Consider the following 56,268-nt stretch of genomic DNA (forward strand, 5'->3'; position numbering starts at 1 on the left):
CTGGACGTGTCCGAAGCCATGATCCATGTCGCCATGGGCAGCCTGCTACTGCGCCGGATCGCCCATAACTGACATTTCTCAAACGGACTCTAAGGGCGGCGGCGTGGGGACATCGAGGGATGAAACGCAGACCGGAGGAGGCCTTTGGCGCTTTCTCTGCGACAATAGCATGTCCATCGCCCTGCTTCTGCTGTTCGTGGCCTGCCTAGGCGGTCAGGCAGCGGCGGGTTGGCCGGCCTATAATGCTGCGCAACGTACCGCCCGGCTCGGCCCGATTTCCTTCTCGCGGTACCTTGGAACGGGCGACTTCCTCGACGGCATCTTCAGTAACTGGCAGGCGGCAATCCTTCAGCTCGCGGTTCTCGTCGCCTTCAGCAGCGTGCTCCGCCAGCGTGGCGCGGCCCATTCGCGCAAGACTCCGGCTCAGACCGGTCGGCTGACCGTGAAGCTCAGGCCGCGAAAGACGCTCGGCAGCTGGCTCTATGCCAATTCCCTGTCTCTTGCCCTGATCGGTCTCTTTCTTCTTTGTTTTCTGCTGCACGCCCTCTTCGGCGCCTGGAAGTACAGCGAGCAGCAGGCATTGCTGCGCGCGCCGGGCCTGGGCGTCGTCGCCTATATGGGCACGGCAGGGTTCTGGTCCTCGGCGCTGCAATGCTGGGAGGCGGAACTCGGCGCCATTGCCACCTACCTCATCTGCAGCATCTATCTTCGTCAGGAAAGCTCGCCGGAATCGAAGCACGTGGAAGCGACGGACGACGACACCGGGGAGACGAACGAGTAACCGTAGGGGAGGGGTGGCGCTGCACGCCACCCCTTATCCTTCATCCACTCAGCCGATCTGCTGAGTCTCGGCCCCACTATCGGGCCGCGCCGGCCCGAGCACCGGCTCTTCACCCATCGGCTGATTGACGAAGGTGCGGAACTCACCGCGGCCATCCGGCGAGGGGCCACTGTTCCAGCGCGCAGGCGGGGGCGTCTCGCCATCCGCAGCGGTGGCGAAGAAAGCATAGCTGTAGTCCTCGACTTCTTCGCCTTGCGGAAAGCTGTTCGGAATCGGCAGCGTCTCGGAATGGCCGCCCAGTTCCTCGATAACGGCGAGCCACTGTTGCTGATGCATCGTGTCGCGCGCGATGAGGAAGGACAGCATCTCCCTCATGCCGCTATCCTGCGTTGAGTTGAAGAGGCGCGTGGCGAGCACACGCCCTGTGCTTTCAGCGGCAACGTTGCAGTACATGTCGGCCGCGATGTTCCCGCTCGCGTAGATGTGGGACATGTCAAACGGAACGCCATCCGCGTTGGCGGGATAAGCGGCCATGCCTGTGGACAGCAGATGCCTCTGCAGCATGCCTTCAACGGCGCTGCGCGGCCGTTCTCCACCCATGATCTCACCGACGACCCCCATGGCGCTCGCGCTCTGCACGCTGGACGGCGCGGTTTCCAGATTGAGCGCCACGGCGGTCGCCAGCATTTCGATGTGGCCGAGCTCCTCGGTTGCCGTGTGAAGCAGCATGTCGCGATATTTCGTAGAAGGCGCGCGGCATCCCCATGCTTGGAAGAAATACTGCATGCAGACCCGGATCTCTCCTTCGATCCCGCCGATCGCCTGCTGCAGCTGCCGCGCGAAAATCGGGTCCGGTGCGTCGACGCGAACCGGCCACTGCAGCCTCTTGTCGTGGTAATACATCGCCATCTCCTTAGTACGTAGGTTGCGAATGGAACCTAGTTGCAACACAACGCCGCCAATAGGCAAAAGCTCGAACGCGCCAAGCACGTTTGAGGGAGCATCAGCATCACGAGGAGCGATACGAGATTGAAAGCTCACAAGTCGGAATGCTTCTCTGAACGTGAAGGCAAGGACAAGAAGCCTGTGATACCAGTGTGGAAGATAGATCAACTACAACGGAGAGAGTGATGCACGGCGCTCACGCAGCTCCCCGATGACGGCGGCCGCTCCGCCCCTGCTGGCCATCATCCTTGCACGCGGACAGTTCGGGTTCACGATCGCCTTCCATATCCTGTTCCCGGCATTTTCCATCGGATCGGCGAGCTTTCTAGCCGTGCTTGAGATTCTCTGGCTTACCACTGGCCGGGACCTCTACCTCGCCGCCTTTCGCTATTGGCTGCGGATCTTTGCCGTCGCGTTCGCAATGGGTGTCGTCTCCGGCATCGTGATGGCGTATGAGATCGGCGCGAATTGGAGCGGCTATTCGGCGAAAGTCGGGCCTATTCTCGGCCCCCTCCTTGCCTGGGAAACCTTGACGGCCTTCTTTCTCGAGGCCGGCTTTCTCGGCATCATGATCTTCGGGCTCGAGCGCGTCGGGCACCGTCTACATGTCTTCGCCACCTGCATGGTGGCGGTCGGCACGCTCATCTCGGCCTCATGGATCCTGATGGCCAATTCCTGGATGCAGACACCCGCGGGGGCCGCGCTCGGGCCGAATGGGGGTTATGTTCCGGTCGACTGGTGGCAGATCTGTTTCAACCCGAGCTTTCCCTATCGCTGGGTGCACATGGTGCTGGCCGCCTATCTCGCGACCGCGTTCTGCGTGGGCGGCGTGGCGGCCTTCCACCTTCTCCGGGATCGCCACAATCCGATCGCGCGCCTCATGTTCTCGATGGCGATGTGGATGGCGGTCATCGTCATGCCCGTCCAGATCCTCGCCGGCGACGAACAGGGACGCAACACGCTGGAGCACCAGCCGGCAAAGGTCGCTGCGATGGAGGGCGACTTCGAGACCCGCGCGGGACAGCCGCTGGTTCTGTTCGGGCTGCCCAGCGTCGCGCAGGGACGAAACCTCGCAGAGCTTTCCGTGCCGCATCTCGGCTCGGTGATCCTCACGCATCGCTGGAACGGCGTGGTGCGCGGCCTTAAGGCCTTTCCGCGAAGCGACTGGCCGGTCGTCTTCGTCGTGTTCTGGAGCTTTCGCGTCATGGTGGGGCTTGGCTGCCTCATGTTCCTGCTGGGCCTTGCCGGGCTTTACCTACGCATACGCGGCTGCCTCTATGACACCAGGCCGTTCCTGCGGGCGGCGCAGATTCTTTCTCCTGCGGGATTCATTTGTATCTTGGCAGGATGGACCACAACGGAGGTTGGGCGCCAACCCTGGACAGTGTACGGTCAATTGCGTACGGCGCAGAGCGTCTCTCCGATCACACTCGGCGAAGTTGCACTCTCCTGCGGCATCATTCTTCTCGTCTATGTCGTCGTCTTCGGCGCGGGCATCCGCTACCTGCTGCACATGATGGCGGTGCCGCCCACGGGAACGGAGACGCAGCTGCGCGCCGACCAGCCCTTGCGCAGCCAGGGGATCAATCCGGCGCCTGTGGGTGACAGGCGGCCCGGCGGACTGGGAGTGCCAGGCCGATGACGACGATCCTCGCAGGACAACCCCTGTTGCCCGTTCTTTGGGCCGGCATCATGGCCTTCGTCATTCTCGCCTATGTCGTGCTCGACGGCTTCGATCTCGGCATCGGCTTGCTCTTTGCCGTGGAACCGAAGCTCGAGGACCGCGATGTCATGGTCAACACCGTGGCCCCGGTCTGGGACGGCAACGAGACGTGGCTCGTCCTTGGCGGCAGTGGCCTCTATGCCGTCTTTCCAGGTGCCTACAGCACGATCTTGCCGGCGGTTTATCCCTTGCTCATCATCATGCTTATGGGGCTGATTTTTCGTGGTGTCGCCTTCGAGTTTCGTTTCCGCGCAGTCGAGGCCCATAGGCGCTGGTGGGACTGGGCCTTTCTCGGCGGCTCGCTCGCGGCAGGCTTCACCCAAGGAACCATTCTCGGTGCGCTGATTGATGGCACCACGCTGCACGACGGCGCCTTCGCCGGCACTGCGTTTGACTGGCTGGCGCCGTTTCCGCTCTTCTGTGGCATCGCTGTCGTTTTCGGCTACGCATTGCTTGGGTCAAGCTGGCTCATTCTTCGCACCGGCGGCCCGCTGCAGGCACGAATGCGCCGGCGCACCCTGAGGTTGGGTGTCGTCATGCTGATTTTGCTTGGCGTCGTCAGCTTGTGGACACCCTTCCTGAATGTGCATTTCGTCAGCCGCTGGTTCTCGTGGCCCGGCTATTGGGCGACGGCCGCGGGGCCTCTTCTCTCCTTGCTCCTCGCCGTTCTGTTCTTCCGCTCGATCGCGCGTGAGGACAGCCCGCGCCACGAAGCTACGCCCTTCCTCTGCGCGCTCGGATGGTTCACCCTCGGGTTTCTGGGGCTGGGATTTTCGATCTTTCCGATGATCGTGCCACCAACGATGGATATCTGGCAGGCGTCATCCGCTCATTCGAGCCAGATCTTCACGCTGGTCGGCATGGGTGTGATGATTCCACTCATCCTCGCCTACAACGTCTTGTCATACTACATCTTCCGCGGAAAGGTGGAACCGGGTGCGCATTATCATTGAGCGCCGGCGAAAGCCCGACCTATTTAATCGTCTGCTGGGGCAGACCCTCCGCCAGCCACAGCTGAAAGCGGTGGAAGCGTGGCTTGCGCGGCGGCCACGCCTCCAGCGCTGGCTCTGGTTCGTGGGGCTTTATTGGGCGGGCGTTCTCGCGGTGGTGACGGTTGCCTTTGCACTCACCGCTATCGTGCCGAAGCATTGAGCAGCGATGTCATGCCGACGTTAATCCTCCTCGCAGAGGATGGCGCGGGCTTCCAGATCTTCGAACAGCGTCAGACAGTCAGCGATTACCTGGGGCTTCGGCATGCCCGTCGCCTCGGCAACCTCCGTCACGATGTCGTTCACCGAGCGGCTGTCATCCACGAGGCGGATCATCGCGTAGGATGACGCGCCGAGAGCGAGCACAGCCGACGCGGTCCTCAGGCTCCAAACATCGGCGTCCGCATCAAAATCGAGACGAACGTCGGGGCAGAAGCGCGGGATGCTATCTTCGTTCATGATGATCTCTCCTCCGAGACGCAAAGAAGGCGGCCGCCCCGGGGCGGCCGCCGCGCGCGTAAATCGTCGTTCGGTCAGCCCAGCTTCAGCTCCGTCTTGATCCAGCCGGGCTGCCTCTGGTCGAAGGCGAGGTAGGCGTCAACCACTTCCGTCATCTGCTCCACCTTCGTCAGCACCGACAGAGGATCGATACGACCCATCCGCACCATCTCAACGAGTTCCGGCACATAGGCGCGATGGTTGCAGTTACCCGCCTTGATCGTGAGGTTCTTGTTCATGGCGATGCCGATGGGGAAGCTCGTGTCCGCCGGCGGGTAGACACCGATGATACCGAGCGATCCGGCTTTGGCCAGCGACTGGACCGCCCATTCCAAGGCCTGCGCCGGGGCATCTCCCGGCACCCAATGCCCGTCATGGGGATGCTGTTCCGGCGCAATTGACTGCTGCTCCTGCTTGTCCTGAGCTTGAGCCGCGCGATCCGCCGCTGCGGGGCCCGCGTGACTGTGCATCGCATCCACCCCGACCGCATCGATCGCACGATCCGCTCCGATGCCGCCTGTCAGACGCTTGATGGTTGCGACCGGGTCCTCCTCCTCGAAATTGACCGTGAAGGCCCCCTGTCGCCGCGCCATGGCCAGCCGATCCTCGTAGCGGTCGATGGCGATCACACGACCGGCACCCTGCAGGAAGGCGCTCGCGATGGCGAACTGGCCGACCGGGCCGCAGCCGAAAACGGCCACAGTGTCTCCTCTGCGCACCTCCGCAAGTTCGGCCCCGAACCAGCCTGTGGGAAAGATATCGGAGATGAGAATGGCCTGATCATCGTTCACGTCGTCCGGCAGCTTGACCAGCGTGGTCGCCGCAAAGGGGATGCGAGCACGCTCGGCCTGCAAACCGTTGATCGGCCCCGTCATGGCCGGGCCGCCGAAGAAGCAGGTGCCAGCATCGGGGCCGTTCGGATTTGCCCGGTCACACTGGGCATAATAGCCCGCGCGACAGTAGCTGCACGTGCCGCAGCCGATGGTGGAGCAGACGACCACCCGGTCGCCGACTTCGAGATTGCGCACATCGGATCCAAGCTCTTCGACGATGCCGACGCCTTCATGCCCAAGAATTGTCCCCTTCTTCATGCCGCTCATCGTGCCGCGGACGAAGTGCAGGTCGGTGCCGCAGATCGCGCTTGCGGTGAGACGAACGACGGCGTCCGTCGGTTGCTCGATACGGGGGTCGTCCACCTCGGCCAGTGCTATGTCGCCTACGCCTCTCCAGATGACTGCTTTCATGATCCTCGCTCCGCTCACAGGGTTGGGCGGCCACCCGTCACCGGGATATAGGCGCCGGAGATGTAGCTGCTCTCATCTGAGGCGAGCATGACGTAAGGAGCGGCAAGCTCCGCCGGCTGAGCCGCGCGGCCGAGAGGCACGTTCTGCCCAAAGGAGGCAATCTTCTCGTCCGGCATGGTGGAAGGGATGAGGGGCGTCCAGACCGGCCCAGGGCCGATGCAGTTGACCCGGATTCCCTTCTCACCGAGGGACTGGGCGAGTCCCGCGGTGAAATTGGCGATCGCACCCTTCGTCGTTGCATAGGGAAGAAGAGAGGGCGACGGTGTCTTCGCATTTACCGAGGAGGTAGCGATGATGCTCGCGCCGGGACGCAGGTGCGGAAGGGCGGCTTTGACGAGGAAGAAATAGGCGTAGATATTGGTGCGGAAGGTGTGATCCCACTCCTCCTCGCTGACGTCCTCGATAGAGGCATGTGTGGCCTGGAAGGCGGCGTTGTTCACAAGAACATCGATTTTGCCGAAGGCCTCTACCGCCGTCTCGATGATTTTTCGGCACTGCGCGTCTTTAGAGACGTCGCCTGGCACCAAAACCGCGCGCTGTCCCGCGGCCTGAACAAGTGCTTCCGTTTCCTTGGCATCATCATGTTCGTCCAGATACGAGATCAGAACATCGGCGCCTTCCCGCGCGAAGGCCAGAGCGACGGCGCGGCCGATGCCGCTATCGCCCCCCGTGATGATGGTTGCCTTGCCCTTCAGTCGGCCACTTCCCCTGTAGCTCTCCTCGCCATGGTCGGGGCGAGGCTGCATCGCCTCGGTGTTCCCAGGCATCGGTTGCCGTTGATTGGGAAAAGGCGGACGCGTTTCTTCATCTTTCGGTTGCTGCGACATGACTACACTCTCTCGACAATGGTGGGTGTTCATAAAAAGCACGCGGCAACCCTGCGCCGGTCTCACGATGGGGTGCTTGATGATGACCTCATTGCAGTGTGAAGATGTCGGTCGATGAGACGTGAAGGGTCACGTCTCACTCAGAGGAGGAGTCTATGATCCTCCGCTGGCTGCTGCTGGGTCCGCGCGCATGCCTGTCCGGCCTGCTAGATGCCATCGCTGACATGGCGTCCCCGTCTCGCTAAGAGCGATGCCAGAGCGCCAGGATAGTGTCCGTCGTGGTGGTTTCGATCTGCTGGCCGTAGCGCTCGTGATAGAGGCGCATCAGCGCATCATGCGTCCGATCTGAGGACGAACCCAGTGCGTCCGAAGGAATGAGAACGCGGTAACCGCGATCGACCGCCCCCAGCACGGCCGCCAGAACACAAACATCCGTCTAGGCGCCGCTGATGATCAGCGTGTCTGCTTGCGCCTCCCGAAGACAATCAGCGAGTGTGGGTTCGACCCAAGGCGAATAGGTGAGCTTGTCGATGACCGTCGCAGGAGGGCAAAGATCCCGCAGCTCCGGGAGAAGTTCAAACTGCCGTTGCTTCTGCCCTTCTGCCACAAGATCAGCCCACCGGTCATAGTAGCGGCGCCAGGTGCCGGGCAAGTCTTGCGCCGCGGCCGGCGGTACGAAGCGTGTGAAGATCGTGCGGTCCGGCCGGTAGCTGGCCAAACGATGGACGATAGGACGAATGCGCCCCATCCATGGGGTATGCCACTCGGTTTCTCCCGCGAACACGATCTGCATATCGATGCAAAGATGATAGCATCGGGCCCCAATCGGCCCGAATGGCAACTCCTGTAGTGTCATGATTCGTCATTACTCTTAGTTCATGAGAGACAGCGGGTGGAGAGGCGTGTGCCGGAACCATCTAGTGGCATTATAGAGTGCTCAACATCGAGTTTTGGAACACTAGGCCGTGTGGGCCCTTGGGGTGCGTCCTCGGGGGTGCCAGTTGCAGGGGGCGGGTCGATCCCGCCTGAAACACGATGGAGAAGCTAGATGCGTATCATCTTCAAAACGGCAGTCGCCTCGGCCTTCTTCCTTTCCGCAGGCGGGCTGGCTCCAGCCTTTGCACAGACCACTTCGCCGAGTGCGTCGACGGCGCCGTCCTCCAGCGGCAACGCCGGCGGCACGTCGATCCAGAAGATGCCGGGCAATGTCGGCGCCGGTGATTCCCAAAATGGAAGCGGCGGCATGGGTGCAGGCACGACGGGGGCGGGCACGGGCGGCGGCTCGGGCACCGGTGCAGGTTCGGGAACCGGGGCTGGGTCCGGCACCGGAGGTGGGTCCGGCACGGGCGGCGCGGGTGGTGCCGGCGGCGGCTCGGGTGGTGGCGCCGGTGGCGGTGGCGGCTGATCTACCGGCCTTTTGACGGGATGTATGGCGCGCTGCATGGGGTTGCTCCATGCGGCGCGCACCTCGTTGGCGGCAAGCATGCACCGACGGGGACGGAGCCTGTGCTGTATCATCGATCCTTGGAGACCTCGTTCATGAAAGCCCTCGTCTGGCACGGTAAAGGTGATATCCGCTGTGACACGGTTCCCGATCCCGGCATCGAAGATAGTCGGGACGTCATTTTGCGCGTGACCGCGTGCGCGATCTGCGGATCGGATCTTCATTTGATGGACGGCCAGATGCCCACCATGGAGAATGGTGATGTTCTCGGGCATGAGTTCATGGGCGAGGTCGTGGAGACTGGCTCGCCCGGCCACGTCCTCAAGAAAGGTGACCGCGTCGTCGTGCCCTTCACGATCAACTGCGGCGCCTGTGCGCAGTGCAAACGGGGAAACTGGGCCGCGTGCTTGCGATCAAACCGCAATGGAGAGATGGCGGCCAAGCAATTTGGCTATCCCACTGCGGGCCTCTTCGGCTATTCCCACATCACGGGCGGCTACTGGGGTGGGCAGGCGGAGTACGTGCGTGTGCCGATGGCGGATGTCGGGCCCATGAAAGTGCCCGAGAGCATGGGCAACGAGGAAGCGCTGTTCCTTTCGGATATCTTGCCCACGGGGTGGCAAGCCGCCCTTCATTGCGACATCAAGGGCGGAGAGACGGTCGCGATCTGGGGTGCCGGGCCGGTCGGCCTCTTCACCATCAAATCTGCCCAGATCATGGGAGCGGCGCGGATCATCGTCATCGAGACGGTCCCGGAACGCATCGCCCTGGCGCGCGAGGCGGGTGCGACCGATATCATTGATCTTGCAGAGGGCGATGTGGTCGCGAAGATCAAGGACATGACGAATGGGGAGGGGCCCGATGCCGTCATCGACTGTGTCGGCATGGAATCCTCCGCGCCACCCGGAACGCTTGGCACGCTTGGCAAGATACAGGAAAAGCTGACCTCGACGCAGCGTCCGTATGCGTTGGCGGAGGCCCTGCAGGCGGTGCGCTCCGGCGGCATCGTCTCCATCCCCGGGGTCTATGGTGGGCCGATCCCGCTCAACATGGGTGCCGTCGTGCAGAAGGGTCTCACCATTCGCAGTGGCCAGACACATGTGAAGCGTTACATGGGAGATCTTGCAGAGCGGATCGCGCGGGGCGAGATCGACCCAACCTTCCTCATCACCCATCGCAGCGGGGACCTTGCGCAAGGTCCAGAACTCTACGAGACGTTCCGTGACAAGAAGGATGGCTGCGTCAAAGTGGTCTTCAACTTGGCCTGAAATCTGCGGCGGGCAATGAAGCAAGGAGAAGGCCGGACAGGACATTGCCCTGCCGGCCTTTTTCTCATGCGGCGACGGTTTCGGCGGGACGCTCGGCGAGTGCCAGGCGAAACCAGTCGATGGTCCGCTTGAGGCCAAGTCGTAGTTCCACCTTGGGCGACCATCCCAGCAGACGGCGCGCCGCCGCGATATCTGGCCGGCGGCGGCAGGGATCATCCTGCGGCAGAGGGCGATGCACAAGCGGTGACCGCGTCTGCGTCATCTCGGTAATCAGATCGGCAAGCTCCGCGATCGTGATCTCGCTCGGGTTGCCGATATTGACCGCATGGTCCAAGGCGCGCGGGTGACTGATCAGGGCGAGGAAACCCGCGATCAGATCGTCCACATAGCAGAAGGAGCGAGTTTGGCTGCCATCACCATAGATCGTCATCTCTTCGCCGCGGAGCGCTTGTGAAATCATGTTGGAGACGACCCGGCCATCACTCGCACGAAGGCGAGGTCCATAGGTGTTGAAGATGCGCGCGACGCGCACTTCGGCGAGGCCACGTCTCTGATAGTCGAAGCAGAGAGTCTCTGCTGCGCGCTTGCCCTCGTCATAGCAAGAGCGGGGGCCTGCCGGATTGACATTGCCGAAGTAAGTCTCCGGTTGCGGATGGACCTCGGGGTTGCCGTAAACCTCGCTTGTCGAGGCCTGGAGGAGACGTGCGCCCTGAGCGCCCGCGAAGGCGAGGAGATTGTTGGTGCCGACGACGCTGGTCAGCATGGTGTGAACCGGATCCCGCCCGTAAAGCTGAGGTGATGCGGCGCAGGCGAGATTGAAGACGAGATCAGCCTGCAGTCCTGCGGGAAGAGGATCGATGACGTCATGGCGGACGAATTCAAACCGCTGATGGTCGATCAGGGTGTCGATGTTGTGCAGCGTTCCCGTCTCAAGATTGTCCAGGCAGATGACGTGGACGCCCTGGGAGAGAAGCCTTTCACAGAGGTGAGACCCGAGGAAGCCGGCACCGCCGGCCACGAGAGCGGTTCTTGTGTCTTGAGCGGTCATAGCGCAGCTCTCTCTTTCTGTTCAGATTGGGCTTTCGCGTCCTCCAACTGATGGACGAGGTCCCGGGCCCGTTCAGTGGCAGTATGGCGGCGGAGGCAAAGCACACGCGCGCGACGCGCCATCTGCTGGCGACGATCCTCCGCCATCGCAAGGGCCGCCAGCACATCGGTGCTCGTGCGGACAGGTTTGATCGCCTCCCCCAGCGGGAAGAATGTCTCGAGGCCCGGCCATTCATCCGTCAGGACGGGCGTCCCGCAACCAGCGGCTTCAAACAGCCGGACACTGGGGCTGTAGCCCGCGGCGATCATGTCCGCGCGCGTGATGTTCAACGTCCAGGCCTGCGCGCTGTAGAAGTGAGGGTGGTCGGTGGGTGGGAGATGTTCAATCCGCTCTACGTTGTCCGGCCAATCGATGGTCGCAGGATACTGGGCACCGGCGACGACGAAGCGCCGCTCGGGCGCCCGCCTCGCCGGTTCCAGCAAAAGCCGCTCGAGCGCGGGTTGGCGATCCACACTATAGGTTCCGAGATAGCCAAGATCCCACCGGCGTTCGCACGCAACCGGCTTGTAGCGATCTGCGTCTACGCTGCAGTACAGGGGCACTGCCCGGCGTGCGTCAAAATCCTGCTCCAGATGACGAAGCGTCGGGCCGCCGGTGAACGACAGATAGAGATCGAAGAGCGGGATGGTCCGCCGCGCGAGATACTCTTCGTCTCCGCGATACAGCTTTTGCAGCGTCACCGGCGTATCGATGTCGTAGAAGCAGAGAAGTCCCCGCTGCACGATGCCGGAAAGCCACGAGGCGATCGTCACACCATCCGCCGTGTATGAGCCCAGAATGACTATGTCCGCTGCCGCAATGGTGGTGCGGAACCGGCTGAGATCCTCGACATCTTGATACAGCGCGAGCTCGCAGAAGTCGGGAGCCGGCATGTCACGATGCGCGGCGTACCAGGGCTGGTTGCGTTCCAGAAACAGGACCTCATGGCCCAGTTGCGCCAGCGCCCTCAGGAGCGCTCTATACGTGGTGGCATGGCCGTTGCCCCAGGAGGAGCTGAGCGTCAGCCCTATAATGACGAAGCGCATGGAGGCCCCTTACACGAGTGCCATGGCGCGCTTCTGCGCGCGCAACTCGCCCAGCAGGGCGTGGACCTGCCGGCCGCGATGTTCATAGGTGTGGTCCCGGCGGATGCGGGCCAGGGCCGCCTGTCCGATCTGACCTGCCCGTTCGGGCGAAAGGTCAGCCAGCAACTCCGCCACGTCCCGACCGTCCCGGGCGAGAAGAATCTCCGTATCGGGTTCGAGAAAGAGCTCTATTCCCGCCCATGCATCGGTGATGAGGCAGGCGCCGGCCCCAGCGGCTTCAAACACACGCGTTGCCGGCGAAAAGCCGACGTCCGCCATGCTGTCACGCGCGATGTTGAGAACGGCACCCGCCGAGCTGTTGAGCACGTTGTGCATTGCCGATCCGACATGCCCTATGGATCGGACATTGGCGGGCATCGATTTGTCCTGCCAGCCCGATCCGGCCAGGAGAAAGCTGCGATCAGAGAGCAAACCAGCTGGAGAAAGGAAATACTCCTCAACCCGATGCTCACGATCGGGCAGCCGGTTGCCGAGGAAGAGCAGATGGCAACGATACCTGTCCTCCGGCGGCATCGGGTGATGAGTCGCAGGATCAAGTGCATTGTAGACCGGGATGCAGCGGGGCGCTCCCAGGGCTTCGTAGCGGTCGATGACCGGCGGGCCGCCGCCATAGGTCAGAACGGCATCCAGCCCCGGCAGGCTGCGCCGCAGCGGATGGTTTTCCGCATGCGCCAACTCGGCGAGCGTCGCAGGTGCGTCCACATCCCAGAAGATCCGAAGCGCGTCTGCCCGCGCCGCGGCCATGACTCCCTGCAGCAAGACGTCATCGAACACGCCCACACCGCTTGCCTTGACCACGACCTCGTACTCGGCGGCTTCATCGATGACGGATCTGACGCCGTCGACGGTCGCGGGGTAGATGACGACCCTCGCCCATTCGGGCGGCGCGATATCGCGATGGGCCTGGCGCTCGAAGGCGTCCGGCTCGAAGAAGGTGATCTGATGCCCATGCTGCGCCAGGGCCTGCAGCAGGCCGCGATAATAGGTGGCGGCGCCGTTCCAGTAGGAGGAGAGAAGGCTGGAGCCATAGAAGGCGATGCGCATCAGGCGGCCTCCTCCTGCTGCCGCTGGCCAAGACGGCCGAGGATATCGAGCAGTTGCTGAGCACGATGGCCGCAGGTGTGACGCGCCTCGATCGTGCGACGGCCCGTGTTTGCCAGATGCGCTCGCAAATCCACGTCGTGTTGAAGCCTACGCATCATCTGCTCCATCTCCGCGGGTGTTTCGGCCATCAGAAAATCGTCACCCGGCGTGAAGAGGTGTTCCACGTCCTGCCATGGCGCTGACACGAGCGGGATGCCACAGGCAAGAGCCTCGAACACCCGGATGGTGGGGATGCCTGGAAGCTGTGTCGTGTAGAAACGGCGAGGAACGTGGATGGTGAACTGGTGCCGGTGGAAGATCTGCGGTGCGCGGGCATTCGCCGTCCATCCATGATACTGCGCGCCGAAAGCGGCGAGTGCTGCACGCGCGTCTTCCGGGTAGCGAACGCCATAGATGTCGAGCGGCAGACCCATCTGCGCCGTTGGGCGCAGTAGATAGGCATGCAGTTCCTCACTGCGTTCGCCATCGCCCCAGTTGCCGATCCAAACCGCGCCGTGGCGCTCAGCCTCCTGTGCGGGGGGCTGGAAGGTGGTGGTGTCAGCAGCCTCGTGCCATGTGAAGACTCGATCGGCCCACCCGGCACGCCGATAAGCGTCCGCCAATGAATCTCCGAACGCGAGAACCCCATCGAAGGTGGAGAGGTCGAAGGCCGTCATGGCCGCGGGGTCGCTCACCATGCGATGATGGGTGTCGTGGAACAGCAGTTGGAAGCGGGCGCCTTGCGCGCGGCGCCGCCCGATGGCCGAGATCAGAGACGACTCCGTCCATTCATGCACGAGAACGACATCAGCGTCGGACAGCATGAGGTCGAGATCCGGCGCGATGATGTGGCTGCGGGTCGCCAGATCCGGAAAGTCGCGGACGAAGGCCCGCACGGCGTCCGCACCCTGATCGGCTTCGAGGTTCAGCCGGCTCCAGCTGTCGGCCGGCTCGTAGAAGGCAATTTCATGTCCAAGGGCGAGCATTGCCCGGCCCAAGCCCCGAAGGAAATGCGCATTACCATGATTCCAACATGACCGGATGGAATGCGTGAAATAGGCGAATTTCATGCGGCTCTTGTCCAATGTCCACGGGTGGCAAAGCCCTGGTGGAGCGCCCAGGTTGCCGCGGCCTGCGTCTGTGGCGCGTAGTTTGCAGCGCGACGGCAAGCCGCTTCGCCGAGCGCTCGGCGGCGCGTGGGATCCGCCTGAAGTAGCGCGAGCACCTCGGACCAGGGCGCCGGGTCTCGCGCCGGAAGGAAGATGGCGCAGCCCTCCCACAGCTCGCGGAAGCTCGGAATGTCCGACAAGACGAGCGCGGCACTGGCTTGCGCCGCCTCAAGCACGGCAAGGCCGAACGGCTCGTAGAGCGCAGGGCTTGCAAAGATGCCGCTCCCGGCGACGAAGCGGCGGAGTGCACCCTCTTTCAAGGATCCGATGCAGGAGAGGGCAGGTAGCATCACCCGGTGACCGCTTGGGGAGGCCAGAGGCCCGGCTGCGGTGATGTCCAGTCCGCTCATCTCGGCAACCTGATTGAGCAGGACCACGTTCTTGGCATCGTCCCACAGGCGTCCCGCGGTCACGATTCGCGTGGAACGGGGGTCCGAGGGGATCGCGCCTGCGGCACTGCGGCCGTTCGCGATGACGGAGAGCGACGCGTGCGGGCCGTAGGCCACCCGTAAGGCGTCGGCGAAGGCGTTTGATGGAGCGATCACCGTATCGGCGCGAGCCATTCCCTCTGCCATCATGGTGACGCGCCAGGCAAGATCCCCGGGTATGGGCTGCCCTGGCCGCACCGCCTGCCACCAAGTGCCGACGCAAGAATGTGCGACGGCGATAACAGGACAAGGCCATACGGCGGGACCCAGAAGAGCAGGGCTGTGGAGGTGTGCGCTGGCACTGCCACACTCCCGTGCGAGGTCTCGGAGACCCTCTTGCGCTGCGCGCACTTCCTCGACCGAGCCAAGCCATTCAAGGGAGAGGCCGGTCCGATGGAGGGTTATTCGCTCCGAATGGGGCACTCCTTCCAGATCTGCCGGCACTGGGCCGAGCAGCGCGAGATCCACGGCAGCACCCGCCTGCGCAAACGCCGTTGCCAACCCTGTCGAATAGCGCCACACTCCGCCCACGGCATCTGTCGTCAAAAGGATGCGTGGTGGCGCCCCTGTGCGCGTCAAATCCCAGCCTCCAAGGCAGCCAGGGGCCAAGGCTGATCTTCCTGAATATCGCTGAATTGCGTGAACTGGCGCAGGTAATAGTCCTGTGCGCGCTCCCAGGCCTGGTCATCAGGCTCGCCCCAAAGCCGGCGATAATCCGGCGCTGCGGGATAGGGGAAGAGCGGAACCGGATCGTTCGCCCAGACACCATGGCGCTGCAGTTCGGCACGCCAGGCCGCAACTTGTGCCATATCATCCTCTTCCATGCGGATGAGATTCGCCTGTACGAAGGGTATGGTCTTGCGCGCATGAATGAGCAGGCGAGACAGTGCGTCGGTGTCGAGTTTGCATTTCTTCGTCAAGGCGGCCCGGCCATCGGCACTGAGGCTTTCGAATCCTGCCTCGATCGAGACGCAGCCTGCAACCCCCAGTAGATCCAGCATCTCTGGCTGCCAAAGATCGATGCGGGTTTGAATACCGAACTCGACCGGGCGACGAGCGAGGGCATTCAGAAGATCTTCCCTCGGCAGGAAGATCTCGTCGATGAAATACAAGTAGCCCACGCCCTGCGCGATCAGTCCATCGATCTCAGCCAGAAGACGATCGAGATCCCTCTTGCGGTAACGATCGCGAAAGTCGATCTTGGCGCAGAAGCTGCACGCGAAGGGGCACCCGCGCGACGCCTCGACCTCCGCGCCTGGGGCATCCGCTTGCGTACCGAAGCGATGGTGATGGTGTCGATGGCGGTGCACCCAGGCGTCGGGCCAAACCAGCGCTTGAGCTTCCGCAAAACGAGACACGGCGGCGGGCTTTCCGACGACCTCGATCTCGCCGCGTGGCGAGAGACGAGCCGTGCCGGGGATGGTTCGATCATCGGGGGTGGCGGCGAGCGCCGCGACCACCTCTTCGCATTCACCACGGACGACGACATCCACGCCCAATTTGCGCAGCGTGGTGCCGGGCGTCGTGGATCCGTGTGGGCCGACCGCGACCTTCATGCCGCCATCGTGACCGAGGGCCCGCAACATTTCTTTGGGTACACGCAACTCTGGTGGCGCGCAGCGCCAGAAGAGATAGGTGGGCGCGGTGGTGACCACGCTCATCTCGGCCCCGAACCCCCGCACGGCTTCGGCCATGGCCGCGAAATCGAGACCCTGGATCTGGCCATCGAGAAGCAAGACGTCGTGGCCGGCTTGCTGCAGCAAAGCGCGGCTATAGCCGAGTTCCAGAGGCAGATGCGCCGCGCGGCACCCGAAATAGATGCTGTTTTCGTAGTGCCAGGGGGGATTGAGCAAAGCGACTTTCATGCGAAAACCCTCCCCAGATCGCCGGACGTTGCGTCCAGCCGGCGCGTTGTCGGGCGATCAGCGATTTCGTCCAAGAGCATCGCGGTGCCACAGCGCCAGTCGAGCGGCTCCGGCAGTACGAGCGTTGCCGCGACGCGGCGCCGATCGGTCACAAAATACCGCTGGTCATGCGGTCGCCAGTCCTCGAAACGTCGTGCCACGGGCCGGCCGAGACGTGTCTCGAGATGACCGATCAGCTCGAGGAGGCTGACGGCATTGGCGGGGCCGCCGCCCAGATTTAAGGCTCGCCCCTGTGTCGCGCCGATGTGCTTCCATGCGGCGACATAGGTGCGCACGGCATCGGAGACGTGGAGAAGGTCGCGAACCTGGGCGCCATCACCGTAGAGTGTGATGGGTAGATCTTGCACGGCGCGCAGGATGAAATGCGCGACCCATCCCTGGTCCTCCGTCCCGAGCTGGCGCGTGCCGTAGATGCAGCTCATTCTCAAGACACAGGCGGGTAGATCGAAGCTGCGCGCATAGTCGAGAACATACTGATCAGCCGCACCCTTCGAGCAACCATAGGGTGTGGCGAAGGCGAGCGGCCTCGATTCGCTCAAGCCGGTCTCGGCGATCCCCCCATCCTGCGGCATCCAGCGGTCGTCGACGCGCGCGAGCGGCAGGTCGTCAAGATCGCCGTAGACCTTGTTGGTGCTTGCAAAGATGAAGGGAACTGGGCTCGCGCGCAGAGCCTCGAGAAGGTTGAACGTGCCGAGCAGATTGATCGCAAAGTCATTGGCAGGGTTCTCCATGCTCGTCGTCACTGCAACTTGCCCGGCCAAGTGGAAGACGGCGGAGGCGTCTGCTGCGAGATCGCGGGTCGTCGCCTGGTCACGAATATCCGCGAGAGCGAAGGAGAACTGCTGGGGATGACGCCGCTGCAGCCAGATGAGATTCTGCTCCACGCCTGGCCGCGCCAGGGCATCGAGCAGGAGGACATGTGCGCCATCCTGCATCAGATGGTCCGCGAGATTGGCGCCGATAAAGCCGGCGCCACCGGTCACGAGGACGGGCTTGCAGCCGAGGAGGGCAGGCCGGGGATGCGTGGCCGCGGCTTCGGCCACGGCCTGCACGGCGGGCACACCGCCTTCGGAGAGCAGCTGCCCGAGCAGCTTTGGCCGTCCCACGGAATCGAAGGCGCCGAAGTGATAGTGCCGCTCGTCGAAATGTGGACCCTCCTGGATCACCGTCGAGTCGGTGAGATCCCGTAGGCTGTACCAATAGACCCGTGAAACCTCGGCTTGTGCAGCGGCGAGGAAGGCATCGATCTGCGGCGCCGGGTCATGGCGCCAGGTCGAATAGCCAGTTTCGGTCAGCCAATAATCCAGGTCAGGATTGAAGGCAGAGGCGATCCGCCGGGTCTCCTCAACACGTTGGGGCCAGCCTGGCCACAGGCCGGCGTGAGCGGAATCCCAGGTCCCTGGAAAGCCGTGCATGCCGACGGCATCGACCACTGAGAGAACGCCACGTTCACCCATCAGTCGGAGCCAGTTGGGATCATGAGGGGAGGTGGCCGGCAGGACGACCTTCTTACCCCGCTGGCGGGCCCAGTGGGCGGCTGCACCGAACATGGTGCAGAAGCTCAGCCAGTCCGGATCCAGTCGCCAATCCCAATCGAGAAGATTGTTCGGCTCGTTCCAGATCTCGAGCCATTCAAAGGAATTGCCGTGGCGGTCGATGATGAGGTCAACAAAGTCGGCGAGCAGCTTGAGGTCGCGCGGGGGACCGGAGGTGCGGCCGTTGATCGCAAGATCCGGCGGCGTGTAATGGAGGCACGGCAGGAGATCGAATCGGCTGCCGAGCATGTCGAGCAGCCATGTATACCAGGCCTCTCCGCCGTCCGTCCGATAGTCTGCCCAGGAGAGATGCGTGCGCAAATGACGGACGCCGAGCCGGTCGAGGCAGTCTGCTGCCTGCAAGGCAAGATCGCGCTCGCCCAGGTGGAACCACTGCACGAAGCCGAGCGCGGGCCCAGGCGCCATTCCTTGGGGACCCGTCATGCTACGAGACCTCGTAGTTCGAGCTCGCGCTTCGCCTGTTCGGCCCGGTCGGCGGCCGTTTGGCGCGTGAGCCATTCGGCAAGGTCGGGCAGGCCGTCCGCCAAACTGCGCTGCGGACGAAAGCCGAGGCGTTCCTCGGCGAGAGAGATGTCGGCAAAGCAGTGGCGCACGTCGCCAGCGCGGGCTTTGTGGAGAAGCTGTGCCGGGATTTCGGGACGGCCCATGGCCTCGGCGAGAAGACGTGCCACATCGGCGACCGCGGTGCGCACGCCACTGCCGATGTTGAAGACGGAGCCTGCCGCGGCCGGCGTTTCCAGCGCGAGAAGAAAGGCGCGCGCAATGTCGGAGACGTGAACGAAATCGCGTTGCTGAAGGCCGTCCTCGAAAATGAGAGGAGACTGCCCGTTGAGCAGTCTCGCAGCAAAGATCGCGAGAACGCCGGTATAGGGATTTGACAGGGCCTGGCCTGGACCGAAGACGTTGAACATGCGGAGCGCCACCGCCTCCATGCCATAGGCGGGCGCGACGTTCATGCAGAGCCGCTCCTGCGCGAATTTTGTTATCGCGTAAACGGATGACAGTGCCGGCTGCTTCCATTCGGGTGTCGCGACCGGGATCAATGCCTGTCCGTCGGCGTCGACCGGGTCCCATCCTTGGCGGATATCCCGCTGAAGGCTTTGGACCAGCCCGCCGCGCGCATCCTTGTAAAGACCCTCTCCATAAATGCTCATGGAAGAGGCGACGACGATCCGATGCACCGGGTGGTCGATCAAGGCGCGCAGCAGGACGGCCGTGCCGAGGTCGTTCACGCCGACATAGCGGTCGATCTCGTACATGCTTTGGCCGACGCCCACTTCGGCGGCAAGATGAATGACCGCATCGACGCCCTCGACTGCTTGTCCGACGGCCGCGGGGTCGCGCACATCGCCACGCAGCACATGCACATCATCAAGCACGGCATGATCTGCGCCTTCGCCGTGGACCTGTTCGATGAACGGATCCAGCACGCGCACCGTGTGCCCGGATTCGAGCAACAGTGCACACACATGGCGGCCGATGAAACCGGCGCCTCCGGTGATCAAGACATGCATTTGTGGGACTCCACCAGGCGAGACGTGGAAAGTCGTTACTTGACGACGAAATCACGATCTCGGTCCTACCGAAGAAGAAGCTTGGTGTAGATGCACAGTCGCGTGAAGCGCGGCGTGATCGCAACGAACGCTCAGATAGTTGATGATTCAGCGATGGGGTATCACCCTGGCGTTACGCCGTCGCATGATCGGAAAGAAATACGATTTAAGAGCGCCGTCGACTGGATGATGCCGCGCCGTGGTTCGTTGGGTGTGCGGGCGCTGTACGCGTGGCGCCGGGAGCTTCATCTTCTTCTTGTTGATCAGTCTCTCAGAAGAAGCGGGGCGTGCATCGGCATTGCCCGAGGCCGCGGGCCAGCGCATGGGATGGACGAAAGGGGACGCTGCAAGACGGATCAGCAGGCGCCGTAGTTCTGAAGTCTTTTCCCGGTTGTTAACTATGAAATTCGTTATAATGGATTTCAAACGTAGTAAGGATGAGCGAGATTTATTGAAAATGCCCTCTTGCGGTCATCCTGGTTCCGTGATTAACAAAACCCACCCTGAACAAAGAAAAGGCGGCACCGAAGCACCGCCAAGTTTAGGGAGGAAACGTCCAAGAAAGCAGCAACACGATCCGTGACCGCCGTCGCTGCGAGAGACAACTTATGTCTAGTTAGACAAAAGTGCAAGTCCCTCGGTGCGGCGCAGCATTGCGTGTTGCGCGGCCGAGGGGCCATGTCCGTGCATAGGCTGGCACGCGCTGCTGTCCTTTGCCGAGCGAGGCAGCCCATGGATGCCCTGGTTACTCCCGACAATCGCCTTGGTGTCTATCTGAAAGGGCGCCGTTCCAAGCTTGATCCTGCTGCCCTCGGCTTCCCGGTCGGTCGCCGCCGTACGCAGGGCCTGAGACGCGAGGAAGTCGCGCAGCGTGCCGGCATTAGTGCCACCTGGTACACCTGGCTCGAGCAGGGGCGCGGCGGCGCACCTTCCGCCGAGGCGCTCGACCGGATCGCCCATGCGCTGCTCATGACCGAAGTGGAGCGGGAGCACCTCTTTCTCCTTGGCCTGGGCCGCCTGCCCGAGGTCCGCTTCCGCGGTGCCACTGGCGTCACGCCGCGGCTGCAGCGCCTGATCGACACGCTGGAATACGCGCCGGCTCTGGTCAAAACCGCGACGTGGGACATCGTCGCCTGGAATCGGGCCGCTGCCATCGTGCTGACCGATTATGGAGCGCTGCCGCCCGAGGCGCGGAACATCCTCCGCATGATCTTCATCGACCCGAAGGTGCGCGCGCACCAGATCGACTGGGAAGGCGTCGCCCGGTTCGTCGTCGGGGCCTTTCGGGCGGAGATGGCACGCGCTGGCGCGGAGGCAGAGGCCGCCCCGCTGATTGCCGAACTCAGCGAGCGGAGCCCGGAATTCGCTGCCATGTGGCGGGCCAATGACGTGCATGACCATGGCGAGGGCGTCAAACGGCTGAAGCATCCTGCGCTCGGCACCATCACGTTCGAATATTCCGCCTTCGCGGTGGATGGGCGGCCGGATCTCGGTCTCGTCATCTACAACCCGGCGACGGCGGAGGATCTGGCGCGCGCCCGCAGCTTCATCCAGGCGGCGGAGGCTGGCGCTGGCGACACGCGCCCAACTGCGACGGAGCAGCCTGCAGCCTGATCGGCGATTCGACCCCCGGCGCGTCGATGCAGGGATTGTGAGGGCGGAGCGCGAACAGACTTATAGAGCCAGAGGCAGGCAAGGAGACCGGGAATGCCCCGCTGGCTGTGGATTTTGACCCGCATGATGCGCCGCCTCTGGGTGCGGGCCAGCGCCATCGGCATTCTCGGGGTCCTCGCCGCCATCCTGGCGGCCGTCGCCGAGCGCTTCCTGCCTTGGCACGTTCCCGGCAACATTGGGGCCGATGCCGTCGGCACCATCCTGAACATCATGGCCGCCAGCATGCTGACGGTCACGACCTTCTCCCTCAGCGTGATGACCTCTGCCTACGGCACCGCCACCAACAGTGCGTCTCCCCGCGCGACGCGGCTGCTGATGGAAGACCGGGTGACGCAGAACGTCCTCTCCGCCTTCATCGGCTCCTTCCTCTTCAGCATGGTGGGCATCGTCGTACTGCAGACGGGTGCCTATGGCGATCGTGGCCGCGTCATCCTCTTCGTCGTCACTATCGGCGTCATCTCCCTCGTCGTGGTCTCGCTCCTACGCTGGATCGATCATCTGACCGGCCTTGGGCGCGTGGGGGAGACGGCGCGGCGCGTCGAAGTTGCGGCGCGCACGGCCTTGCAGGCGCGGCTGGACGATCCCTATCTCGGCGGCCGGAAGCTCGCCGACCCGGACCGCGCCATCCCGCCTGACGCCGTGCCGGTCTCTGCGGAGGCTCTTGGCTACTTGCTCCACATCGACATGGTGGCCCTCTCCCGCGTCGCGGAGCGACTGGATGCCACGATCTACGTGACGGTCAATCCCGGCGCCTTCATCTACGCGGATACCGTCTTGGCGTGGATTGCCTCGCCGAAAGATCGCGCCACGGTGGTGGAGGCGACATCCGCCGTCGCCACCGCCTTCACCATCGGAGAGGAGCGGACTTTCGACCAGGACCCGCGCTTCGGCCTTATCGTTCTGAGCGAAATCGCGTCCCGGGCTCTGTCCCCCGCGGTCAATGATCCGGGAACGGCGATCGAGGTGACGGGCCGGCTGGTCCGGCTGATGACCCTGTGGTCGCAGGGCCCTGGAAGCAAACCCGATGAAGAGGTGCGGCATCCGCATGTGTACGTGCCAGCCCTCATGACGGCCGATCTCTTCCAGGATGCCTTTCTCGGGCTGGGCCGAGACGGCGCAGGGATGGTGGAGGTTCAGCTGCGCCTGCAGAAGGCGCTCGTGGCGCTGGGGCGGCTGGGGGATGCGGATTTTCAGGCCGCGGCACGGGAGCAGGCGGCCTTTGCCAGGGCGCGGGCGGAGGCCGCCTTGGACCTGGAGGCCGAGCGTCGCCGCCTGCAGCGGGTAGGTGAAGAGGTGACGGCGGTCTCGCCTGATTTACCGGCATCCGCAGCAGCCGAGCATGAGGCCGGCTGATCAGCGGAGGCTTTCCGGCGTTTCGATCACCATGTCCAGAAAACACGGGCTGAACGCCTCCACCCGACCTGCCGCCCTATCCGAGCCTGTGGGCGGCCTGGGTCGAAGTCAACCACGCTTTGATACGTCAATCCTGCGACCCCAGGTATTGCGTGGCCCGCAGCCTGCCACCTGGCAGCAAGGCGATGATGCCGATGGCCGCCGACTGACCCGAGGCTCCGTGTCAGCCGTCCAGTCGTGGCCAGGGGCGCTGCGGCCCACGCAACCGCTCGAAGGCGGCGCCCATACGCAGCACGCCCACGTCGTCGAAGCGCCGGCCCACGATCTGCAGGCCGATCGGCATGCCAAGCTCCGAATAGCCGCAGTTGAGCGACAATGCCGGTTGCTCGCTCATGTTGAAGCTCACGCAATAGCCGATGTGCTCGAACGGCCGAAAGGGATCGTTGATCGGGCTCGCCTGCTCGGCAGGAAAGGAGACGGTCGGCCAGACCGGCAGCAGCACGTAGTCATAGGGCGCCGTCGCTGCATTGGCGGCCTGGCTCATCGCCGGCATCTGCGCGAAGCCGCGATACACGTCCTGGCCGGACAGCGCGGCCCCGCCTTCGATCCAGGCACGGATATAGGGCAGGATCTTCGCCCGCTGGCTCTCGGAGAAGTGCGCGACGTCGGAAGCGAAACGGGTGCGCCAGAATCCGTCCAGCCCGTCCAGCATGGCGCGGGTCAGGAAGGGCGCCATCGGCTCGACGGTCGCACCTTCCGCTTCGAAGATCCGGGCGGCCGCCACGGTGGCCGCCACCACGGCCTCCTCGGGCTCGCTGCCGATGCCGGTGTAGAGACAGAGGCCAAGTTTCAGGCCGCGAAGCGGCAGCGGCTCGGCCGACCAGGGAAGGTCGGCCGGCGGCAGGCTCATATAGTCCCGCGCATCCGGGCGGCTCAGCACCTGCATGGCGAGCACCGTGTCAGCCACCGTCCGGGTCAGCGGCCCGACCACGCGGCCGAGGAACGGAGGTGAGACGGGAACGCGGCCGAAGCTCGGCTTGAGGCCGACGGCGCCGCAGACGGCCGCAGGCAGGCGGATCGAGCCGCCGATATCCGTGCCGATGTTGATCGGGGCATAGCCTGCCGCCGTCGCAGCGGCTGCACCGGCGCTGGAGCCGCCGGGGTTCATCGCGAGGTTCCAGGGGTTGCGCGCCAGCCGGTGGAAGCTCGACAGTCCGGAGGAGAGCATGCCGAAATCCGGCATGGTGGTCTTGCCGAGGATGACGGCGCCGCTTTCGCGCAGCCGGGCCGCCGCCGGCCCGTCCTCTGTCGCGATCGCAGCGTCGACGGCGGCCGTGCCGGCCGGCATCGGGTGGCCTTTGGTCGCGATGTTCTCCTTCACCGTCACCGGCACGCCGTCGAGCGGGCCCTGCGGGCTGCCTGCGGCCCAGCGCGCCTCAGCCGCGCGGGCGGCGGCCAACGCCGCCTCAGGCTCCACCATCCATGTCGCGCAAACGCGGTCGTCCCAGGCGGTGATGCGGGCGAGGGCGGCTTCTGTTACTTCGACGGGGGAGAGCCGGCGCTCCCGAAAGGCATGGACGAGGTCAGTGGCCGGGATGTCGGGAAGTTCGCTCATGCCTTCAGGCTAGCGCGGGGACAGGGCCTTGTCTTCCCCCTTTCTGGCTTGTTGCATCAACGAACGAACGGTCTGTTGTCGTTGGTCAACCAACGTCGTAGCGGCGCAGCCAGGAGAGTGCCTGCGCCCAGGCGGCCTCGGCGTCCCGCGCATTGTAGCTCGGCCGGTAGTCGGCGTGAAACCCATGCCCGGCATCCGGGTAATAGATGATCTCGACCGTCTTGCCTGCAGCCTTCGCCTTCGCTTGAGCTGCGAACACGTCGCTCCGATGAATGCTTGGGTCGAGTCCACCATAAAGACCGAGCAGGGGGCAGTTCAGCCGGTCCGCCAGGTCGAGTGGGGTCTGCGGCTGGATGGTGCTTGTGGGGCCCGTCACCGGGCCATAGAAGGCGACCGCTGCCTTCAGCCGTCTCTCGTGTTCCGCGAAAAGCCAGACGTCCCGCCCGCCGCGGCAGAAGCCGAGGGTCGCGATGTGCGCCGCGTCGCCGTGATGCGCGACGGCCCAGTCGACGGTCGCCGAGAGATCCGACAACATCGTCGCGTCCGGAGCCTTCGCAATCACCTGGGTGACGATTTGCCGAACGTCCGTCATCTGGGACAGGTCGGCAATCCGCGCGTAGAGCTCGGGCGCGACGGCGAGGTAGCCTTGCTTCGCCAACCGCCGGCAGACGTCCTTGATGTATTCGTGGACGCCGAAAATCTCCTCGATGACGACGACGATCGGCGCATGGCCAGACGTCGCAGGCCGTGCGGCGTAGGCGGGAAGGGTGCCATCGGCGACCGGGATCGTCACCTCGCCTGCCACCAGGCCCTTGTCGTCGGTATGGATCGGCGCGGTCTCGGCCCGGGCCGTCGCAAGCGTGAAGCCCGTCATCAGGCTGGTCATCATCAAGGTGCGGCGGCCGAAAGGGGAAGCAGGCACAGGGATCATGGCGTCTACGTCTCGAGACCTCGGGATGGAGCACAGGGACGGCGGGAAGATGAACATCCCTACACTAGGCCCTGGGGCCGCCCTTGGCATAGGTTCCGCTGGTCAAAGCTGCGCGTGGAGAGCGAATGTTCGATCGGATCATGGGGGTGACCTGCCTTCTGGGCGCTGCCGCCCTCGCGGTTTACCTGCTCCAGGAGCGGTATGCGGCTCCGGCCTGCGATGACGACCAGGTGGCAGCGCAGGTGGTGAGCGACATCAAGGGCAAGGTCGGCTCTAACGGGGTCTATCTGCTCAACACCGCGCAGATCGCCGGTGGGTTCTTCTCCACCGTGCGGCATTGCGCGGTGGATGCGGCGCCGATCCAGGATTCGGATACGCTGGGCCAGTCGCACTGGCGAAAGGTCCTGTATACGGTGACGCTCGACCGCAAGACCGGCGGCACCAAGGTCTCAGCCTCAGTCGATGGGCCGGTCAGCCCGCACTTTGCGCTGGACGGCTGAGGTCCTTGGCCGCCCCAGGGGATGAAGATCGCCCTCAAACCGCCATCTGACGGGTGTTCAACCACAGGGCGCCTCGGCGCCGAGATCCAAACCAGGCCCCGCGGGGGCGGCCCATCATCCAGGCCGGCTAGCAAGGAGTAGTTCATGCGCGTGACGATGATCGGCGGCGGTTACGTCGGGCTTGTTTCGGGCGCCTGCTTCGCGCAGTTCGGCATGGAGGTGGTGATCGTCGAGGCGGACGAGCGCAAGCTCGCCGCGCTGCAGAAGGGCGAGATCCCGATCTTCGAACCGGGGCTGGACGCGTTGGTGGCCGAGAACGTCTCGGCCGGGCGGCTCTCCTTCACCGGCGACATGGACAACGCCCTGGAAGGGACGGAGGTCGTCTTCATTGCCGTGGGCACGCCGACGCGGCGCGGGGACGGCCATGCCGACCTCACCTATGTCTACCAGGCGGCGGAGCAGGTGGCGCGGCGCCTGAAGGGCTATGCCGTCATCGTCACCAAATCGACGGTGCCGGTGGGCACTGGCCGGCGGGTTGCGGAGATCGTGCGGGCGGCCCGGCCCGACCTCGCCTTCGACGTCGCCTCCAACCCGGAATTCCTGCGCGAAGGCAGCGCCATCGGAGATTTCATGCGCCCCGACCGCGTGGTGATCGGCGTCGAGAGTGACCGCGCCGAAGCGGTCCTGCGCACCCTCTACCGGCCGCTCTTTCTGATCGAGACGCCAATCGTGGTGACCTCCATCGAGACCGCGGAACTGATCAAATACGCCGCCAACTCCTTCCTCGCCATGAAGGTAACCTTCATCAACGAGGTCGCGGATCTGTGTGAGAAGGTGGGTGCGGACGTGCATGACGTGGCGCGCGGCATGGGGCTGGACGGGCGGATCGGCCGCAAGTTCCTGCATGCCGGCCCGGGGTTTGGCGGCTCCTGCTTCCCCAAGGATACGCTGGCGATGGCGCGCATCGGCCAGGATGCCGGGGCGCCGCAGCGCTTGGTGGAGACGGTGGTGACGGTGAACGACGCCCGCAAGGCGACGATGGCGCGGCGCATCACCGCGGCCTGCGGCGGCTCCGTGCGGGGCAAGCGGATCGCGATCTGGGGTCTCACCTTCAAGCCGGAGACGGACGATATGCGTGACGCGCCCTCCATCCCGGTGGTGAGCCGGCTGGTGGAGGAGGGGGCGGAGGTGCTGGCCTTCGATCCGGAGGGGATGGAGCAGGCCAAGCCGCTGCTGCCGGGGGCGGTGACCTATTGCGCGGACGCGATCGAGGCGGTGACGGGGGCGGATGCCCTGGTCGTGCTGACCGAGTGGAACGTGTTTCGCGCGATGAGCCCGGCGCGGCTGCAAAGTCTGATGCGCGGGCGGGTGATCGTCGATCTGCGCAACGTCTTCGACCCCGTCGCCATGCGCGCCGCCGGCTTCTCCTATAGCTCGATCGGACGGGCCCTGCCGCCCGCTTGACCAAGAGTCACCGGCCTCACCCCAGGGTGAGGCCGAGCAGGGCGAGCAGCAGCGCCGGGGGCATGACGAGCAAGCCGAGGCGCAGGAACGTCCAAGCGTCGACTTGAAGGCCCTCCCGCCGGAGTGCCGAGAGCCACAGAATGGTGGCGAGTGAGCCCGTGACCGACAGGTTCGGGCCGAGATCGACACCCACGAGGATGGCGCTCGCCACCTGATCCGGAACCTGGCTTCCATGCACCGCGCTGCCCGCAATCAGCCCGGCCGGCAGGTTGTTCAAAAGATTGCAGCCAAAGGCGATGGCCAGGCCCGCGATCCAGGTGGTGTCCTGGGCCGACCGCTGCGCCGCGTCCTGCAGCAGCGTCCCGATCATCCTGATGAGGCCGGTCTTCTCCAGCGCCTCGACCAGCACGAACAAGCCGGCGACCAGCGGCAGCACGCTCCAGGAAATCCCCCTGAGGAGAGACCAGGGAGACCGGCGACCCCGCAGGAGGACGGCGGCTGCCGTCAAGGCGCCGCAGAGCAGCGTCGGCAGACCCAGTTGCCAGTCGAGCCCGGAGGAGAGGAGCAGCACCAGCCCGGTCAGCGTGATGCCGGCCGCCGCCATCCGGCCATTGCCGGAAAGCGCCGGAATCTCGATCTCCTGCTCCACCGTGTCGGCCGCGAGCGCCCGTCTCTGCGTGTAGCGAAGGACGAGGTACGTGACGGCGATCGACAGCAGCGACGACAGGGCGAAACGCGGCAACCACAGCAGCAGCGGCGGCATGTGATTGCCGTAGATCACGAGGTTCGCAGGGTTTGAAATCGGCAGGACGAAGGAGGCCGCGTTCGCGATGAAGGCGCAGATGACGAGGTAGGGAAAGGGGCCCTTCACGCGTGCCGTCTTGACCGCGGCGGCGACGGCCGGTGTCAACACAACGGCCGTCGCATCGTTCGACATGAAGATCGTGACGATCGTGCCGACGAGATAGACGAGCAGGAACAGACGCTTCGCGGAGCCGGCGGCACGCCGCGTCGCGTGCGCCGCCAGCCAGTCAAACAGGCCTTCCCGGCGTGCCGTCTCCGCCAGCAGCATCATGCCTGTGAGGAACAGATAGACGTCCGTTCCTCTGAGGATGCCGCGCTACGCGACGTCCAGGCCGATGAGCTGGAGGAGCACCAGCACCGCCGCCCCGAGCATGGCCCAGAGCGCTTCCGGCCATCCGAAGGGACGGAGGATTACGCCCGCCGTCGCCACCCGAAATCACCCATGTCGCCACATGTGCATTCGCGGTGGGGGTGAGCATCAGCCTACCACTTCCGGCCGTTGCGGTTGGGGCCGAGCTGCGTGCCCAGAATGCCGTTTTCCGGCCAAGCGCCGATGGAAGCGGTGTCGCTGCCTTGGGCGGCGCGGACCGGGCGTGTCGAGCCCGGCCCGGCTGCGGTGATGCTATGGGTCGCGGGACGACCGCTCGGCGTCGTCGCGCGCACTGTGATGGTAGCGCGCGCCGCCGCTGACGGCCGCACCGTCGCCACCCAATGGTGCCCGTCTGCGGCCCGCGTCATGGGCGTCCATGCGCCGTCGCCCACCCGGCACTCGACGAGGCTGACCTCTTCCTCGCCGAAGACCAGGGCCCGTACCGGACAAGTCTCCCCAAGCGCCTGATCGTCGTCACGCATCAACCGATGGTCCGCCGGCATCGTGATCATGACGAAGGGAAAGGGATCCTCGAGCAGCTTGAATCGCCAGCTGACCACGCCTTGTTCGATCGTGGTCAGGCTGAAACCGACTGCGCCTTCGTCGATTTGACCCGTGGAGCGCGTGGCGGCGTAGATCGTCGCACCATCCTGCGCGATCTCGTTGTAGTGGGTATGCCCCATGGCAACGAAGGCGACGGAGTGGGCAACGAAGAGCCTGGTCAGGGCTTGCGCTTCGCCCTCTCCCTTCAGGTCGGCGGGGTAGACATGCATGAAGACGACTGGCGTCTCATCCTGCGCGGTGGCCTCGGCGAGTTCCGTCTCCAGCCACTGAATTTGGCCACTCCCGAGACGAAAGTCGGGTCCGCCGCTGCCGTTGCCACAGCAATCCAAGAAGAGCAGCCGGTGGCCATGGACGATGGACGATCGTGGCAAAGGATCGGGTGCCAATCGGGCATGGAAGGCCGCGAGCGACCCTTGCTCCATGTCATGATCGCCCGGGATGGCGTAGACTGGCAGGCTCAGCATGCGGAGCGCGATGGCCGCCAAGTCGTACTGCTCGGGCTTCCCGTTATCGGCATTGTCGCCCGGCAGCACGGCAAAATCGAGATGGCGCACGAAATGGGCTTCAATCTGAGCGACGATCGACAGCATGTCCTTGTAGTTCTGCTGCCGGGCGTCTGTCAGATGCAGATCGCCCAGCTGCACGAATGCCAGATGCCTTTTCTTGGTCACGGTCATAGCGTGGCTTCCGCTGCGAGGGGCTGAGGGGTGCGCGTTTCTCCGTCGCAAGCCGGTTTCAGAAGACGGGCGAAACCGAGCCAGAGTGCGAGCGAGACGAGCGCGAAGCAGCCGAGGATTGTGAACATCGCCGGATAACCCAGGCTCTGCGCGATCCAGCCGCCGATCGCGGGGCTGAGCGAGGCGCCGACGCCTTGCACGGTCATCACGGCCCCCTGGCCGACGTTGACGCGGCCGGTGCCGTTCAGGATGCGCGCCACCAGTCCGGGAACGGCGACGCTCTGCAGGCCCGCGCCGATCCCGTCTAGCATCTGCACGGGATAGACGCCCCAATGGGTGATGAGATGCGCGGCGATGATCCCACGCACGGGTAAGGCGGCGAAGGAGATCAGCAAGATCAGCCAGTAGCCGCGGCAACTGGCCATCCGCATGGCGAAGAGCGAGGCGACGATCATGACGCTCTGGGCAACGACCACCGTCTGGGCGACGAAGATTGCGGGGTTGCCCTGTTTGCTGCCGACGACCGCGAGACCGTACAGCGGCAGCATCGCGCCATTCCCAAGATGGAAGCAGGCGAGGGCGGCTGCGAGAATGAGCAGCGGCTTCGTCTGCAACAATACGCGGAAGCCGCTGGCGTGCCCGTCGCCTTCACCATCACCCTTCAGTCCGCGCGCGGCGTCGTGGTTGATGGCGCGACCTGGGATCAGCAGCACCGAGATGATCGACAGAATGCCGAACAACGCGGCGAGCCCGAGGACGGCGGTGAAGCCGAAGGCCCAGCCGAGCAGGCCGGAGAGGGCTGCGCCTGCCACGTTGCCGGCATGGTTGAAGGCCTGGTTGCGGCCGTTCTGCCGCGGGAAGCCGGACTGGCGCACGATGCCGAGGGTGATGCCGGCGACGGCCGGCCCGATGGCGGCACCTGCCACAGCCGTCGCCACCTGGGAGGCAGCGACCACCCAGAAGGTCTGCGACAGCAGGATCAGGCTCGACGCCAGCACCGTCGCCACGCCGCTTACGACGATGAGCGTCTTCTTACGCGTCGTCGCGTCCACCAGCGCGCCCGCCGGTGCCGTCATGATCATGCCGGCGACGCCCCCCAGGGTCATCACCGTGCCGATCAGGCCGCTCTTCCAATGATGCGCGAGCAGGAAAACGCCGAGGAAAGGGCCGATCCCCGCCTGCATGTCCGCCATGAAGAAGTTGAGCGCTTGCAGGGGCCAGATCGCACCGCGCGCCTGTCGCTCCTGATGAGTCGGATCTTTCATCGTCATCCTGCGTGAATGAGTGTCGGGTGCCGCCGGCCCAGCCGGTCGAGCTGCTGATCAGGGAGAGGCGGGCGCGCCTGCTGCCGGTGGGGCGGGCGGCGGCGGGCCCGGAGGCGCCGGCGGTGGCGGCCCGGCATCCGGGCCCGGCGCGGGTGCGATCGCCGAGACCGTCACGAGCGTCGCAGCACTGGTGCCAATCCGCTGAGCATCCAGCGCGCGTCCATAGGGGCCGGAGACGCCATATCCCTCGGCCACGAGTGGCTTGCCGGCCTGGAGGTTCTGGGTCAATGCCGCGCCCTGGTCGGGGGGAAGGTGGACCTGTGTTCCATCGGCGAGCAGCGCGCCGTTGAGATCGCCGAGCGGGCCATACAAGGGCTCGCGCACTACACCCTGAACGGTCATCCATTGCGCGGGGTTCGCCACGGGGGCCGGCGGCGTGGGACGAGGGCCGGTATCGACAACGGCCGCGCCGGAAGCCGTGGATGTCACGGAAATGGCCTGGACCACCGGCAGGGCCTGCGCTTCGAGACCGCGAACCTCCACGGCATCGCCGGGCTTGACGATGGTGACCAATTGCCGCCCGAGATGCACGGGTAGATGCACTTGCGTACCGTTCGTCAGGATCAGGCCGTCGACGTCACCGCGGGGCGTCAGGCTGTATTCGGAGACGGTTCCGCTGATCACGGGCACGCGGCTCGGATCATAGGTCGCCGGTTGTTGCGCGATGGCCAGGCTCGCCGTGCTCGTCAGCAGCGCGGCCGCAAGCAGCAAAGGCTGTGTGGTCATGATGCCCTCCATGATGCAAATGCGCACCCGGAGCGCAGGGCAAGGCGCGTGCCAGAGGGTAGTCGTTTGATTTTGCGCGGCGAAACCTGCGCGGCCCGTGATCGGCCGTCGCCTTAGGGGACAGATCCCGTCCCTTTATCGGACACCTCCAGCCCGTAGCGCTCGATCTTTTGGTAGAGGAGCTGCCGCCGGATTCCCAATTGGTCGGCCGCGCGGGTTCGGTTGCCATCGTTCGCCGCCAGGGCGCGCGCGATCATCTCCCGCTCCACCCGCTCGATCACTTCGGGCAAGGTGCCGGAAAGCCAGTCGCCGCTCGGCCCCGATTCCGGCGTCTTCAGGAAGGCCAGGTCCTTGGCATCGATGACCGGCTGTCGCACGAGCGTCGCAGCCCGCTTCATGGCGTTGAGCAATTCCCGCACATTCCCCGGCCAGGGATGGGTCAGCAGCCGTGTTGCGGCATCTGCCGTGAGCTGTTTGGCCATGCCGCCATCGGCCGCGCGCGCCAGGAAATGCTCCGCCAGCGGCACGATGTCAGCCAGCCGGTCTCGCAACGGGGGAAGCAGGAGGGGAACGACGCCGAGACGGTAATAGAGATCCTCCCGAAACCGCCCGTCGCTGACGGCAGCTTGCAGATTGCGATGCGTCGCGGAGATGACGCGCACGTCGATCGGCACCGGCTTGCCGCCCACTGGGGTGACGATGCGATCTTGCAGGGCACGAAGGAGCTTGGCCTGCATCGACAGCGCCATGTCGCCGATCTCATCGAGAAACAGGGTGCCGCCCTCGGCCTCGCGGAAAGATCCCATCCGGTCGGCCAAGGCGCCGGTGAAGGCGCCACGGGCGTGGCCGAACAAGAGGCTTTCCAGAAGTTCAGATGGTATCGCTGCACAGTTCACCGCGACGAAGGGGGCTTTGGCACGCTTTCCATGGCGATGGATGGCGCGCGCCACCACCTCCTTGCCCGTGCCCGTCTCCCCCATGATCAGGACGGTCGCGTCGCTGTCCGCCAACAGCCCGATGGCCTTCTGCACCTCCCGCATTCCGCTGCTGAGCCCGATCAGCGCGTCGTCATCGGCGGCAGATGGCGCCGTAGCCAGCGACCCGAGATCGACCTTCGTCAGGATGCGGTCGAGCAGGGCTTTGAGACCCGCGCGCCCGATCGGCTTGGCGAGATGATCCGCGGCGCCGAGGCGCATCGCCTCGATCGTATTCGCGCTTGTGGGCACGGCGGTCAGGATGGCGACGGGAGGGGCGTGCTCCTGCACCCGGATGCGGCGCAGAACCTCGAGCCCGTCGAGACCTGGCATCCGCAGGTCGAGAAGAACGGCGTCGGCCCGGTTGCAGGCCAGCCAAGCGAGCGCCGTCTCGCCATCCTCTGCCTGGACCGGATCATGCCCCAGGTCTTCGAGGGTCATCGCGAGCGCGCGTCGCAAGGCGGTGTCGTCGTCGACGATCAGGATGGTGGGCACAGCAACTCCAGAGCGAAGATGGCACCTTGACCGGGCACCGCGCCCCCGGCACGGCGCAGCCTAAGATGCCCGCCATGGGCATCGGCGAGCTGACGGGCGATGGCGAGGCCGAGCCCTGTACCATCGGCGCGGCCGGTGACGAAGGGCTCGAAGAGCCGTGGGGCGAGGTCCGGCGCGATGCCCTCACCACTGTCCTGCACGAGGATAGTGAGCCTGCCTGCGTCTCTCTCGACCGAAAGCGTGACGACGCCTCCGCCACGGCTATGCCGCACCGCGTTTCCGAGAAGATTGTCGAGCACACGGCCGATCATCATGGGATCGAAGACGGCGGTGCCCTCCGCACCGGACAGCGCCAGAGTCACCTGCCGCTGCGCAGCGATCGCCTCGTGGCGGCTGAGGCACTCCGCCAGAAAGGCTGGCAAAGCGAGGTGCTCAGGTCGCGGGACGGCGCGTTGCGTCATGGCGAGCAACTCGGTCACCAGCATGTCCAGCCGGTCGAGTTGCGACAGCATTTCGCCGATCGCCTCTCTCCGGCGTTCATCGCTGCCGGCGAGCGCATTCTCGCCCTGCAGCCTCGCGGCGGCGATGGGGTTGCGGATTTCGTGCGCGACGCCGGCTGCGACGCGGCCAAGGCCCGCGAGATGTTCGGAGGCCGCGACCCGCTCCGCCATCTCCTCCGCTTCGCGCCGGGCGGCGGCAAGCCGTCTGCCGGCATCGTTCAGCGCGCCTACGATCCGGTCGAGTTCCCGTTCACCTGTCAACGGAACCGCCGGCAGGTGTCGCTGGCTTGTGTCCGCAAGGCTCGTCTCGATCGCGCGGACGTGACGTCCCCAAATGAGAAGGGTGCGGCCTAGCCACGCAGCCATGCCGAGTTGCAGGGCCAGGAGAACGCCGAGGCCGAGGAGAAGCGGCCAGAAGCCGGGTGCCGCGTTGACGCGCGTCATCGTCCACGCGGTCAGCCCATCCACGGGCCCAAGCAGTGGGCATGCATCCAACAGCAGCGTCTGCGCGCGGCTGGCTCTCTGCCGCTTCGCCGGTTGCAGGGTGCGCGCCGCTTCCTCGTTGACGGCTTTGATCTGGCCGAGTTCGGCGGCCGGCAGGTCGGTCTTTGGCCCGCTGCCCTCGTAGGTGGGGAAAGCATAAGCCAAGGGCCCCGCCCGCGACTGCCAGATGCCGCCCTCCACCCCTTTGAGATTTGTCAAGGCGAGGCCGACGACATTGGCGAGGCTGGTGCGGAAGCGTGGATCGGAGAGATCGGGGGGCGCCCCGGCCCAGCGCGCCGTGAAAAAGCTGTAGCGATCCTTGATCAGGTCGCAGCCGTGCGAGACGACCAGCTGCGCTCGTCCGATCCTGGCATCGACGGACTGCTGATAGAGCTCGCCGAGCAGCACGGCGACGGCCACCCCTGCGGTGAGGGAAAGTAGCCACAATCCGAACAACCGTGCCCGCAGCGAATGCACCGCGATTTTTCCCCCAAGCGGCAGGGGCCGTCCAGCGCCTGCCATCGGCGGATTATTCTCGAGGCGCAGGGGGATGGCTAGCCCGTAGGGCAGCGCAGCCGCCTGCGCCGTTCGCTCGTTCCTTGCCCCGTGGCATTTTGCTCTTTGTCGTGGATAGGATCGCGGCCTCCAGCATCAACCATGCGACTTCGGACAACGACAGGATCGGGGGCCTTGCGCTGCAGATCGCAAGCGCGTGTGACCAGGGTAATACCCTCGTCGCCTATGGCGTCTCCGTGTGCGCCCTTCGCTGAGGACCTCAGCCTTTTGCGCCAAGCCTCACGTTGCCGCCATGGCCGCCGCCGCCGAAGACTTCCTTCTCGCCGAAGGAGGCGCGGAGCTTCTGGCGCGGAGAGTCGATGCCGAGTTCCGGAAACAGCAGTTCTGCCACGCGATAGGCTTCTTCGAGATGCGGATAGCCCGAGGCGATGACGGTGTCGATGCCGAGCGCCTGATATTCGCGGAGCCGCGCGGCCACGGTCGCCGGCGAGCCGACGAGCGCCGTGCCGGCGCCTGAGCGCACCAGCCCGACGCCCGCCCAAAGATTGGGCGAAACCTCCAGCTTGTCGCGCCGCCCGTTGTGAAGGGCCAGCATGCGCGCCTGCCCGACGGAATCCGATTGATCCCGCAGCGCCGCCTGAGCGGTGGCGATGGTCTCGTCGGACAGGTGAGAGATCAGCCTGTCGGCGGCGGCCCAGGCCTCCTCGTCCGTTTCGCGCACGATGAAATGCAGGCGGATGCCGAAGGTGACGGTGCGGCCATGCTTGGCCGTCGCTGCCCGCACATGGGCGATCTTTTCCGCCACCTGCGCCGGCGGCTCGCCCCAGGTCAGATACTTGTCGACGAGGCCGGCCGAAAAATCGACGGCGGCATCGGAGGAGCCGCCGAAGTAGAGCGGCGGCCGCGGCTCCTGCACCGGCGGCACACCCAGCCGCGCATGATGCGCCTGAATGTAGCGGCCCTCGAGATGCGCTTCGCCCTTCTCCATCAAATCGTTAAAGACCCGGAAGAACTCGGCGGCGTGATCATAGCGCTCGTCATGCGGCAGAAAGATGCCGTCACCCGCAAGTTCTTTGGAATTGCCGCCGACGACGATGTTGATCAGCAGCCGTCCGCGCGAAACGCGATCGAGGGTCGAGGCCATGCGCGCATAATGGCTGGGGGAGGCAGTGCCAGGGCGGATGGCGACGAGAAACTGCAGGCGTTCCGTATAGGCGGCGAGATGGGCCGCCAGCATGAAGGATTCCTCGCAGGCGGCACCGGTCGGAATGAGCACGCCGGAATAGCCGAGGCGATCGGCGGCTTGCGCCACGGCGGTGAAATAGTCCGGCTCGGAGGGGCGCGACAGGAAATCCGTGCCCAAATAGCTGCCATCGCCGGAGGAGGGGATGAACCAGAGGAAATCCAGTTTGCTGTCAGCCATGCGAAGAAGCCTTCTCGTTCAGGGTGCAGATGCAGGGGTGGCGGCGCCGGCCAGGACGCGGGCGACATCCCGCGCCACGGCCTCGGGCTGTCGGGCAACCTGGGGCAAGCCCATCAACTCGCCGAAGCGTTCGCGCGCCAGAGGCCCAACGACGCGAAGGAAGTCGAGGGCTGCGCCGTTCGTGCCGATCGCTCGGCTACGATCATCGACGGCAAGACCCAGCCCGAGCGGGTCCGCCTGGATCAACCCTTGGGCCGCCAAGCTGGCCAGAACGGGAGATTGGCGGATCAACTGGCCGTGCGCCGGCCCGGTCGCGATGATCACATGGTCCGCGCGGAAGCTCTCGACCGGCCCGTGCCCGTGATGGCGTGGGCGCAAGCCGACCGTCACGCTATCGCCGACCGCGATATGCGCGAGCGCGGCGGCCCGCACCCGCAATTGCCCAGAGGCTCTCATGCGCGCCAAAGCCTCGGCCATCGGCGGGGCGATGCGATAGCGATGCGCATCCCAGAAGCTGCGCAGATGTCGCAGGAGGCGCCGGCGTTCGTCCTGATCGAGACCGCCCCAGATGCCCGAGGCGTGGGTGCGCACGTCATCCAGAACCGCATGCCAGGATAGGCCATCCTGGCCGGCCGCTCCGATCAGGGCGCGGATGCGGGCGGTCAGCGCGCGGGCCGTGCGGGGGGCAGGCTCGTCCGCAAACCAGGAAGGCGGGGGGAGGGGCACGGCACCATGCTCCCGGGGAAGAAGGCCGCGGCGAGAGAAGGCAAGGACTGGCCCCCGATGCCCCCGGCGCGCCAAGGAGACGGCGATATCCGCCATGGTGAGGCCAGTGCCCACGATCAGCACCGCATCCTCGGGCGCGATGGTGTCGAAGGCGTCCGGCGCCCAAGGGTTGGCGATGAGGCTCGGATGCCCTGCCAGCGCCTGGGCGATTGCAGGCGGCGCCGCCGGCGGCGGATGGCTTGTCGCGAGGACGAGGATGTCGCTGTCGAGGGTGGCCCCGGTGTCGAGCGTGACCGCAAACCCGCCCGCGTCGGTCCGCTCGGCCGCGGTCGCACACGCGCGCAGGTGGTGGAGCGATCCGGCGGTGCTTGCTGCAGCCTGCGCCACCTGTTCTCTCAGATAGGCGCCGAAAAGGGCCCGGCGCGGATAGAGCTGACCGTCGGACCAGGCGCCCTCCGGATCGTCCTGCAGATGGTTGCCGGACCTCAGCCAGCGGTCGAAATGCAGGGGATCGTCCTCGTAGATGGACATCTTGGCCGCGGGCACGTTTACGCGATGGGCGGGGTCTTCGGTCGAATAAGCGAGGCCCGGGCCGAGGGCGGGCCGAGGCTCGACCACGGTGATCGCGGCGACAGCTGGGCTGCGCGCCAGCGTCAAGGCGAAGACGCTTCCGCTCAGCCCGCCGCCGAGGACGGTTACGCGGGGGCGACCGGCGCCTTCGGCCGGCCCGTGCTGGTTCGGCAAGGCCACAGGCACACTCCTGAATAAACGGAGGCCGCTGGAGGCGCGGGCGCCGCAGTTCAAGGTTCGGGGAATCCCCGCGACAGGCAAGGATGAGATCACACAATTCCTATCAAATCAATATGAATATTCCATCGCCTCAGGGTCGGATGCGGTAGGGTACGACGCCACGTTCCACCGTGCCCGTGTCCAGTGTACCGCTGGCCGGTGGCACGGCACGATGACGGCAGTCGACCCGCTCGCAGGCCCGGCAGCCCGGGCCGATCGGGTCGGCGATGTTGGGATCGAGCAGATCAAGCCCGGTCGCGTAGACGGTCTGCGCCGCGTAGGAGACCTCGCAGCCGATGACGATCGCGACATTGCGTGGCCGGCTGAGATAGGCGCCGCCCCCGCGGCCCACGGTGCGGGCGATGTTGAGATAAGACACCTGGTCCGGAGTGCGGGCGACCTGCACCACAAGGCGGCCGGGCTGCACGAAGGCGCGGTAGACGTTCCACAGCGGGCAAGGGCCGCCGAAGCGCGCGAACTTGAAGCGCGTGGCACTGCTACGCTTGAGCACGTTGCCGGCGATGTCGGTTTTGACGAGGAAAAACGGAATGCCCGTCGCCTCCGGCCGCTGCAGCGTGCTCAGGCGATGGCAGACCTGCTCGAAGCTGGTGCCGAAGCGGTTTTGGAGCCGTTCGATGTCGTAGCGCAGGGCGCGTGCTTCTTCCAGGAAGCGCCCATAGGGCATAATGAGGGCGCCGGCGAAGTAGTTGGCGAGTGCAACCCGCGCCAGGGCGCGCGCTTCCGGGCCTGAAAGTCCTGCTGCCCTGATCTCGCGTTGAATCTCCTGGCGTTGCTCGGTCAAGCCAATGACATGAGCGATCCAGAAGAGGCGGCTTTCGGCAGTTGCTTCTTCCGCCAGCAGCAGGGTCTTTGTGGTCCGCTGCAAGCGCCACACCGTACCGCTGTCGAGCAGCCCGGAATCCTCGGCGATGGTGATGCCATGCCGGTCCCGCAGCAGACGGGCGAGATCTTCGCGCAGGCTGGCCGCGCCACCGAAGCGTGCTGCCTCCGCAAGGCGTTCGGCTGCACGGTCCAGCCGGTCGAAATAGTTCACGCGGGACTGCACCCAGTCGCCCACCTCGTCATAGGCAAAGCCGGGTGCGGCACGGAATTCCTGTGCTTCGATCTGCGCGGCGGACGGGGGGCGCACCATCCCGCCCGAGGGATGCAGCGCCTGATGCCGTTCGGCCAAAGCGAGATAGGCCTTGTAAAGCGTCAGAAACCGGTCGGCGACGGCCGGGGCGGCGCGCACCGCGGCGCGTGCCTCCTCGGCCGAGACCGCAGCCTGGGCGAAGAGCGGGTCCCCCGTCACCTCGCGCAGGCTGCTCGCCACCCGCTCGTCCGCCTCGTCCGCGAAGTGGCTGTCCGGCACGCCCAAAGCGGCGGCCACACGCTGGCGCAAAGGCGTTGGCAGCGGCCGCACATCCGCTTCCAGCTGGCTGAGATAGCCGGGCGAGATGCCGAGCGTTCCGGCCAGGGCCGCCTGGGAGAGCTGCCGATCCAGCCGCAGCCGGCGCAGCCTGGGGCCGGCGAAGACCTTTCTGCTGCGTGGAGTGCTGATCGTTCTGGCCTTTACAAAATTAACAAGATTAGCCTCGCATATTGGCCGCTTCTCGCAAAGTGTCCTCTGACGGTCGTGCCGAAACCGTGGCAAACTTGGCAAAAGATGAGCAGGGGAGCCGCCATGTTGACCCACGAAGTCCGCGTTCATCCGGAGAAGGACCGCCTGCCCCGGTCTGGGCAACTCGCCTGGAAGATCGCCGCGGTCGCGGCGGACCCTGTGCCGGTGCTGCCCGAGGTCGCCGAGATGATCATCAACCGGATGATCGACAATGCCGCTGTCGCCATCGCCGCGATCAACCGCCACCCCGTCGTCTCGGCCCGCGGCCAGGCCGTGAACCATCCCCGTCCGGGCGGAGCGACCGTCTTCGGCCTGGGGCCGGATGTGCGCGTGCACGCCGAATGGGCGGCCTGGGCCAATGGCACCGCGGTGCGCGAACTCGACTATCACGACACCTTCCTGGCCGCCGACTACAGCCACCCGGGGGACAACATCCCGCCGATCCTGGCGGTCGCACAGCAATGCGGCGCAGACGGGCAGGCGCTGCTTCGCGGCATCGCCACGGGCTATGAAATTCAGGTCGATCTCGTCCGCGCGATCTGTCTGCACAAGCACAAGATCGACCACGTCGCCCATCTCGGCCCGTCCGCCGCCGCCGGCATCGGCACGCTCCTCGGTCTGTCACCGGAGGTGATCTATCAATCCATCCAGCAGGCGCTGCATGTGACGACGGCGACCCGCCAGAGCCGCAAGGGCGAGATCAGCTCGTGGAAAGCCTTCGCCCCCTCCCACGCCGGTAAGCTTGCGGTGGAGGCGGTGGATCGCGCCATGCGCGGCGAAGGCGCGCCCAGCCCGATCTACGAAGGCGAAGACAGCGTCATCGCCTGGATGCTGGACGGCAAGGACGCGCTCTACCACGTGCCGCTGCCGGCGCCGGGGGAGGCGAAACGCGCCATCCTCGACACGTACACCAAGGAGCATTCGGCCGAATATCAGAGCCAGGCGTTGATCGACCTCGCCTTTCGGCTCGGCAAGCGCATCAAGGATTGGAACAGCGTTGCCGACGTGCTGATCGAAACCAGCCACCATACCCATTACGTCATCGGCACCGGCTCCAACGATCCGCAGAAGTTCGATCCCCAGGCCTCGCGTGAGACGCTGGATCATTCGATCATGTATATCGTGGCGGTCGCCCTGCAGGATGGCACGTGGCACCATGTGCGCAGCTATCTGCCGGAACGGGCGCAACGACCGGATACGGTCGCCTTGTGGCGCAAGATCCGCACGATCGAAGATCCGAAGTGGACGGCGCGCTATCATTCCGAGGATCCGAACGTCAAAGCTTTTGGCGGACGGATCATCGTCACGCTGACGGATGGCACCACCATCGTCGATGAACTCGCCGTCGCGAATGCGCATCCCCTGGGCGCCACCCCTTGGATGCGGCCCGATTATGTGCGGAAGTTCAAGACCCTGACCGAGGGCATCCTGGAGCCGCAGGAGGTCAGCCGCTTCCTCGGTCTGGTGCAGCGTCTGCCGGAGCTGCGTGCCGAGGAGTTAGCCGGTCTCACCATCGCCCTGCCGCCCGGCGATTTGCTGAGCAGCGCCGAACGAGGCATTTTCGGCTGGGGGCAATAGACGGGTCAACGAGGAGGGGAGGCAGACAATGAGCGAAACCGCCACTGCGCCGAAGCCGAAGAAATCCGTCGCCCTCTCGGGCGTCGTCGCCGGCAATACGGCGCTCTGCACCGTGGGCCGTAGCGGCAATGACCTGCACTACCGTGGCTATGACATTCTGGATATCGCGGAGAGCAGCAGCTTCGAGGAAATCGCCTATCTCCTCATCCACGGCGTGTTGCCAAATGCCTCGGAGCTTGCAGCGTACCACAGCAAATTGCGTGCGCTACGCGGTATTCCGAGCGCGGTCAAAGCGGTGCTGGAGACGCTGCCCGCGGCCGCGCATCCCATGGACGTGATGCGCACGGCGGTGTCCACCCTCGGCTGCGTCCTGCCGGAAAAGGACGATCACGGCCATGCTGGCGCGCGCGACATCGCGGATCGGCTGCTCGCCAGCCTCGGCTCGATGCTGCTCTACTGGTACCATTACAGCCATACCGGCAAGCGCATCGCGGTAGAGACCGAGGATGACAGTATCGGCGGCCACTTCCTGCACCTGCTGCACGGTAAGCCTCCGACGGAGAGCTGGGTGCGCGCCATGCACACCTCCCTGATCCTCTATGCGGAACATGAGTTCAACGCGTCCACCTTCGCCTGCCGTGTCGTCGCCGGCACGGGTTCCGATTTCCATTCGGCCATCACGGCAGGCATCGGCGCGCTGCGCGGCCCGAAACACGGTGGCGCCAATGAATTCGCCTTCGAGGTGCAGAAGCGTTACGCAACTCCCGAGGAGGCGGACGCCGACATCCGGCGCCGCGTCGAGGCGCGCGAAGTCATCATCGGCTTCGGTCATCCGGTCTATACGATCGAGGATCCCCGCAACGTCGTCATCAAGGAGGTCGCGCGCCGGCTGTCTGCCGAAGCCGGGGACATGAAGATGTTCGCAATCGCCGATCGGATCGAGGCCGTGATGGCCGAGACCAAGCGGATGTTCGCCAATCTCGATTGGTTCAGTGCCGTCTCTTACCATGCGATGGGCGTGCCGACAGCGATGTTCACGCCGCTCTTCATCATCGCCCGCACGGCAGGGTGGAGCGCGCATATCATCGAGCAGCGGATGGATGGCAAGATCATTCGCCCGAATGCCAATTACATCGGGCCGGACAGCCGGGCCTTCGTGCCCTTGGCCGAGCGCAGCTGAAGGAGCGCGACGATGACCTATCTGCTGGCCGAAGACATGCCGACCGAACCGGCGGGGGTGCGCTTCCGCCGTCTTGTCGAGCGCGGCGGCATCCTGCAGCTGCCCGGGGCGCATAACGGTCAGGCGGCCTTGCAGGCGCGCCAGGCCGGGTTCGAGGCGCTCTATCTCTCGGGTGCTGCGATGACGGCCAGCATGGGCCTCCCCGATCTCGGCATCATCACCGTGGATGAGGTGGCCTTCTTCATTCGGCAGATCGTGCGCGCGGCGCGGCTGCCGCTGCTCGTCGATGGCGACACCGGCTATGGTGAAGTGCTCAACGTCATGCACATGGTCCGCACGTTTGAAGAGGCGGGCGCCGGCGCCGTCCATATCGAAGACCAGCTGCTGCCCAAGAAATGCGGCCATCTCAACGACAAGAAGCTCGCCGATGCGCATGATATGGCCGCGAAGATCGCGGCTGCGAAAAAGGCGCGACGGCATCTCTACATCATCGCGCGCACCGACGCCGCCGCGAGCGAAGGGATGGACGGCGCCGTGGCGCGGGCGGAACTCTATCTGCAAGCCGGGGCGGATGCGATCTTCCCGGAGGCCTTGACCGATGCCGAGATGTTTCGGGAATTTGCGCGGCGGGTCTCGGCGCCCTTGCTCGCCAACATGACGGAATTCGGCCGCACGCCCTTTTTCACCGCGGCCGAGTTCGAAGCCATGGGCTATCGCATGGTGATCTGGCCGGTGAGTTCCCTCCGCGTCGCGAACAAGGCGCAGGAGCGTCTCTATGCCGCGATCCGCCGGGATGGCGGCACGCACGCCATGATCGACGCGATGCAGACGCGCCAGGAACTCTACGCCACCATCGGCTACAGCGACTACGAGGCGCTCGACAGCTCGATCATCGCGACCGTCGTGCCGGCAGCCATGCCGCAAAAATAGCGGCGCGCTTAGGCCGAAGCGCGCCCGGTGCCCTGGATGGGCGTCAGATGGCGGATGGGCCGTCCTGCGGAAATCGCCTGGGCGGCGGCGACGATGCCCTGTGTGTCGATGCCGTTGAGGCGATAGAGATCGGCGATGGTGCCGGTCTGGCCGAAATGCTCGACGCCGAGCGAGCGTGTGCGGTGGCCGCTGACGGCGCCGAGCCAGCCAAGCGTCGCCGGATGACCGTCGATCACCGTGCAGAGCGCGCAATGGCTCGGCAGGCCGGAGAGCAGGCCCTCGGCATGGCTTTTGGCCGTATAGTCGCCGGCCTCGCGGGCGCGCTGCGCCGCGGTCCACCCGGCATAGAGGCGGTCCGCCGAGGTTACGGCCAGCAGTCCGACATCGCGGCGGTCCTCGGCGACGAGCCCGGCGGCTGCGATGGCCTCCGGCGCCACGGCGCCGGCATAGGCGATGACGAGCTGCGCATTCGGGCCGGGCGGGCGCATCCAATAGGCCCCTTGTGTGATGGCCTCGGCGAGGTCCGGCGTCATTTCGCGCCGTGGCTGCTCGATGCTGCAGGTGGAGAGGCGCAGATAGACCGAGCCGCCGCGCTCCTCGGCAGTGCGCCCGCCGTGCCGCTGCATATGCGCGAAGCCCCAACGCATGATGACGGCGAGTTCGTCGGCGAAGGCCGGCTCGAAACTGGTGAGGCCGTCCTGCGCCAGGCCGATCAGCGGCGTCGCGATGGACTGATGCGCACCGCCCTCGGGCGCTAGGGTGACGCCGGAAGGGGTGGCCACCAGCATGAAGCGGGCATCCTGGTAACAGGCGTAGTTCAGGGCATCGAGGGCGCGCGCGATGAAGGGATCATAGAGCGTGCCGACGGGCAGCAGGCGCTCACCGAAAATCGTATGGGACAGGCCGAGCGCCGAGAGCATGGTAAAGAGGTTCATCTCGGCGATGCCGAGTTCCATGTGCTGGCCGTGCGGCGCGAAATTCCAGGCATAGGTGGAGGGGATGCGCTCCGCCTTGAAGATGTCGGCGATCTCCTCGCGCGCGAAGAGGCCGCGCCGGTTCACCCAGGGGCCGAGGTTGGTCGAGACCGTCACGTCCGGCGAGGCGGTGACGATGCGGCGGGCGAAATCGCTCTCGCTCTTGGCGATCTCGTGCATGATCAGGCCGAAGCTCGCCTGGGTCGAAGCGGTCGGCTTGTGGGGCAGGGCCAAGCTCTCCGGCACGGCGATCGAAGGCGCCTCGAAGCGGCGTGATCCGCCCTGCGCGAAGGGAACGGCGGCGAGGAAATCCTTCAGCACCGGGGCTGGGAAGGGCAGGCCCTCGAAGGGGTCCCACTCATGCCCGTCCCGCACCTGCATGGCGTGTTTCAGCGCCTCCACCTGGGCCGCATTCATGAGCCCGGCATGATTGTCCTTATGGCCTGCCAGCGGCAGGCCATAGCCCTTGATGGTATAGGCGATGAAGCAGACCGGGCGGTCATGCCGGCGGGCTTCGGCAAAGGCGTCCAGCAGCACATGCGGATCGTGGCCGCCGAGATTGCCCATCAGCGCTGCCAAGTCTTCGTCCGACCGGCGGTCGATCAGGTGCGTGACCGGTCCCTGGTCCCCGAGATCGTCGAGCAGGCGCTTGCGCCAGGCGGCCCCGCCCTGAAAGGTGAGGGCGGAATAGAGCTGATTGGGACAAGCCTCGATCCATTGCCGCAGCCGCTCGCCTCCCGGCTCGGCGAAAGCCGCCTGCTGCAGCTTGCCGTGGCGCAGCACCACCACGTCCCAGCCGAAATTGCGAAACATCGTCTCGAACTTCGCCCACAGGCCTTCGCGCACCACGGCGTCCAGGCTCTGGCGGTTGTAGTCCACGATCCACCAGGTATTGCGCAGACCGTGTTTCCAGCCTTCGAGCAAGGCTTCGAAGATATTGCCTTCGTCCATCTCGGCATCGCCGATCAGCGCGATCATCTTGCCCTCGTCGCGCGCCGTGCCCCAGCCTTTGGCGCGGAGGTAGTCCTGGGTCAAAGCGGAGAACAGCGTCTGCGCCACGCCCATGCCGACGGAGCCCGTGGAGAAATCGACGTCGTCGGTGTCTTTCGTGCGAGACGGGTAGGATTGTGCACCGCCGAGGCCTCGAAAAGCCTGCAGCTTCTCGAGGTTCTGCCGTCCCAGAAGATACTGGATGGCATGAAAGATGGGGCTGGCATGCGGCTTCACCGCCACCCGGTCTTCCGGGCGCAGTGCACCGAAGTAGAGGGTGGTCATGATGGTGGCCATGGAGGCCGAGGACGCCTGATGGCCACCGATCTTCAGATCATCCACCTTGGGCCGCAACGTATTGGCATTGTGGATCATCCAGGTCGAAAGCCACAGCGTCTTGCGGGCCAGGGCTTGCAGGATTTCGGTCTTGTCAGAGCTCATGAAACGCGGTCCGCTGCATCATGGTGTGACGCCAAGGCATGGTCTGGGTCGCGCGTGACGCGCCGCTGCGCGCGGCAATGGCCGCCTCGATCGGTCGGCAGCATCTCAGCATATCGCGTGATGCGGCCTGCACAAAGAAAGATGAGCGACAGTCAGCTTGGACTGGCCGTGCGGTTCCGACACATCATTGTGCTCAGCCGCTGTTGCGCTGCAGCAAAAGAATCGTGACGCCCAACATCTGCAGCGACGCAGATGCCGTTCGACAATTGATGACAGAGCAACGATCGGTCAGCGCGCTCGCTGGCATTCCGGCACGATGGGGTGCGGCCAGCCGCGCATTACGGCCTCCAGCTCGACCGTTCCACGAAGAATTCCGGAAAGATCAGCCGATTCTTCCAAAAGATCGGTTCACGAAGCGCCGTCGCCAGCCGTGTGCCGATACGCGAGAGAAGATGTGCGGCCTCGGGCTTGATGAGGACGAGAAAGCTGCCTGAATCGGGCACGCAGGCGGTGCCCAGCGCCTCGATGAGATGGCGAATCCTGTCGGCGCTGCACTTCAAGACCTCATCCGTGCCGGCGAGGGGCACGTCTCGTCTCATGGCGCCGAGGCCTTCCAGCGTGATCCGCAGGCACGGTGTCTCCAGCCGGCCGTCCGCATGGAGGCCATTTTGTTGCAGTGCCGCAAATGTCCCCGGAAGCCCCGTCACCGCATCATGACCGGGAAGGTTGCGCGCCTCGCGCCACGCGGCATGCAGTGCTGTGATGTCGCGCTTGGTGCCGACGAGCCGGCGCGGACCCAGACCCGCGGTAAAGACCTTGCCGTCGATGTGGACCCGCCGCTTCTGGCTCGCGTCGATCCAGATCGACGCATCGAGACTGAAACCATTGCCAGAGCGAATTCCGTAGGCGCGCACGGCCTGCATCCGTTCGCGGCACCCATCGGCATACATCTCTACAATCGTCTGCCGGCGCAGATCGGCTTCCGGGGCTATGCCGAACAGCTGCCGCACGACGGGCGACCAGGCGAGCTTCTCCGATGGCAGCTCACACTTCCAGAGCCCAACAGCCGTGCCACTCGCGTCGTTCGCCATACCATCATGCTCGAGGTGTCGCGCGGCGTCACGAAGGCGCGTCGCGCCGATCCACGCTAGATGAAGACCTCGTCTCGCGCCAGATGGCGCCCATCGAGGGGTGGGGGCAGCGCGTCAGGGAAATCGGCGACGTTCCGGTCGTGCATCGGCGGGACGGCTCCTCTGCGCACAGCCGAGGCGCCGATCGGCGCCATGAGCAGAGGAAGATCCCGCACCGTGCCGAACCAGGCGGTGCTCACGAGGCCGGTCACCGCGATGCCGAGGCAGGCGCCGAGCGACAGGCGCAGCCCCTCGGCGAGACTGATGGTCTGGGGCTGCGGCAGAAAGCGCCGGAGAAAGGTCATCGGCGGCTCCGGGCAGCATCGGGTCGAGAAGAACCCTCTCCGCGATCTGCGGGCCCGGGGAGCGTCTTCATCTGTGGGGAAGCGGTGTGGGAAGGAATGGTGCCCAGGGGCGGAATCGAACCACCGACACTGCGATTTTCAGTCGCATGCTCTACCAACTGAGCTACCTGGGCATGCCGCCCTCTCGGGCGTGGCGGGTGGGTAGCCCAGCCCGGCGCCGGGATCAAGGGGGGTTCTGCCATCAACCCGTCATCAAAGGCGCGGGTCAGCCCGGCGTGAGGTAGCGAGCGGTGAGATGCGCCTCGAAATCCTGCGCGTCGAGTGGCCGGCCGGTTGCTGCGCGCATGAGATCGTTGAAGCCAAGGAGGTTGGCGCGACCATGGATCTCCCGCCGTACCCAGCCCAGGAGGCCAGACAGATCGCCTTGCGCCAAGGCGCCGTCGAGATCCGGCAGCGCACGGCGGATCGCTGCCATGATCTGCGCCGCCGCCATCGCCCCCAGCGTATAGCTCGGGAAATAGCCGAAGGCGCCGTCGTACCAGTGGATGTCCTGCAGGCAGCCGCGCCGGTCGTCCGGCGGGGTGATGCCGAGCAGACCTGTCAGGCCCTCGTTCCACGCCCCCGGCAGGTCGGAGACCGGGAGATCGCCCGCGATCAGCGCCCGCTCCAGCCGGAAGCGCAGGATGACATGGGCCGGATAGGTGACTTCATTGGCTTCGACGCGGATGAACCCGCGCTCCACCCGCCGCAGCAGCCGTCCGAGGTTGTCGGGAGCGTAGAGCGTCGTGTCGCCGCCAAAGGCCTCGTGGAGCTGCGGACCCAGCCAGGACAGATAGGCGTCGCCGCGGCAGACCTGCAGTTCGATCAGCAGGGACTGGCTTTCATGTGCCGCCATGCCGGCCGCTTCACCCACCGGCTGCCGGGCATAGGCGCGGGGCAGGCCGGCTTCGTAGAGCGCGTGCCCGGTCTCGTGCATCACCCCCATGAAGCTCTGGAAGCACTCGTCTTCCGAATAGCGGCTGGTGATGCGCGTGTCCGTGGGTGTCCCACCGCTGAAGGGATGGGCCGAGCGGTCGAGCCGGGCGTGGTTGTAGTCGAGGCCGGCGGCAGCCGAGAGGCGACGGCACAGCGCCTCCTGCACCTCGGTCGGGAAGGGGCCGGGCAAGGGCCGGGCCGAGCCCTGCGCCGCCTGCAGAGCCTCGGCCCGCGGCAGTGCATCCGCCAGAAAGACTTCGTAGGCGGAGAAGATCGGCTCCACATCCGCGGCGTTGATGCCGCGCTGGTAGAGGTCCATCAGCGCGTCATAGGGCGTCATGCCGAAGGCTTGGCCGAGGGCCGCGCCCTGCTCGCGCGCTAGGCGCACCACCTCTTCGAGATAGGGCCGCACCATGGCGAAATCGGACGCGGCCCGCGCCTGCCGCCAGACGGATTCGCAGGCGGAATTGGCGCGGCTCTGCGCCTCCACCAGATCGGCCGGCAGCGCCACCGCTTGCGCGTGGCGATGACGCATGAGGGCGAGATTGGCGACCGCCCACGGCTCTGCCGGCGGGGCGGCCTCGGCCGCTGCCAGATCCTCCGCGACCGCGGGATGGACGGTGAGTTCGTGGGCGAGACCGGAGAGTACGGCAAGCTGGTCTCCGCGCGCCGCGGCACCACCTGGCGGCATCATCACGGAGGCGTCCCAGTTCAGCATGGAGATCGCTTCCCCCACGGTCGCAATGCGTGCGAAGCGGGCGGAGAGGCGATCATAGGCGGTCATGCGGAACCTTTCGGAGGAGAGGCGCTGCCTCTCAGTGGATCACCCGGCAGAGGGCGAGGGCCAGGAAGAGCAGGAAGAGATAGAGCAGCGAATAGCGGAAGGCCTTCCGCGCCGGGGCATTGTCGCTGACCGAAGCGCCGCCGGGGCCCGCGCCGTCCCGCAGCACGCGTAGCGCGTGCCACAGGAAGAGGCCGGTGAGGATCAGGCTGATGACGAGGTAGGGAAGGCCGACGAAGCCGACCATCCAGGGGCTGGCTGCCACCGGCAGCAGCAGGATGGTGTAGACGAGGACGTTGATGCGCGTCGTCCGCTGCCCGGCCACCACCGGCAGCATCGGCACTCCGGCACGTGCATAATCGCCGCTCGCATAAAGCGCGAGAGACCAGAAGTGCGGCGGCGTCCAGAAGAAGATGATGGCGAACATCAGCACGGGCACGAGGTCGATGCTGCCCGTCACCGCGGCCCAGCCGATGATCGGCGGAAAGGCGCCTGCGGCGCCGCCGATCACGATGTTCTGCGGCGTGCGGCGCTTCAGCCAAGCGGTGTAGACGAAGACGTAAAAGGCGATGGAGAGCGCCAGCATGCCTGCCGCAACCCCATTGGTCAGGACCTGCATAGCGCCCACGGAAAGACCGGAGAGGACGAGCCCATAGATCAGCGCCGGTAGAGGCGCCACGCGCCCGGCGGGAATGGGCCGATTGGCGGTGCGCCGCATCACGGCATCGATGTCGCGGTCATACCACATGTTGATCGCCCCGGCGGCGCCGGCGGCGACGGCGATGCAGAGGATGGCCCCCACGGCCCGCAGGGGGTCGATGTGTCCTGGCGCTACCAGCATGCCGATGGCGCCAGCGAACACCACGAGGCTCATCACCCGCGGCTTGAGCAGCGCGATCCAGTCGGCAAGCTCTGCGCTACCGGGCAATGCCCGGGCCGAAGCGATCGCGGTAGCAGGCTTATCCATGATCAGGCTTTCGTCTTTCAGAACCGTCCTCGACGCTGGCCCCACCCTTTACGGGAAAGGGGTCACCTCCGCGTAGCCATGACATGAGGAAGTGCCTGATGGCTGCCATGTCAGCTTCGGGACCCTGGAAGCCGCCGGCGGGAGCCGGATCCGGGGCGGCGGAGGGCTAGCACAGGACGGTGCGTGACGAAACCATTTGTGCGGGCCTCAGCAATGTTGCCCGCGCCCGGGCGCGTCAGGCCGTCATCGCCGGCAAGTGGACCAGGGTGAAGATGCCGAAGGGGGCCGTCGAACGGCGTGCCGCCTGTGCCGTCTCTGCCGATGTCAGCAGAGCCTCCACCGCGAAGTCGGGATGCCAGCCGAGCGCGTGGGAGGCAGGAGCCATCGCCTGTTCGATCCAGCGCCGGGGACCGGAGGGCGCGATGAAATGATTGACGAAGAGGAGGTGGCCCGAGGGGCGCACCAGCCGTCGCATCTCCGCCATCAGCCGCTTCGGGTTGGGAACCACGGAAGCGACGAACATGGCGACCGCGATGTCGAAGCTCTGGTCGGGAAAGCCCGTGGCTTCGGCATCCATTTCATGCAGGCCGGCGACGTGCGAGAGGCCGAGTTTTTCGGTGCGTGCGCGGGCCCGGGCCAGCATTTCAGATGAGAGGTCGATTCCGGTGACGCGCTTTTCCGGTCGGTAGAGCGGCAGCGCAAGGCCGGTGCCGACGCCCACTTCCAGCACGTCCCGTCCGGGTAGGCTGTTGATGAGGGACACGGTACGATTGCGCGCAGGCCGCGAGATGAGGCCGAAAGCAGCATCGTAGATGCCGGCCCACCGGCGATAGGCCGCCTGCACCGCTGCCTTGTCGAGAGCGGAATGGGGCTGGTGCTCACGCGTTTCGGAAACCTGCATCATGAGCGGCCTTATGTTCCTCGACGTTCCTCATCGCTCCCGCAAGACATAGGGAGAAACCTAACCAATGCCTTACCAGCGTTACACAATCGTGACCAGACGCCATGACCGCGCTGCTTCGCCGAGATCTGGGTCAAGGCGGAGGATGGGCGCAGATCCGGTGCGTTCCCGGAACTGATCGCGCGCTGCGCTGTCGGCGTCCAGGGCGCCGAGGAGTGCAGGGCTCAGCGCCAGACTATGCTCGGCACCCGGGCGGGAGAGAACGAGGTCGGCGAGGGCGGCGAGGGCTGACAAGGCTTGGCCTGCGACGCCGGACAAGAACTCGTGAAGCGGCGGATGAACGCGGCTGCGCTGGATCTCGGCAAGGCCCAAGGCGGTGAAGCCCAGGAAGCGCGGAGCCAGCGGATCCGGCGCGAGCGCCGCGCGAAAGGCCTCAGCGAGGAGCGGCCGCTGCCGCTGCGCGAGCCCGGCCAGGTCAACCACGATGGCGCCGGAGAGATTGCGGAGCCGGATGTGCCGCGCGAGCACTGGGATCAGCCGATGGTTGAGCGCCATCAGCATGTCCTTCTTGCCGCGGCGGTCACCGATAAGGCCGCCCGCATCGAGATCGACGGCGACGAGCGCGGGTGTGGGGGTGATCGTAAAACGCCCGCCGCCGGTGACCCGCACTTCGGGCTCGGAGAGCATGGCCCAGACGTCGCGCGCACGCTCGGCCTCCTGGCCCAGGCCAAGCGTCATGCGGTCGCGGAGCGCAGGTGGGAGCGCCGCTGCGAGTTGAGGCGTATCCACCAGGATCGCGGCATCGGGATGCAAGGCGGCGAGGCGCGCAACGGCACCGGGCCCTCGGGCCAGCAGCCGCATCGGCCCTTCCGCCACGCCGTCCGCCGCGAGGCGTGGGCCTTTGCCGCCCTGGGCGCCGCGCGTCACCCGCAGCGCAAGATGCGCGCCTTCGGCAAGGCCGGCGCCACCAGCCGAATCCGGCAGGAACCCATCCTCCCCGCTGCCGGGTAACGCGACGAAGGCCCCGGCCATTGCGGGAACATGAGCGCGGAGGCGTCCCACCACTTGGTCGCCTGACGCGAGCGGCCCGTCCGGGCGCTCTATGGCGCTGTCAACCGCGCGCCCGTCCACCAGTGCCAGCGCGCGCACTTCGCCGGGGCTGGAAGTGGCGAGAATGACGGAGACGGGGTTACTTGGCAGGGATCTTCTCGCCGGGCAGGGTGCCCCAGAATTCACTCCGCTCGAGCCAGCCGGAAACGCGGTCGGCGCGCACGCGGCACCAGTCGCCTCCCGCCGCGCAGCGCTCGATCGACCCGACCACGCCTGGCATCAGCTGGGCCCTTGGATCGGAATCCGTGCTCGCGCGTCCATAGAGCGTGACCGGCGTCGTGCCGTTGATCACGAAATGGCGATTGCCCGTCAAAGTCGCCTCGTGCATCCAGCCCTTCGTGCCCTCCGAATCCACGACTAGGCGCCAGACGTCGAATTCCCGCAGCACCTCCACGGGCAAGCCGACGCGGTGATAGACCCAGAGGATGGGATATTGATCGCCCGGTCCCACCCGGAGATTGACCGAGTCTGCGCGCAGAGAGACGAAGCGCGGCAAGGGAAGGCCGGAGGAGCTGCCGACATGCGGGTCCTGCACGGGCTTGGGCGGCGCAGTGGTCGCCGGTGCGGAGGCGGCAGGCTTGGCTGCGGTCTTGGCGTCCTCGGCCCAAGTTCTGGCACTCGCGACCAGGAGAAGGATCCCGAGGCCCGACGCGGCCAGATGGATGAGGGGGCGCGTGGTCCGAAAGCTCATGCCCTGTGCCTGCCAAGCCCCGCGCTTCGGGTCAAGCGGGATGGAGGGCTTTTCCGCGCCCTCTACAGGCTGATGGTTTGAGCCGTGGCACTCTCGGTGAGAAAGGCGGCGATTCCGGAAACGCGGACGTCGGGGAGAAGGGCGGACACGGGGAGCCCCTCCGCCTGCAGGCCCGCGGCACAGGCGAGCAGGGAGACACCCAGTTCGAGGCAGGCCTCACGCAGCTCGGTGAGCCCGGCCACGCCGCGGGTGCGGATCGCCGCATCGCGTTCGGGCTCCGCCAGGCCGGACCAGTCGGTGGCGAGGGCGTGGCAGCCGCCATTGGTCGCAAAGATCAGCGCCGGGCGGCCGAGGGCGGCCGCACCTGCCGCCAATGCGAAAGCGTAATGGGCGCGTTCGTGATTGCCAGACAGCAGCAGGATGGCGAGCGGACGATCGCTCATGCCGCTGCTCCGCAGACCGGGCATCCAGGGTCACGCGGCACCCGAATGGTGCGAAAGCGCGTCGCGAGCGCATCCCACAGCAAGAGTCGGCCGGAGAGGCTTTCCCCGAGACCGAGGATTTCCTTGATTACCTCCGTCGCCTGCAGTGTGCCCATGACACCGGTCACGGCGCCGAGCACCCCCGCTTCGGCGCAGGAGGGGGCGAGGCCGGGCGGCGGTGCTTCGGGATAAAGGCAGCGGTAGCAGGGCCCATCCGCATGGAGATGCGGCTTGAAAACCGATAGCTGCCCCTCGAAGCGCAGCACGGCGGCCGAGACGAGCGTCCGCCGCTCCCGCACGCAGGTATCGGCTACAAGATAGCGCGTCGTGAAATTGTCCGATCCATCGCAGACGAGGTCGTAGCGGCGGACGAGATCGGCGGCGTTCGCCGCGTCCAGCCGAGCGGGATGCTCCTCGATCCGGCACAGGGGATTGAGTGCCTGGGCCGCCGCGGCAGCGGAGGTCGTCTTGCGCTCGCCCAGTCGTTCCGTCGCATGCGCGATCTGGCGCTGCAGGTTCGATAGCTCGACCCGATCGTCGTCCACGAGGCCGAGGGTGCCGATGCCGGCCGCCGCGAGATAGAGCGCAAGTGGGCTGCCGAGCCCGCCCGCGCCAATGATGAGCACGCGGGCACGGCGCAGCGCCGCCTGGCCGGTGCCGCCGATTTCCGGCAGCAGAATATGCCGGGAGTAGCGCTGGATCTCTTCTTCCGTGAAGTCGAGATCAGCGGGGTCGGGGGGTGAGGGCGCAGCGCTCATGGAAAATCCAGAGCATCAATGCGCTCGGCTGCACAAGGCTCTCGGGGCAGGGCTGATGATCGCTTCCCGCTGATCCCATTGTCCCTTCTACAATCCGCATTACTACCAGATGGTTGCAGCTCTTTGGTAATGTAGGATATGAGAAGAAGGGCCGATACGGTCCTTTGAGGATTGCACCGATGACGTGTCTGGGGCTGTTCCGTCTGGGTGGAAGGCGCCGCTTCGCCCGTCCTGCGGCTTGCCTGCTCTCGGTCCTGGCGCTCGCTGGCTGTGGCGGCGGCTATGCCGAGTATGGCCAGCACACCTCCATGACCTGCGTGCCCTACGCCCGGCAGGTTTCCGGCCTGCCGTTGAGCGGCGACGCCTGGCAGTGGTGGGGGGCGGCGGCCGGCCGCTATGCCGAAAGCAATCAACCGGTGCCGGGGGCCATTCTCGTCTTCCGCCGTACCAACCGCTTGAGCAGCGGCCATCTGGCCGTCGTCACCTCGGTGGTCGCGCCGCGGAAGGTATTGGTGACGCAGGCCAATTGGCTGCCCTATCGCATTACCAGCGCGCAGCCGGTGCTCGACGTGTCGCCCGGAAACGACTGGTCGGCGGTGCGGGTCTGGTGGCCGCCGTCCGGCAGCTGGGGTGTCACGGTCTATCCGACCTATGGCTTCATCCTGCCCGCACCCGCCTCGCCGGGCGTCGGCCCCGGCATGCGCCAGGGCGTGCCGGTCGCGGCAGCCTTTACCGGGTCGCCATCCGGGTGCTGAGGGCTAGCCGCAATGGCTCGGCAGCAGCTCGAACTTCGCGAGCGTGCCCGCCATCGTGAAATTGCCGAAGTCGAGATTGAGGGAATCCGCGACACCATTGTCCCAGTAGCGCATGGCGATGAGCGTGTCGGGCAGCATCTGGGTCGTGTCCTTGGGGAAGTAGCCCATGTGCACGGTCAGGCTCGGTAGCGCCGCCAGCGGCTTGAAGTCGCTCTTCACCACCTCGCCATGGCTGGTGATGATGGCGAAGGTGTTTTCGGCCGCCGCACCGGTCGTACCATCGAACACCGGCAGGGCGACGAAGGTCTTGCCCGCCTGGGCTGCGGCCAGCACGTCGGCGGTCTGGCGCATCGGAAAGACGGTGCCGGGCGGGAGGCTCACCCGCTGATCATGGGGCTCGGTATAGACGGCGAAGCCCGGCTTGCCCGGGGGCAGTTCGGCATAGCCTGCGCGCACGTCGCGCGACCCGTTGGTGACTTGGGTGATGCGGAAGCGGAAGTTGTGCCCGTCCTTCGATTCCCAGGTCGAGTAGTCGGAAACGGTATGGGTATCGCCGCCTTCGCGGTCCAGCACGGTCATGTCCAGACGTTGTTGTGTCGCCCAGCCGGTGCAGCCGTCGATGACCTCGTATTCCATGGCGCCGGAGGCGCTGGTGACGCCACTGTTGCCGGTGGAGGCGAGGGTGAGCCGATAGAAGGCGCGGTGCGCCGCGAGATCGGTGGCGCTTGCCGCCAGCGGCATGGCGAGGAACGCAACGCCCGCAAGACATGCGGTGAGGCGGCGGAAGGCTGGGGTCATCCTGGGCTTTCGGTCCTGCTATTCCTGGCCCCGAACCGGGGCGCGCAGCCCATCAAAGCACGATCGGCGAGGGAGACACATGCCAATCTTTGACGGTGACGACAAAGCCGGATCCCGCGTGCTCTTCACCATCGGCTACGAAAAGGCGGGCTTCGGCGCCTTCGTCGAGACCCTGCGCCAGGCCGGCGTGCGCCGGGTGATCGACATTCGCGACCTGCCCCTGTCACGCCGGGCGGGCTTTTCCAAACGCCAGCTCGCCGCAGGGCTGGACGAGGCCGGCATCGGCTATCTTCACCTCAAGGCGCTGGGTACGCCGGCCGCTGGGCGAGAGGCCAACCGCCGGCGCCAGTGGCCTCTCTTCTGGCAGATCGTGGAGGAGAGTCTTGCCCGGTCGGAGGCGCAGGCGGCGCTCGTCGAGGCGGGGGAGGCCGCGGCCGGTTCTGCCTCGGCCCTGCTCTGCTACGAGGCCGAGGCCTGCATCTGCCATCGGCGGCGGGTCGGCGAACTCCTCTCGGCCCGGCACGGCTTTCGTATCGAGGATTTGCGCGTCACCGCGCCCTTCGAACCGCTTTAGAGCCCGGCATCCTCCGCCGCGCGTCGGGCGATCGCGCAGAAATCGAGCTCGCCCTCCCCCCGTGCCTCGGTCGCGAGGAACCGGTCCCGCAGGAGAGAGGCGAGCGGCAGGGGAACGGCCAGTTCCTCGCCTGCCGCCAGGAACAGCCGATTGTCTTTGGCGCCCAGCCCGACCTTGGCGCCTGGCGGGTCATAGGCCTGGTCGAGGATGAGGCGCCCGTAATTCTTGTGTACTGGGGCAGTGAAGAAGGACTCGGTCAGGACCTCGAAGAGCGTCGCCTTGTCCACGCCGCCCTTCTCGCTGAGCGCGAAGATCTCCGCAAACTGCTCGATGGTGGAAAAGATCAGGAAGTTGCAGGAGAGCTTGATGAGATTGGCCTTGAATGGGCGATCGCCGACGATGAAGAGGCGCTGGCCGAGATCTTCCAGCACGGGCCGCAGCGTCTCGATCAGCGCGGATGCACCCGCCACCATCACGAAGAGCTTGCCGGACTCGGCGGCCGCGGGCCGGCCCAGCACGGGCGCAGCCACGAAGCCTTGCCGCAAGGCGCCGTGCGCTTCCTCCAGCCGGCGCGACAGATCAACGGAGATGGTGCTGCCCGAGACGTGGATTTGGCCCGGACGCAACCCTGCGAGCACGCCGTCCGCACCGAACACCGTCGCCTCCACCGCATCGTCGTCGGCGAGCATGGTGAGAACGAGGCCCGTTTGCGCCGCGGCCTCCGCCGCGCTC

50 protein-coding genes, 1 tRNA gene and 1 pseudogene (1 of these 52 only partly in view) are annotated in these 56,268 nt (G+C 65.7%); 15 read left to right on the top strand and 37 right to left on the bottom strand.

Features of this window, described 5'->3' with window-relative positions; genetic code table 11:
• Positions 1-25 precede the first annotated feature (25 nt).
• Positions 26-781: a DUF6766 family protein gene (locus tag ACYQ6W_RS02795; protein WP_459673444.1), complete on the top strand. Its 756-nt coding sequence runs from the start codon at positions 26-28 to the stop codon at positions 779-781.
• Positions 782-829: 48 nt separating this feature from the next.
• Here ACYQ6W_RS02795 and ACYQ6W_RS02800 read toward each other — a convergent pair whose 3' ends face one another.
• Positions 830-1,822, bottom strand: a complete 993-nt coding sequence (locus tag ACYQ6W_RS02800; RefSeq protein WP_459673445.1) for a manganese catalase family protein — start codon at positions 1,820-1,822, stop codon at positions 830-832.
• Positions 1,823-1,937: 115 nt separating this feature from the next.
• Here ACYQ6W_RS02800 and ACYQ6W_RS02805 point away from each other — a divergent pair, with 115 nt between their 5' ends.
• From ACYQ6W_RS02805 to ACYQ6W_RS02815, 3 genes are read left to right on the top strand one after another with little or no spacing between them, the layout of a single operon-like run.
• The gene (locus ACYQ6W_RS02805; RefSeq protein ID WP_459673447.1) at positions 1,938-3,368 is read left to right on the top strand and encodes a cytochrome ubiquinol oxidase subunit I; all 1,431 of its coding nucleotides are present in this window, start codon (positions 1,938-1,940) and stop codon (positions 3,366-3,368) included.
• The gene (cydB, locus tag ACYQ6W_RS02810; protein ID WP_459673448.1) at positions 3,365-4,402 is read left to right on the top strand and encodes a cytochrome d ubiquinol oxidase subunit II; all 1,038 of its coding nucleotides are present in this window, start codon (positions 3,365-3,367) and stop codon (positions 4,400-4,402) included. Before ACYQ6W_RS02805 ends, cydB begins: the two co-directional genes overlap by 4 nt.
• Positions 4,386-4,601, top strand: coding sequence for a hypothetical protein (locus ACYQ6W_RS02815; RefSeq protein ID WP_459673449.1), 216 nt, complete (start codon positions 4,386-4,388; stop codon positions 4,599-4,601). Before cydB ends, ACYQ6W_RS02815 begins: the two co-directional genes overlap by 17 nt.
• Before the next feature lie 20 nt (positions 4,602-4,621).
• Here ACYQ6W_RS02815 and ACYQ6W_RS02820 read toward each other — a convergent pair whose 3' ends face one another.
• From ACYQ6W_RS02820 to ACYQ6W_RS02835, 4 genes and pseudogenes are all read right to left on the bottom strand, one after another.
• Positions 4,622-4,897 carry a PqqD family peptide modification chaperone gene (locus ACYQ6W_RS02820; protein ID WP_459673450.1) on the bottom strand — a complete coding sequence of 92 codons (276 nt, stop codon included), beginning with the start codon at positions 4,895-4,897 and terminating at the stop codon, positions 4,622-4,624.
• A 74-nt stretch (positions 4,898-4,971) separates the two neighbouring features.
• Entirely contained in the window at positions 4,972-6,180 is a 1,209-nt protein-coding gene (locus tag ACYQ6W_RS02825) for a zinc-dependent alcohol dehydrogenase (protein WP_459673451.1), read from the bottom strand.
• A gap of 14 nt (positions 6,181-6,194) precedes the next feature.
• Positions 6,195-7,067: a glucose 1-dehydrogenase gene (locus tag ACYQ6W_RS02830; RefSeq protein WP_459674037.1), complete on the bottom strand. Its 873-nt coding sequence runs from the start codon at positions 7,065-7,067 to the stop codon at positions 6,195-6,197.
• Positions 7,068-7,308: 241 nt separating this feature from the next.
• Positions 7,309-7,923 (bottom strand): annotated as a pseudogene (locus ACYQ6W_RS02835) (cysteine hydrolase family protein).
• Positions 7,924-8,115: 192 nt separating this feature from the next.
• Here ACYQ6W_RS02835 and ACYQ6W_RS02840 point away from each other — a divergent pair.
• The gene (locus tag ACYQ6W_RS02840) at positions 8,116-8,472 is read left to right on the top strand and encodes a hypothetical protein (protein WP_459673452.1); all 357 of its coding nucleotides are present in this window, start codon (positions 8,116-8,118) and stop codon (positions 8,470-8,472) included.
• 20 nt (positions 8,473-8,492) lie between these two features.
• Complete coding sequence (locus ACYQ6W_RS02845) at positions 8,493-9,779, top strand: zinc-dependent alcohol dehydrogenase (protein ID WP_459673453.1); 1,287 nt, start codon at positions 8,493-8,495, stop codon at positions 9,777-9,779.
• A gap of 64 nt (positions 9,780-9,843) precedes the next feature.
• Here the strand turns inward: ACYQ6W_RS02845 and ACYQ6W_RS02850 are convergent, their stop codons facing one another.
• The 8 genes from ACYQ6W_RS02850 to ACYQ6W_RS02885 form a co-directional block, all read right to left on the bottom strand.
• Entirely contained in the window at positions 9,844-10,827 is a 984-nt protein-coding gene (locus tag ACYQ6W_RS02850; protein ID WP_459673454.1) for a UDP-glucuronic acid decarboxylase family protein, read from the bottom strand.
• Positions 10,824-11,912, bottom strand: a complete 1,089-nt coding sequence (locus ACYQ6W_RS02855; RefSeq protein WP_459673455.1) for a CgeB family protein — start codon at positions 11,910-11,912, stop codon at positions 10,824-10,826. Before ACYQ6W_RS02855 ends, ACYQ6W_RS02850 begins: the two co-directional genes overlap by 4 nt.
• Before the next feature lie 9 nt (positions 11,913-11,921).
• Positions 11,922-13,016 (bottom strand): CgeB family protein, encoded by a 1,095-nt coding sequence (locus ACYQ6W_RS02860; protein WP_459673456.1) that lies wholly within the window; start codon positions 13,014-13,016, stop codon positions 11,922-11,924.
• Positions 13,016-14,041 carry a CgeB family protein gene (locus tag ACYQ6W_RS02865; RefSeq protein ID WP_459673457.1) on the bottom strand — a complete coding sequence of 342 codons (1,026 nt, stop codon included), beginning with the start codon at positions 14,039-14,041 and terminating at the stop codon, positions 13,016-13,018. Before ACYQ6W_RS02865 ends, ACYQ6W_RS02860 begins: the two co-directional genes overlap by 1 nt.
• Before the next feature lie 80 nt (positions 14,042-14,121).
• Positions 14,122-15,183 carry a glycosyltransferase family 4 protein gene (locus tag ACYQ6W_RS02870; protein WP_459674038.1) on the bottom strand — a complete coding sequence of 354 codons (1,062 nt, stop codon included), beginning with the start codon at positions 15,181-15,183 and terminating at the stop codon, positions 14,122-14,124.
• A 44-nt stretch (positions 15,184-15,227) separates the two neighbouring features.
• Positions 15,228-16,505 carry a TIGR04295 family B12-binding domain-containing radical SAM protein gene (locus ACYQ6W_RS02875; RefSeq protein ID WP_459673459.1) on the bottom strand — a complete coding sequence of 426 codons (1,278 nt, stop codon included), beginning with the start codon at positions 16,503-16,505 and terminating at the stop codon, positions 15,228-15,230.
• An 8-nt stretch (positions 16,506-16,513) separates the two neighbouring features.
• The gene (locus tag ACYQ6W_RS02880) at positions 16,514-18,556 is read right to left on the bottom strand and encodes an SDR family NAD(P)-dependent oxidoreductase (RefSeq protein ID WP_459673460.1); all 2,043 of its coding nucleotides are present in this window, start codon (positions 18,554-18,556) and stop codon (positions 16,514-16,516) included.
• Positions 18,553-19,647: an SDR family NAD(P)-dependent oxidoreductase gene (locus ACYQ6W_RS02885; protein WP_459673461.1), complete on the bottom strand. Its 1,095-nt coding sequence runs from the start codon at positions 19,645-19,647 to the stop codon at positions 18,553-18,555. Before ACYQ6W_RS02885 ends, ACYQ6W_RS02880 begins: the two co-directional genes overlap by 4 nt.
• A gap of 771 nt (positions 19,648-20,418) precedes the next feature.
• On the opposite strand from ACYQ6W_RS02885, the gene ACYQ6W_RS02890 reads away from it, so the two are divergent.
• Positions 20,419-21,300 carry a helix-turn-helix transcriptional regulator gene (locus ACYQ6W_RS02890; RefSeq protein ID WP_459673462.1) on the top strand — a complete coding sequence of 294 codons (882 nt, stop codon included), beginning with the start codon at positions 20,419-20,421 and terminating at the stop codon, positions 21,298-21,300.
• Between the two features lie 93 nt (positions 21,301-21,393).
• Entirely contained in the window at positions 21,394-22,713 is a 1,320-nt protein-coding gene (locus tag ACYQ6W_RS02895) for a DUF2254 domain-containing protein (protein ID WP_459673463.1), read from the top strand.
• Between the two features lie 223 nt (positions 22,714-22,936).
• Here the strand turns inward: ACYQ6W_RS02895 and ACYQ6W_RS02900 are convergent, their stop codons facing one another.
• The gene (locus ACYQ6W_RS02900) at positions 22,937-24,328 is read right to left on the bottom strand and encodes an amidase (protein ID WP_459673464.1); all 1,392 of its coding nucleotides are present in this window, start codon (positions 24,326-24,328) and stop codon (positions 22,937-22,939) included.
• Between the two features lie 85 nt (positions 24,329-24,413).
• Positions 24,414-25,259 carry a dienelactone hydrolase family protein gene (locus ACYQ6W_RS02905; RefSeq protein ID WP_459673466.1) on the bottom strand — a complete coding sequence of 282 codons (846 nt, stop codon included), beginning with the start codon at positions 25,257-25,259 and terminating at the stop codon, positions 24,414-24,416.
• A 125-nt stretch (positions 25,260-25,384) separates the two neighbouring features.
• Here ACYQ6W_RS02905 and ACYQ6W_RS02910 point away from each other — a divergent pair, with 125 nt between their 5' ends.
• Both ACYQ6W_RS02910 and ACYQ6W_RS02915 read left to right on the top strand, forming a co-directional pair.
• Positions 25,385-25,759 carry a hypothetical protein gene (locus ACYQ6W_RS02910; RefSeq protein ID WP_459673467.1) on the top strand — a complete coding sequence of 125 codons (375 nt, stop codon included), beginning with the start codon at positions 25,385-25,387 and terminating at the stop codon, positions 25,757-25,759.
• Between the two features lie 144 nt (positions 25,760-25,903).
• On the top strand, positions 25,904-27,223 hold the full coding sequence (locus ACYQ6W_RS02915) for a UDP-glucose dehydrogenase family protein (RefSeq protein ID WP_459673468.1): 1,320 nt from the start codon (positions 25,904-25,906) through the stop codon (positions 27,221-27,223).
• A gap of 16 nt (positions 27,224-27,239) precedes the next feature.
• On the opposite strand, the gene ACYQ6W_RS02920 is transcribed toward ACYQ6W_RS02915, so the two are convergent.
• From ACYQ6W_RS02920 to ACYQ6W_RS02960, 9 genes are all read right to left on the bottom strand, one after another.
• Positions 27,240-28,298 carry an arsenic transporter gene (locus ACYQ6W_RS02920; RefSeq protein WP_459673470.1) on the bottom strand — a complete coding sequence of 353 codons (1,059 nt, stop codon included), beginning with the start codon at positions 28,296-28,298 and terminating at the stop codon, positions 27,240-27,242.
• Between the two features lie 212 nt (positions 28,299-28,510).
• Positions 28,511-29,638, bottom strand: a complete 1,128-nt coding sequence (locus tag ACYQ6W_RS02925) for a metallophosphoesterase (protein WP_459673471.1) — start codon at positions 29,636-29,638, stop codon at positions 28,511-28,513.
• Positions 29,635-30,903 (bottom strand): MFS transporter, encoded by a 1,269-nt coding sequence (locus ACYQ6W_RS02930; protein WP_459673473.1) that lies wholly within the window; start codon positions 30,901-30,903, stop codon positions 29,635-29,637. Before ACYQ6W_RS02930 ends, ACYQ6W_RS02925 begins: the two co-directional genes overlap by 4 nt.
• A gap of 57 nt (positions 30,904-30,960) precedes the next feature.
• Complete coding sequence (locus ACYQ6W_RS02935; protein WP_459673474.1) at positions 30,961-31,689, bottom strand: hypothetical protein; 729 nt, start codon at positions 31,687-31,689, stop codon at positions 30,961-30,963.
• A gap of 113 nt (positions 31,690-31,802) precedes the next feature.
• The gene (locus ACYQ6W_RS02940; RefSeq protein ID WP_459673475.1) at positions 31,803-33,158 is read right to left on the bottom strand and encodes a sigma-54-dependent transcriptional regulator; all 1,356 of its coding nucleotides are present in this window, start codon (positions 33,156-33,158) and stop codon (positions 31,803-31,805) included.
• Positions 33,143-34,663: a sensor histidine kinase gene (locus ACYQ6W_RS02945; RefSeq protein ID WP_459673476.1), complete on the bottom strand. Its 1,521-nt coding sequence runs from the start codon at positions 34,661-34,663 to the stop codon at positions 33,143-33,145. Before ACYQ6W_RS02945 ends, ACYQ6W_RS02940 begins: the two co-directional genes overlap by 16 nt.
• Positions 34,664-34,916: 253 nt before the next feature.
• On the bottom strand, positions 34,917-36,080 hold the full coding sequence (gene ssuD, locus ACYQ6W_RS02950) for an FMNH2-dependent alkanesulfonate monooxygenase (protein WP_459673477.1): 1,164 nt from the start codon (positions 36,078-36,080) through the stop codon (positions 34,917-34,919).
• Between the two features lie 18 nt (positions 36,081-36,098).
• Complete coding sequence (locus tag ACYQ6W_RS02955) at positions 36,099-37,556, bottom strand: FAD/NAD(P)-binding protein (protein WP_459673479.1); 1,458 nt, start codon at positions 37,554-37,556, stop codon at positions 36,099-36,101.
• Positions 37,557-37,686: 130 nt separating this feature from the next.
• On the bottom strand, positions 37,687-39,198 hold the full coding sequence (locus tag ACYQ6W_RS02960) for a helix-turn-helix domain-containing protein (RefSeq protein WP_459674040.1): 1,512 nt from the start codon (positions 39,196-39,198) through the stop codon (positions 37,687-37,689).
• A gap of 81 nt (positions 39,199-39,279) precedes the next feature.
• Here ACYQ6W_RS02960 and ACYQ6W_RS02965 point away from each other — a divergent pair, with 81 nt between their 5' ends.
• The 3 genes from ACYQ6W_RS02965 to prpB are packed head-to-tail and all read left to right on the top strand — an operon-like array spanning position 39,280 to position 42,904.
• Complete coding sequence (locus ACYQ6W_RS02965; protein ID WP_459673480.1) at positions 39,280-40,794, top strand: MmgE/PrpD family protein; 1,515 nt, start codon at positions 39,280-39,282, stop codon at positions 40,792-40,794.
• 28 nt (positions 40,795-40,822) lie between these two features.
• Complete coding sequence (gene prpC, locus ACYQ6W_RS02970) at positions 40,823-41,974, top strand: bifunctional 2-methylcitrate synthase/citrate synthase (RefSeq protein ID WP_459673482.1); 1,152 nt, start codon at positions 40,823-40,825, stop codon at positions 41,972-41,974.
• Positions 41,975-41,986: 12 nt separating this feature from the next.
• On the top strand, positions 41,987-42,904 hold the full coding sequence (gene prpB / locus ACYQ6W_RS02975; protein WP_459673484.1) for a methylisocitrate lyase: 918 nt from the start codon (positions 41,987-41,989) through the stop codon (positions 42,902-42,904).
• 8 nt (positions 42,905-42,912) lie between these two features.
• Here prpB and ACYQ6W_RS02980 read toward each other — a convergent pair whose 3' ends face one another.
• The 11 genes from ACYQ6W_RS02980 to ACYQ6W_RS03030 form a co-directional block, all read right to left on the bottom strand.
• Positions 42,913-45,309: a transketolase gene (locus ACYQ6W_RS02980; protein ID WP_459673485.1), complete on the bottom strand. Its 2,397-nt coding sequence runs from the start codon at positions 45,307-45,309 to the stop codon at positions 42,913-42,915.
• Positions 45,310-45,647: 338 nt separating this feature from the next.
• Positions 45,648-46,232: a hypothetical protein gene (locus tag ACYQ6W_RS02985; protein WP_459673486.1), complete on the bottom strand. Its 585-nt coding sequence runs from the start codon at positions 46,230-46,232 to the stop codon at positions 45,648-45,650.
• Between the two features lie 224 nt (positions 46,233-46,456).
• Positions 46,457-46,744, bottom strand: coding sequence for a hypothetical protein (locus ACYQ6W_RS02990; RefSeq protein ID WP_459673488.1), 288 nt, complete (start codon positions 46,742-46,744; stop codon positions 46,457-46,459).
• Positions 46,745-46,841: 97 nt separating this feature from the next.
• Positions 46,842-46,917: transfer RNA gene (locus ACYQ6W_RS02995), tRNA-Phe, on the bottom strand.
• Positions 46,918-47,009: 92 nt separating this feature from the next.
• On the bottom strand, positions 47,010-48,503 hold the full coding sequence (locus tag ACYQ6W_RS03000) for a carboxypeptidase M32 (protein ID WP_459673490.1): 1,494 nt from the start codon (positions 48,501-48,503) through the stop codon (positions 47,010-47,012).
• 31 nt (positions 48,504-48,534) lie between these two features.
• Positions 48,535-49,467 carry a heme o synthase gene (locus ACYQ6W_RS03005; RefSeq protein ID WP_459673492.1) on the bottom strand — a complete coding sequence of 311 codons (933 nt, stop codon included), beginning with the start codon at positions 49,465-49,467 and terminating at the stop codon, positions 48,535-48,537.
• A 235-nt stretch (positions 49,468-49,702) separates the two neighbouring features.
• Entirely contained in the window at positions 49,703-50,371 is a 669-nt protein-coding gene (locus ACYQ6W_RS03010) for a class I SAM-dependent methyltransferase (protein ID WP_459673493.1), read from the bottom strand.
• Between the two features lie 78 nt (positions 50,372-50,449).
• Positions 50,450-51,430, bottom strand: coding sequence for a ribonuclease E/G (locus ACYQ6W_RS03015; RefSeq protein WP_459673494.1), 981 nt, complete (start codon positions 51,428-51,430; stop codon positions 50,450-50,452).
• A gap of 127 nt (positions 51,431-51,557) precedes the next feature.
• Entirely contained in the window at positions 51,558-52,169 is a 612-nt protein-coding gene (locus ACYQ6W_RS03020; RefSeq protein WP_459673496.1) for an SH3 domain-containing protein, read from the bottom strand.
• A gap of 62 nt (positions 52,170-52,231) precedes the next feature.
• Positions 52,232-52,612, bottom strand: coding sequence for a hypothetical protein (locus ACYQ6W_RS03025; RefSeq protein ID WP_459673497.1), 381 nt, complete (start codon positions 52,610-52,612; stop codon positions 52,232-52,234).
• Positions 52,609-53,409: a HesA/MoeB/ThiF family protein gene (locus ACYQ6W_RS03030; protein WP_459673498.1), complete on the bottom strand. Its 801-nt coding sequence runs from the start codon at positions 53,407-53,409 to the stop codon at positions 52,609-52,611. The genes ACYQ6W_RS03025 and ACYQ6W_RS03030 overlap by 4 nt, the downstream gene beginning before the upstream one ends.
• A 179-nt stretch (positions 53,410-53,588) precedes the next feature.
• Between ACYQ6W_RS03030 and ACYQ6W_RS03035 the strand changes: the two genes are divergently transcribed.
• Entirely contained in the window at positions 53,589-54,164 is a 576-nt protein-coding gene (locus tag ACYQ6W_RS03035; protein ID WP_459673499.1) for a CHAP domain-containing protein, read from the top strand.
• Positions 54,165-54,167: 3 nt separating this feature from the next.
• Here ACYQ6W_RS03035 and ACYQ6W_RS03040 read toward each other — a convergent pair whose 3' ends face one another.
• Entirely contained in the window at positions 54,168-54,962 is a 795-nt protein-coding gene (locus tag ACYQ6W_RS03040) for an EipB family protein (protein WP_459673500.1), read from the bottom strand.
• Positions 54,963-55,041: 79 nt separating this feature from the next.
• On the opposite strand from ACYQ6W_RS03040, the gene ACYQ6W_RS03045 reads away from it, so the two are divergent.
• Positions 55,042-55,536: a DUF488 domain-containing protein gene (locus ACYQ6W_RS03045; RefSeq protein ID WP_459673502.1), complete on the top strand. Its 495-nt coding sequence runs from the start codon at positions 55,042-55,044 to the stop codon at positions 55,534-55,536.
• On the opposite strand, the gene ACYQ6W_RS03050 is transcribed toward ACYQ6W_RS03045, so the two are convergent.
• On the bottom strand, positions 55,533-56,268 hold the 3' portion of the coding sequence (locus ACYQ6W_RS03050) for an NAD(P)-dependent oxidoreductase (RefSeq protein WP_459673503.1). Its footprint extends 143 nt past the window's final position; the window shows 736 of its 879 coding nt (coding positions 144-879); the start codon falls outside the window, past its right edge; the stop codon is at positions 55,533-55,535. The two genes, ACYQ6W_RS03045 and ACYQ6W_RS03050, sit on opposite strands and share 4 nt — an antisense overlap.

The sequence above is a fragment of the Acidisoma sp. 7E03 genome (genome assembly GCF_054665075.1).

Excerpts from the sequence above, each read along its gene's own strand:
- ACYQ6W_RS02795 (WP_459673444.1), top strand. The coding sequence starts at position 26 with ATGTCGCCATGGGCAGCCTGCTACTGCGCCGGATCGCCCATAACTGAC.
- ACYQ6W_RS02805 (WP_459673447.1), top strand. The coding sequence starts at position 1,938 with ATGACGGCGGCCGCTCCGCCCCTGCTGGCCATCATCCTTGCACGCGGA.
- cydB (WP_459673448.1), top strand. The coding sequence starts at position 3,365 with ATGACGACGATCCTCGCAGGACAACCCCTGTTGCCCGTTCTTTGGGCC.
- ACYQ6W_RS02820 (WP_459673450.1), bottom strand. The coding sequence starts at position 4,897 with ATGAACGAAGATAGCATCCCGCGCTTCTGCCCCGACGTTCGTCTCGAT.
- ACYQ6W_RS02825 (WP_459673451.1), bottom strand. The coding sequence starts at position 6,180 with ATGAAAGCAGTCATCTGGAGAGGCGTAGGCGACATAGCACTGGCCGAG.
- ACYQ6W_RS02830 (WP_459674037.1), bottom strand. The coding sequence starts at position 7,067 with ATGTCGCAGCAACCGAAAGATGAAGAAACGCGTCCGCCTTTTCCCAAT.
- ACYQ6W_RS02840 (WP_459673452.1), top strand. The coding sequence starts at position 8,116 with ATGCGTATCATCTTCAAAACGGCAGTCGCCTCGGCCTTCTTCCTTTCC.
- ACYQ6W_RS02845 (WP_459673453.1), top strand. The coding sequence starts at position 8,493 with ATGTATGGCGCGCTGCATGGGGTTGCTCCATGCGGCGCGCACCTCGTT.
- ACYQ6W_RS02850 (WP_459673454.1), bottom strand. The coding sequence starts at position 10,827 with ATGACCGCTCAAGACACAAGAACCGCTCTCGTGGCCGGCGGTGCCGGC.
- ACYQ6W_RS02855 (WP_459673455.1), bottom strand. The coding sequence starts at position 11,912 with ATGCGCTTCGTCATTATAGGGCTGACGCTCAGCTCCTCCTGGGGCAAC.
- ACYQ6W_RS02860 (WP_459673456.1), bottom strand. The coding sequence starts at position 13,016 with ATGCGCATCGCCTTCTATGGCTCCAGCCTTCTCTCCTCCTACTGGAAC.
- ACYQ6W_RS02865 (WP_459673457.1), bottom strand. The coding sequence starts at position 14,041 with ATGCTCGCCCTTGGACATGAAATTGCCTTCTACGAGCCGGCCGACAGC.
- ACYQ6W_RS02880 (WP_459673460.1), bottom strand. The coding sequence starts at position 18,556 with ATGACGGGTCCCCAAGGAATGGCGCCTGGGCCCGCGCTCGGCTTCGTG.
- ACYQ6W_RS02885 (WP_459673461.1), bottom strand. The coding sequence starts at position 19,647 with ATGCATGTCTTGATCACCGGAGGCGCCGGTTTCATCGGCCGCCATGTG.
- ACYQ6W_RS02890 (WP_459673462.1), top strand. The coding sequence starts at position 20,419 with ATGGATGCCCTGGTTACTCCCGACAATCGCCTTGGTGTCTATCTGAAA.
- ACYQ6W_RS02895 (WP_459673463.1), top strand. The coding sequence starts at position 21,394 with ATGCCCCGCTGGCTGTGGATTTTGACCCGCATGATGCGCCGCCTCTGG.
- ACYQ6W_RS02900 (WP_459673464.1), bottom strand. The coding sequence starts at position 24,328 with ATGAGCGAACTTCCCGACATCCCGGCCACTGACCTCGTCCATGCCTTT.
- ACYQ6W_RS02905 (WP_459673466.1), bottom strand. The coding sequence starts at position 25,259 with ATGATCCCTGTGCCTGCTTCCCCTTTCGGCCGCCGCACCTTGATGATG.
- ACYQ6W_RS02910 (WP_459673467.1), top strand. The coding sequence starts at position 25,385 with ATGTTCGATCGGATCATGGGGGTGACCTGCCTTCTGGGCGCTGCCGCC.
- ACYQ6W_RS02915 (WP_459673468.1), top strand. The coding sequence starts at position 25,904 with ATGCGCGTGACGATGATCGGCGGCGGTTACGTCGGGCTTGTTTCGGGC.
- ACYQ6W_RS02920 (WP_459673470.1), bottom strand. The coding sequence starts at position 28,298 with ATGATGCTGCTGGCGGAGACGGCACGCCGGGAAGGCCTGTTTGACTGG.
- ACYQ6W_RS02925 (WP_459673471.1), bottom strand. The coding sequence starts at position 29,638 with ATGACCGTGACCAAGAAAAGGCATCTGGCATTCGTGCAGCTGGGCGAT.
- ACYQ6W_RS02930 (WP_459673473.1), bottom strand. The coding sequence starts at position 30,903 with ATGAAAGATCCGACTCATCAGGAGCGACAGGCGCGCGGTGCGATCTGG.
- ACYQ6W_RS02935 (WP_459673474.1), bottom strand. The coding sequence starts at position 31,689 with ATGACCACACAGCCTTTGCTGCTTGCGGCCGCGCTGCTGACGAGCACG.
- ACYQ6W_RS02945 (WP_459673476.1), bottom strand. The coding sequence starts at position 34,663 with ATGGCAGGCGCTGGACGGCCCCTGCCGCTTGGGGGAAAAATCGCGGTG.
- ssuD (WP_459673477.1), bottom strand. The coding sequence starts at position 36,080 with ATGGCTGACAGCAAACTGGATTTCCTCTGGTTCATCCCCTCCTCCGGC.
- ACYQ6W_RS02965 (WP_459673480.1), top strand. The coding sequence starts at position 39,280 with ATGTTGACCCACGAAGTCCGCGTTCATCCGGAGAAGGACCGCCTGCCC.
- prpC (WP_459673482.1), top strand. The coding sequence starts at position 40,823 with ATGAGCGAAACCGCCACTGCGCCGAAGCCGAAGAAATCCGTCGCCCTC.
- prpB (WP_459673484.1), top strand. The coding sequence starts at position 41,987 with ATGACCTATCTGCTGGCCGAAGACATGCCGACCGAACCGGCGGGGGTG.
- ACYQ6W_RS02980 (WP_459673485.1), bottom strand. The coding sequence starts at position 45,309 with ATGAGCTCTGACAAGACCGAAATCCTGCAAGCCCTGGCCCGCAAGACG.
- ACYQ6W_RS02985 (WP_459673486.1), bottom strand. The coding sequence starts at position 46,232 with ATGCAGGCCGTGCGCGCCTACGGAATTCGCTCTGGCAATGGTTTCAGT.
- ACYQ6W_RS02990 (WP_459673488.1), bottom strand. The coding sequence starts at position 46,744 with ATGACCTTTCTCCGGCGCTTTCTGCCGCAGCCCCAGACCATCAGTCTC.
- ACYQ6W_RS03000 (WP_459673490.1), bottom strand. The coding sequence starts at position 48,503 with ATGACCGCCTATGATCGCCTCTCCGCCCGCTTCGCACGCATTGCGACC.
- ACYQ6W_RS03005 (WP_459673492.1), bottom strand. The coding sequence starts at position 49,467 with ATGGATAAGCCTGCTACCGCGATCGCTTCGGCCCGGGCATTGCCCGGT.
- ACYQ6W_RS03010 (WP_459673493.1), bottom strand. The coding sequence starts at position 50,371 with ATGATGCAGGTTTCCGAAACGCGTGAGCACCAGCCCCATTCCGCTCTC.
- ACYQ6W_RS03020 (WP_459673496.1), bottom strand. The coding sequence starts at position 52,169 with ATGAGCTTTCGGACCACGCGCCCCCTCATCCATCTGGCCGCGTCGGGC.
- ACYQ6W_RS03025 (WP_459673497.1), bottom strand. The coding sequence starts at position 52,612 with ATGAGCGATCGTCCGCTCGCCATCCTGCTGCTGTCTGGCAATCACGAA.
- ACYQ6W_RS03030 (WP_459673498.1), bottom strand. The coding sequence starts at position 53,409 with ATGAGCGCTGCGCCCTCACCCCCCGACCCCGCTGATCTCGACTTCACG.
- ACYQ6W_RS03035 (WP_459673499.1), top strand. The coding sequence starts at position 53,589 with ATGACGTGTCTGGGGCTGTTCCGTCTGGGTGGAAGGCGCCGCTTCGCC.
- ACYQ6W_RS03040 (WP_459673500.1), bottom strand. The coding sequence starts at position 54,962 with ATGACCCCAGCCTTCCGCCGCCTCACCGCATGTCTTGCGGGCGTTGCG.
- ACYQ6W_RS03045 (WP_459673502.1), top strand. The coding sequence starts at position 55,042 with ATGCCAATCTTTGACGGTGACGACAAAGCCGGATCCCGCGTGCTCTTC.